The sequence below is a fragment of the Pseudoflavonifractor sp. HNCC25GI2 genome (assembly GCF_058136395.1).
Window position 1 is genome coordinate 112,510 of the sequence record NZ_JBYUOW010000005.1, and the last position, 55,182, is coordinate 167,691.

The 55,182-nt window shown below is 58.0% G+C and carries 59 protein-coding genes (2 of these 59 cut by a window edge); 43 read left to right on the top strand and 16 right to left on the bottom strand.

Features of this window, described 5'->3' with window-relative positions:
• On the bottom strand, window positions 1-643 hold the 5' portion of the coding sequence (locus tag AC3YUO_RS08725) for a betaine/proline/choline family ABC transporter ATP-binding protein (protein ID WP_489962644.1). Its footprint begins 470 nt before the window's first position; the window shows 643 of its 1,113 coding nt (coding positions 1-643); the start codon lies at window positions 641-643; its stop codon lies off the left edge, out of view.
• 407 nt (window positions 644-1,050) lie between these two features.
• On the opposite strand from AC3YUO_RS08725, the gene AC3YUO_RS08730 reads away from it, so the two are divergent.
• A complete protein-coding gene (locus tag AC3YUO_RS08730; RefSeq protein WP_489962645.1) occupies window positions 1,051-2,313 on the top strand; it encodes a glycosyltransferase family 2 protein in 1,263 nt (420 codons plus the stop codon).
• A gap of 54 nt (window positions 2,314-2,367) precedes the next feature.
• Here the strand turns inward: AC3YUO_RS08730 and AC3YUO_RS08735 are convergent, their stop codons facing one another.
• Together AC3YUO_RS08735 and AC3YUO_RS08740 are read right to left on the bottom strand one after the other, a co-directional pair.
• A complete protein-coding gene (locus tag AC3YUO_RS08735; RefSeq protein WP_489962646.1) occupies window positions 2,368-2,490 on the bottom strand; it encodes a rubredoxin-like domain-containing protein in 123 nt (40 codons plus the stop codon).
• Between the two features lie 9 nt (window positions 2,491-2,499).
• Window positions 2,500-3,849, bottom strand: coding sequence for an oxygen-binding di-iron domain-containing protein (locus AC3YUO_RS08740; protein ID WP_489962647.1), 1,350 nt, complete (start codon window positions 3,847-3,849; stop codon window positions 2,500-2,502).
• Between the two features lie 212 nt (window positions 3,850-4,061).
• Here AC3YUO_RS08740 and trmD point away from each other — a divergent pair, with 212 nt between their 5' ends.
• The 5 genes from trmD (at window position 4,062) to AC3YUO_RS08765 (ending at window position 7,916) form a co-directional block, all read left to right on the top strand.
• On the top strand, window positions 4,062-4,820 hold the full coding sequence (gene trmD / locus AC3YUO_RS08745) for a tRNA (guanosine(37)-N1)-methyltransferase TrmD (RefSeq protein ID WP_489962648.1): 759 nt from the start codon (window positions 4,062-4,064) through the stop codon (window positions 4,818-4,820).
• 81 nt (window positions 4,821-4,901) lie between these two features.
• Window positions 4,902-5,741: a DegV family protein gene (locus tag AC3YUO_RS08750; protein ID WP_489962649.1), complete on the top strand. Its 840-nt coding sequence runs from the start codon at window positions 4,902-4,904 to the stop codon at window positions 5,739-5,741.
• A 32-nt stretch (window positions 5,742-5,773) separates the two neighbouring features.
• On the top strand, window positions 5,774-6,352 hold the full coding sequence (locus tag AC3YUO_RS08755; RefSeq protein ID WP_489962650.1) for a hydrolase: 579 nt from the start codon (window positions 5,774-5,776) through the stop codon (window positions 6,350-6,352).
• Window positions 6,353-6,619: 267 nt separating this feature from the next.
• Window positions 6,620-7,768, top strand: a complete 1,149-nt coding sequence (locus tag AC3YUO_RS08760; protein WP_489962721.1) for a sodium ion-translocating decarboxylase subunit beta — start codon at window positions 6,620-6,622, stop codon at window positions 7,766-7,768.
• 16 nt (window positions 7,769-7,784) lie between these two features.
• Window positions 7,785-7,916 (top strand): OadG-related small transporter subunit, encoded by a 132-nt coding sequence (locus tag AC3YUO_RS08765; RefSeq protein ID WP_489962651.1) that lies wholly within the window; start codon window positions 7,785-7,787, stop codon window positions 7,914-7,916.
• 85 nt (window positions 7,917-8,001) lie between these two features.
• On the opposite strand, the gene AC3YUO_RS08770 is transcribed toward AC3YUO_RS08765, so the two are convergent.
• Complete coding sequence (locus AC3YUO_RS08770; protein ID WP_489962652.1) at window positions 8,002-8,268, bottom strand: DUF6514 family protein; 267 nt, start codon at window positions 8,266-8,268, stop codon at window positions 8,002-8,004.
• Window positions 8,269-8,503: 235 nt separating this feature from the next.
• Here AC3YUO_RS08770 and AC3YUO_RS08775 point away from each other — a divergent pair, with 235 nt between their 5' ends.
• Genes AC3YUO_RS08775 through AC3YUO_RS08785 form a run of 3 tightly spaced genes read left to right on the top strand, consistent with a single transcriptional unit; the run spans window position 8,504 to window position 12,501 of the window.
• On the top strand, window positions 8,504-10,822 hold the full coding sequence (locus AC3YUO_RS08775; RefSeq protein ID WP_489962653.1) for a DNA internalization-related competence protein ComEC/Rec2: 2,319 nt from the start codon (window positions 8,504-8,506) through the stop codon (window positions 10,820-10,822).
• Between the two features lie 28 nt (window positions 10,823-10,850).
• The gene (gene holA, locus AC3YUO_RS08780) at window positions 10,851-11,891 is read left to right on the top strand and encodes a DNA polymerase III subunit delta (RefSeq protein WP_489962654.1); all 1,041 of its coding nucleotides are present in this window, start codon (window positions 10,851-10,853) and stop codon (window positions 11,889-11,891) included.
• A gap of 16 nt (window positions 11,892-11,907) precedes the next feature.
• On the top strand, window positions 11,908-12,501 hold the full coding sequence (locus tag AC3YUO_RS08785) for a ribonuclease M5 (RefSeq protein WP_489962655.1): 594 nt from the start codon (window positions 11,908-11,910) through the stop codon (window positions 12,499-12,501).
• Between the two features lie 46 nt (window positions 12,502-12,547).
• On the opposite strand, the gene AC3YUO_RS08790 is transcribed toward AC3YUO_RS08785, so the two are convergent.
• The 5 genes from AC3YUO_RS08790 to AC3YUO_RS08810 form a co-directional block, all read right to left on the bottom strand.
• Window positions 12,548-13,792, bottom strand: coding sequence for a DUF2812 domain-containing protein (locus AC3YUO_RS08790; RefSeq protein ID WP_489962656.1), 1,245 nt, complete (start codon window positions 13,790-13,792; stop codon window positions 12,548-12,550).
• Between the two features lie 64 nt (window positions 13,793-13,856).
• The gene (locus tag AC3YUO_RS08795) at window positions 13,857-15,065 is read right to left on the bottom strand and encodes a DUF2812 domain-containing protein (protein WP_489962657.1); all 1,209 of its coding nucleotides are present in this window, start codon (window positions 15,063-15,065) and stop codon (window positions 13,857-13,859) included.
• A gap of 15 nt (window positions 15,066-15,080) precedes the next feature.
• Complete coding sequence (locus AC3YUO_RS08800; RefSeq protein ID WP_489962658.1) at window positions 15,081-16,376, bottom strand: DUF2812 domain-containing protein; 1,296 nt, start codon at window positions 16,374-16,376, stop codon at window positions 15,081-15,083.
• A gap of 15 nt (window positions 16,377-16,391) precedes the next feature.
• Window positions 16,392-17,594 carry a DUF2812 domain-containing protein gene (locus AC3YUO_RS08805; RefSeq protein ID WP_489962659.1) on the bottom strand — a complete coding sequence of 401 codons (1,203 nt, stop codon included), beginning with the start codon at window positions 17,592-17,594 and terminating at the stop codon, window positions 16,392-16,394.
• Window positions 17,591-17,902 (bottom strand): PadR family transcriptional regulator, encoded by a 312-nt coding sequence (locus tag AC3YUO_RS08810; protein WP_489962660.1) that lies wholly within the window; start codon window positions 17,900-17,902, stop codon window positions 17,591-17,593. The genes AC3YUO_RS08805 and AC3YUO_RS08810 overlap by 4 nt, the downstream gene beginning before the upstream one ends.
• A 216-nt stretch (window positions 17,903-18,118) precedes the next feature.
• On the opposite strand from AC3YUO_RS08810, the gene AC3YUO_RS08815 reads away from it, so the two are divergent.
• From AC3YUO_RS08815 to AC3YUO_RS08825, 3 genes are all read left to right on the top strand, one after another.
• Window positions 18,119-19,135, top strand: coding sequence for a sigma-E processing peptidase SpoIIGA (locus tag AC3YUO_RS08815; protein ID WP_489962661.1), 1,017 nt, complete (start codon window positions 18,119-18,121; stop codon window positions 19,133-19,135).
• Window positions 19,077-19,718: an RNA polymerase sporulation sigma factor SigE gene (gene sigE, locus AC3YUO_RS08820; protein WP_489962722.1), complete on the top strand. Its 642-nt coding sequence runs from the start codon at window positions 19,077-19,079 to the stop codon at window positions 19,716-19,718. Before AC3YUO_RS08815 ends, sigE begins: the two co-directional genes overlap by 59 nt.
• 153 nt (window positions 19,719-19,871) lie before the next feature.
• Window positions 19,872-21,281 (top strand): alanine/glycine:cation symporter family protein, encoded by a 1,410-nt coding sequence (locus AC3YUO_RS08825; RefSeq protein WP_489962662.1) that lies wholly within the window; start codon window positions 19,872-19,874, stop codon window positions 21,279-21,281.
• Between the two features lie 44 nt (window positions 21,282-21,325).
• Here the strand turns inward: AC3YUO_RS08825 and AC3YUO_RS08830 are convergent, their stop codons facing one another.
• The 5 genes from AC3YUO_RS08830 to AC3YUO_RS08850 all read right to left on the bottom strand — a co-directional run bounded on the left by AC3YUO_RS08830 (window position 21,326) and on the right by AC3YUO_RS08850 (window position 25,826).
• A complete protein-coding gene (locus AC3YUO_RS08830) occupies window positions 21,326-21,742 on the bottom strand; it encodes a helix-turn-helix domain-containing protein (protein ID WP_489962663.1) in 417 nt (138 codons plus the stop codon).
• 70 nt (window positions 21,743-21,812) lie between these two features.
• Window positions 21,813-23,420: a recombinase family protein gene (locus tag AC3YUO_RS08835; protein WP_489962664.1), complete on the bottom strand. Its 1,608-nt coding sequence runs from the start codon at window positions 23,418-23,420 to the stop codon at window positions 21,813-21,815.
• A gap of 95 nt (window positions 23,421-23,515) precedes the next feature.
• Window positions 23,516-23,707, bottom strand: coding sequence for a hypothetical protein (locus tag AC3YUO_RS08840; RefSeq protein WP_489962665.1), 192 nt, complete (start codon window positions 23,705-23,707; stop codon window positions 23,516-23,518).
• A gap of 565 nt (window positions 23,708-24,272) precedes the next feature.
• The gene (locus AC3YUO_RS08845) at window positions 24,273-25,043 is read right to left on the bottom strand and encodes an SH3 domain-containing protein (protein WP_489962666.1); all 771 of its coding nucleotides are present in this window, start codon (window positions 25,041-25,043) and stop codon (window positions 24,273-24,275) included.
• A 645-nt stretch (window positions 25,044-25,688) separates the two neighbouring features.
• Entirely contained in the window at window positions 25,689-25,826 is a 138-nt protein-coding gene (locus AC3YUO_RS08850; protein ID WP_489962667.1) for a helix-turn-helix transcriptional regulator, read from the bottom strand.
• Window positions 25,827-26,047: 221 nt separating this feature from the next.
• Here AC3YUO_RS08850 and AC3YUO_RS08855 point away from each other — a divergent pair, with 221 nt between their 5' ends.
• The 9 genes from AC3YUO_RS08855 to AC3YUO_RS08895 all read left to right on the top strand — a co-directional run bounded on the left by AC3YUO_RS08855 (window position 26,048) and on the right by AC3YUO_RS08895 (window position 33,360).
• Window positions 26,048-26,722, top strand: a complete 675-nt coding sequence (locus AC3YUO_RS08855; protein ID WP_489962668.1) for a redox-sensing transcriptional repressor Rex — start codon at window positions 26,048-26,050, stop codon at window positions 26,720-26,722.
• Window positions 26,719-27,825, top strand: coding sequence for an S-layer homology domain-containing protein (locus tag AC3YUO_RS08860; RefSeq protein WP_489962669.1), 1,107 nt, complete (start codon window positions 26,719-26,721; stop codon window positions 27,823-27,825). The genes AC3YUO_RS08855 and AC3YUO_RS08860 overlap by 4 nt, the downstream gene beginning before the upstream one ends.
• A gap of 89 nt (window positions 27,826-27,914) precedes the next feature.
• Window positions 27,915-28,061 carry a hypothetical protein gene (locus AC3YUO_RS08865; RefSeq protein WP_489962670.1) on the top strand — a complete coding sequence of 49 codons (147 nt, stop codon included), beginning with the start codon at window positions 27,915-27,917 and terminating at the stop codon, window positions 28,059-28,061.
• 357 nt (window positions 28,062-28,418) lie between these two features.
• Window positions 28,419-29,729 carry an electron transport complex subunit RsxC gene (gene rsxC, locus AC3YUO_RS08870; RefSeq protein WP_489962671.1) on the top strand — a complete coding sequence of 437 codons (1,311 nt, stop codon included), beginning with the start codon at window positions 28,419-28,421 and terminating at the stop codon, window positions 29,727-29,729.
• Complete coding sequence (locus tag AC3YUO_RS08875) at window positions 29,729-30,661, top strand: RnfABCDGE type electron transport complex subunit D (RefSeq protein ID WP_489962672.1); 933 nt, start codon at window positions 29,729-29,731, stop codon at window positions 30,659-30,661. Before rsxC ends, AC3YUO_RS08875 begins: the two co-directional genes overlap by 1 nt.
• A complete protein-coding gene (locus AC3YUO_RS08880) occupies window positions 30,658-31,191 on the top strand; it encodes an RnfABCDGE type electron transport complex subunit G (RefSeq protein WP_489962673.1) in 534 nt (177 codons plus the stop codon). Before AC3YUO_RS08875 ends, AC3YUO_RS08880 begins: the two co-directional genes overlap by 4 nt.
• Window positions 31,192-31,207: 16 nt before the next feature.
• Window positions 31,208-31,903, top strand: a complete 696-nt coding sequence (gene rsxE, locus AC3YUO_RS08885) for an electron transport complex subunit RsxE (RefSeq protein WP_489962674.1) — start codon at window positions 31,208-31,210, stop codon at window positions 31,901-31,903.
• The gene (locus tag AC3YUO_RS08890; RefSeq protein ID WP_489962675.1) at window positions 31,903-32,529 is read left to right on the top strand and encodes an electron transport complex protein RnfA; all 627 of its coding nucleotides are present in this window, start codon (window positions 31,903-31,905) and stop codon (window positions 32,527-32,529) included. The genes rsxE and AC3YUO_RS08890 overlap by 1 nt, the downstream gene beginning before the upstream one ends.
• 21 nt (window positions 32,530-32,550) lie before the next feature.
• On the top strand, window positions 32,551-33,360 hold the full coding sequence (locus AC3YUO_RS08895; protein ID WP_489962676.1) for an RnfABCDGE type electron transport complex subunit B: 810 nt from the start codon (window positions 32,551-32,553) through the stop codon (window positions 33,358-33,360).
• Window positions 33,361-33,634: 274 nt separating this feature from the next.
• Here AC3YUO_RS08895 and AC3YUO_RS08900 read toward each other — a convergent pair whose 3' ends face one another.
• Window positions 33,635-34,822, bottom strand: coding sequence for an FtsW/RodA/SpoVE family cell cycle protein (locus AC3YUO_RS08900; protein WP_489962677.1), 1,188 nt, complete (start codon window positions 34,820-34,822; stop codon window positions 33,635-33,637).
• Between the two features lie 124 nt (window positions 34,823-34,946).
• On the opposite strand from AC3YUO_RS08900, the gene tsaE reads away from it, so the two are divergent.
• The 16 genes from tsaE to AC3YUO_RS08980 all read left to right on the top strand — a co-directional run bounded on the left by tsaE (window position 34,947) and on the right by AC3YUO_RS08980 (window position 48,294).
• Window positions 34,947-35,384, top strand: coding sequence for a tRNA (adenosine(37)-N6)-threonylcarbamoyltransferase complex ATPase subunit type 1 TsaE (tsaE, locus tag AC3YUO_RS08905; RefSeq protein ID WP_489962678.1), 438 nt, complete (start codon window positions 34,947-34,949; stop codon window positions 35,382-35,384).
• Between the two features lie 21 nt (window positions 35,385-35,405).
• Window positions 35,406-36,116, top strand: coding sequence for a tRNA (adenosine(37)-N6)-threonylcarbamoyltransferase complex dimerization subunit type 1 TsaB (gene tsaB, locus AC3YUO_RS08910; RefSeq protein ID WP_489962679.1), 711 nt, complete (start codon window positions 35,406-35,408; stop codon window positions 36,114-36,116).
• Between the two features lie 21 nt (window positions 36,117-36,137).
• Window positions 36,138-36,773 (top strand): uracil phosphoribosyltransferase, encoded by a 636-nt coding sequence (gene upp / locus AC3YUO_RS08915; RefSeq protein WP_489962680.1) that lies wholly within the window; start codon window positions 36,138-36,140, stop codon window positions 36,771-36,773.
• A 193-nt stretch (window positions 36,774-36,966) separates the two neighbouring features.
• The gene (locus tag AC3YUO_RS08920; protein ID WP_489962681.1) at window positions 36,967-38,019 is read left to right on the top strand and encodes a D-alanine--D-alanine ligase family protein; all 1,053 of its coding nucleotides are present in this window, start codon (window positions 36,967-36,969) and stop codon (window positions 38,017-38,019) included.
• Between the two features lie 3 nt (window positions 38,020-38,022).
• Window positions 38,023-39,414 carry a UDP-N-acetylmuramoyl-tripeptide--D-alanyl-D-alanine ligase gene (locus AC3YUO_RS08925; protein WP_489962682.1) on the top strand — a complete coding sequence of 464 codons (1,392 nt, stop codon included), beginning with the start codon at window positions 38,023-38,025 and terminating at the stop codon, window positions 39,412-39,414.
• Window positions 39,415-39,460: 46 nt separating this feature from the next.
• A complete protein-coding gene (locus AC3YUO_RS08930; RefSeq protein ID WP_489962683.1) occupies window positions 39,461-41,362 on the top strand; it encodes an ABC-F family ATP-binding cassette domain-containing protein in 1,902 nt (633 codons plus the stop codon).
• A complete protein-coding gene (locus AC3YUO_RS08935; protein WP_489962684.1) occupies window positions 41,359-41,994 on the top strand; it encodes a YdcF family protein in 636 nt (211 codons plus the stop codon). Before AC3YUO_RS08930 ends, AC3YUO_RS08935 begins: the two co-directional genes overlap by 4 nt.
• Window positions 41,995-42,018: 24 nt before the next feature.
• The gene (gene prfA / locus AC3YUO_RS08940) at window positions 42,019-43,077 is read left to right on the top strand and encodes a peptide chain release factor 1 (protein ID WP_489962685.1); all 1,059 of its coding nucleotides are present in this window, start codon (window positions 42,019-42,021) and stop codon (window positions 43,075-43,077) included.
• Window positions 43,078-43,103: 26 nt separating this feature from the next.
• The gene (locus AC3YUO_RS08945) at window positions 43,104-43,373 is read left to right on the top strand and encodes a hypothetical protein (protein ID WP_489962686.1); all 270 of its coding nucleotides are present in this window, start codon (window positions 43,104-43,106) and stop codon (window positions 43,371-43,373) included.
• Between the two features lie 14 nt (window positions 43,374-43,387).
• A complete protein-coding gene (locus AC3YUO_RS08950; protein ID WP_489962687.1) occupies window positions 43,388-44,041 on the top strand; it encodes an HAD family hydrolase in 654 nt (217 codons plus the stop codon).
• Between the two features lie 5 nt (window positions 44,042-44,046).
• A complete protein-coding gene (locus AC3YUO_RS08955) occupies window positions 44,047-44,616 on the top strand; it encodes a GNAT family N-acetyltransferase (protein ID WP_489962688.1) in 570 nt (189 codons plus the stop codon).
• Complete coding sequence (locus AC3YUO_RS08960) at window positions 44,588-45,613, top strand: L-threonylcarbamoyladenylate synthase (protein WP_489962689.1); 1,026 nt, start codon at window positions 44,588-44,590, stop codon at window positions 45,611-45,613. The genes AC3YUO_RS08955 and AC3YUO_RS08960 overlap by 29 nt, the downstream gene beginning before the upstream one ends.
• A 93-nt stretch (window positions 45,614-45,706) precedes the next feature.
• On the top strand, window positions 45,707-45,892 hold the full coding sequence (locus tag AC3YUO_RS08965; RefSeq protein WP_489962690.1) for a helix-turn-helix domain-containing protein: 186 nt from the start codon (window positions 45,707-45,709) through the stop codon (window positions 45,890-45,892).
• 101 nt (window positions 45,893-45,993) lie between these two features.
• Complete coding sequence (locus AC3YUO_RS08970; protein ID WP_489962691.1) at window positions 45,994-46,248, top strand: hypothetical protein; 255 nt, start codon at window positions 45,994-45,996, stop codon at window positions 46,246-46,248.
• Window positions 46,245-46,859: a dephospho-CoA kinase gene (gene coaE / locus AC3YUO_RS08975; RefSeq protein WP_489962692.1), complete on the top strand. Its 615-nt coding sequence runs from the start codon at window positions 46,245-46,247 to the stop codon at window positions 46,857-46,859. Before AC3YUO_RS08970 ends, coaE begins: the two co-directional genes overlap by 4 nt.
• A 22-nt stretch (window positions 46,860-46,881) precedes the next feature.
• Window positions 46,882-48,294: an aminopeptidase gene (locus AC3YUO_RS08980; RefSeq protein WP_489962693.1), complete on the top strand. Its 1,413-nt coding sequence runs from the start codon at window positions 46,882-46,884 to the stop codon at window positions 48,292-48,294.
• Window positions 48,295-48,382: 88 nt separating this feature from the next.
• Here AC3YUO_RS08980 and AC3YUO_RS08985 read toward each other — a convergent pair whose 3' ends face one another.
• Window positions 48,383-48,961, bottom strand: a complete 579-nt coding sequence (locus tag AC3YUO_RS08985) for a helix-turn-helix domain-containing protein (RefSeq protein WP_489962694.1) — start codon at window positions 48,959-48,961, stop codon at window positions 48,383-48,385.
• A 134-nt stretch (window positions 48,962-49,095) separates the two neighbouring features.
• On the opposite strand from AC3YUO_RS08985, the gene AC3YUO_RS08990 reads away from it, so the two are divergent.
• The 6 genes from AC3YUO_RS08990 to sigG all read left to right on the top strand — a co-directional run.
• On the top strand, window positions 49,096-49,809 hold the full coding sequence (locus tag AC3YUO_RS08990) for a ClpP family protease (protein ID WP_489962695.1): 714 nt from the start codon (window positions 49,096-49,098) through the stop codon (window positions 49,807-49,809).
• Between the two features lie 108 nt (window positions 49,810-49,917).
• The gene (locus AC3YUO_RS08995) at window positions 49,918-50,772 is read left to right on the top strand and encodes an undecaprenyl-diphosphate phosphatase (protein ID WP_489962696.1); all 855 of its coding nucleotides are present in this window, start codon (window positions 49,918-49,920) and stop codon (window positions 50,770-50,772) included.
• A 160-nt stretch (window positions 50,773-50,932) separates the two neighbouring features.
• Complete coding sequence (locus AC3YUO_RS09000; protein WP_489962697.1) at window positions 50,933-53,512, top strand: FtsK/SpoIIIE family DNA translocase; 2,580 nt, start codon at window positions 50,933-50,935, stop codon at window positions 53,510-53,512.
• A 129-nt stretch (window positions 53,513-53,641) separates the two neighbouring features.
• A complete protein-coding gene (locus tag AC3YUO_RS09005) occupies window positions 53,642-53,893 on the top strand; it encodes an IreB family regulatory phosphoprotein (protein ID WP_118642847.1) in 252 nt (83 codons plus the stop codon).
• A gap of 63 nt (window positions 53,894-53,956) precedes the next feature.
• Complete coding sequence (locus tag AC3YUO_RS09010) at window positions 53,957-54,397, top strand: 2-thiouracil desulfurase family protein (RefSeq protein WP_489962698.1); 441 nt, start codon at window positions 53,957-53,959, stop codon at window positions 54,395-54,397.
• 122 nt (window positions 54,398-54,519) lie between these two features.
• Window positions 54,520-55,182, top strand: the 5' portion of a protein-coding gene (gene sigG / locus AC3YUO_RS09015) for an RNA polymerase sporulation sigma factor SigG (RefSeq protein ID WP_489962699.1). 108 nt of this gene lie beyond the right edge of the window; 663 of the gene's 771 nt are visible here — the first part of the coding sequence; its start codon is at window positions 54,520-54,522; its stop codon lies off the right edge, out of view.

Genomic DNA, 55,182 nt, shown 5'->3' on the forward strand with positions numbered 1-55,182 from the left:
CAATACTTCCCTTGTCCATGAAAATAATGACATCGGCCAAGTCCAGTGCCTCATCCATATCGTGGGTGACAAAGATAATGGTCTTGTTCAGCTTTTGCTGCAGGTTCTTTACCTCCAGCTGGAGGGAGCGGCGGGTCATGGGGTCCAGGGCGCTGAAGGGCTCATCCATGAGTACGATAGGGGGGGAGGCAGCCAGAGCACGCAGGATTCCGATGCGCTGCTGCTGTCCGCCGGACAGTTCGGAGGGATATTTGCCCGCATACCGCTCATAGGGCATATCCACCATGGCCAGCATATCCCGGACAATCTGGTCACACTTGTCTTTGGGATATTTCAGAAGCCTTGGCACCACACAAATGTTCTGGGCAACCGTCATGTTTGGAAACAGACCGATCTGCTGAATGACGTAGCCGATGTGACGGCGCAGCTCAATCCGGTCCACAGTGGCGATATCCTGATTGTTCAGGTAGATATGGCCGCTGTCAGGCTGAATCAGACGGTTGATCATTTTTAGCGTGGTGGTTTTCCCGCAGCCGGACGGGCCGATGAAGACGGCAAATTGTCCCTCCTGGATCTCAAAGCTGAGGTCGCGGAGAATGGTCTGGCTGCCGTAAGACATGGATACGTGTTCGAAGCGAAGCAAGATTGACCTCCTTTTCCGGTGGGTGCCGGGCTGTCATCGGCACCTGGACAAATGAAAGGCTGTGCCGACCGTAAGGCCGAATGCACAGGGCAGGGGCCGCAGAGCGGCCGACGAAAAGCTCCGGGGCCAGGTGTAACCCTGCCCGAAGGTTTAAAAAAGGAGCCGCAACAAAGAGAATCTTTTCCCTCTGCGGGAGGATTCTCCAGGTCGCGGACCGTAAGACAGCACATATTACAAAAAATAGTATAGCTGATTTCTGTAAAGCTGTCAAATTAACAAAATGTGAAGGGTGAAACTGGAAATTGCGGGACATTAAGGAAGTCTTTATAAAATCTTAATCTTTCTCCCCCTCCGTCCTTAACAAAGCTTTGTTAGGATAGGCACAAAGGAACAAGGAGGTAGGGACAATGGAACACATTCTTCCCGTGTTGATGATCGCGTCCGGCCTGGTGTGGCTTGTCATCACCCTTTGGGGCGGATATTATCTGCTCACCGGACTGATGTCCTGGAGAAAGCCCTTGGACTATGGATGGCACCCTGCCCGCACCCGGTTTGCTGTTTTGATTGCTGCCCGGAACGAGGAGCTGGTCATCGGCCCGCTGATTAACAGTCTGCTGACGCAGGACTATCCGTCCGAGCTGTATGACGTCTGGGTGATTCCCAACAACTGCACGGACAACACGGCTCTGGCCGCTCAGAGTTTTGGAGCAAAGGTGCTGGAATGCACCGTTCCGGTACGGAGCAAGGGCGAGGTCCTGCGCTTTGCCTATCAGCGTCTCCGCGGCCGCCACTACGATGCCTACTGTGTCTTTGATGCGGACAACCTGGTGGACCGCCGGTTTTTGAGTGAGATGAACAACGCCTATATGGCGGGTGCCCGAGTGGCTCAGGGATACCGGGACAGCAAAAATCCCTTTGACACGGTGATTTCCGGCAGCTACTCCATCTACTACTGGATGATGGACCGCTTCCACAACGGCGGCAAGACGGGCCTTGGCCTGTCCGCTCTGGTAAATGGAACCGGCTTTATGATTTCCAACCAGACCCTGGAGCGGATGGGAGGCTGGAACACCAGGACCATCAGCGAGGATCTAGAGATCACTGCCCAGTGTATTCTGGCGGGGGAGAAGATCCACTGGGTCCCCAAGGCTATAACCTATGATGAACAGCCGCTGGATTATGCCTTGTCAATAAAGCAGCGCCGCCGCTGGACCAGCGGAACGGTTCAGGTGGCACAGCTCTACATGGGCCGCACCTTGCAGATCTATGGTGCGAAAAAGTCTATGCCGCTGTTTGATTTGGCGGCCACCCTGGTTATTCCAGCCTATCAGGCAGCCGCTCTGCTCAATCTGGTGCTGGTGTCTCTCTCGGCCTGCCTCGACTGCTATAAGCTGTCCCAGGTCCCCGGAAGATTCCTGGTAGCAGTGGTGCTGAACCTGGCATTGATGGCCCTGGGCTCCACGCTGTGCGCCTGTCTGGTGCTGACCGTGGAGGGGAAGTGGGACCGGCGGATGATAAAAAGCGTGGCCTTTTATTGGCTGTTCCTGCTGTCCTGGCTGCCCATTACCCTGGAAAGCTTTGTGAAGAAGACTACGGTCTGGGAAGAGATTCGCCATACCCGCAACGTCGCGCCCGACTCGCTCTCCCAGAGCAAGGCGCTCATTCCCTGACGATTTCTGCTTATAAAAAACAGCCTGCCGCATAAAACGCGGCAGGCTGTTTTTTTAAGAATCTTCTTCAAACTGGTCCCGGCTGGCTCCACAAATGGGGCAGACGTAGTCCGGAGGTATAGGCCCCCGAGTCTCCTCGTCGTAGAGAAAGCCGCAGAGCCGACACAGATAACACATGGCGCCGTCTCAGGTCAGGGGAGCGAAGTCGCTGGCGGGGCGGCGGCAGATGGGGCAGACGAAGTCGGCCGGCAGCACGTCACCCTCATAGATGAAGCCGCAGATCTTGCACACGAAGCCGTGGGGCTTGGCCTCCTGCTCGGCGGGGACAGCGGGCTCCTCGCCCCGGACGGAGGCGGCCAGAGCCTGGGCCAGCGCATCCAGGTCGGCCTCCTGGCCGGGGGCCAGCGCGGACTTCAGGGTGAAGGGAGCCTCCAGCAGCTTCATGTCCTTCATGCTCTCCAGAATCTGGGTCATGAGCTTTCCGCTGGTGGGGGCCCAGGAGCCGTTCTGGATGAGGGCCACGGTGCGGTTTTTCAGAGCGTGATGGGCCAGGTCATGGAGGAGGTTCTCCATGGTGACGAAGATGCCGTTGTTGTAAGTGGTGGAGGCAAAGACGATGTGGCTGTACTTGAAGCACTCGGACAGAACATAGGACACGTCGGTCACCGACACGTCATACATTTCCACGGGAATGCCCTGCTCCGCCAGGCGGCAGGCCAGAATGTTGGCCGCGTTTTCCGTGCCTCCATATACCGAGGCAAAGGGGATGACTACGCCCTGGACCTCAGGCTCATAGGCGGCCCACTTGGCGTACTTGTCCAGAATGTAGCCCAGGTCCTTGCGCCACACCGGACCATGGAGGGGGCAGATGGTCTGAATGTCCAGCTTGGCCGCCTTGCCCAACAGAGCAGTTACCTGAGCACCGTACTTGCCCACGATGTTGGTGTAGTAGCGCCGGGCATCATCCAGCCAGTCCCGGTCAAAGTCCACCTCGTCGGCGAACAGGATGCCGTTGAGGGCGCCGAAGGTGCCAAAGGCGTCGGCAGAGAAGAGAATTTTGTCGGTGGAGTCGTAGCTCACCATAACCTCGGGCCAGTGGACCATGGGGGCGCTGACAAAGGTGAAGTGGTGACGGCCGGTGTCCAGGGTGTCACCCTCATTGACCAGGATGGCGCCCTTGGGATCCGTGCAATGGAACTGGCGGATGAGGTTGATCACCTTACCGTTGCAGACGATGGTGGCTTCGGGGTAGCGGATCATCAGATCGCCCAGGGTGGCGGCGTGGTCGGGCTCCATGTGGTGGACGAACACGTAGTCCAGCTTCCGGCCGTTCAGGCCCTTCTCCAGATTTTCAAAGAACTGGGCCTGAACCGAGCGGTCCACGGTATCGAAGAGCACCGTCTTCTCATCCAGCAAGAGGTAGGAGTTGAAGGACATGCCGCGGGGCACCGGATAGGTGGCCTCAAAGGTGGGGTGCTGACGGTCGTTAGCACCAATCCACAGAAGGTCTTCGGTTACATTTCGAATGCAGTACATATTATTAACGCCTCTCTTTGATAAAGAAGTAAAGTTCGAACGAGGTTATCATAGCACAAACCAAGGAAAAAAGGTAGTAGAAACCCTGGTTTTCTTGAAAATTAGACGTGGAATACAAAAAGTACATTGAAAAGGACAGGAAAATTTCGTATAATGATGTCTGCTGAAGAAAAGACGGGGATGAAACCCTGGTGCATAGGAGCGAAGAACACATGTATCGCATTGATATTATGACATTATTCCCGGATGTGGTAGGGGATATGCTGTGCGAGTCTGTGCTGGGACGCGGACAGGAACGGGGCTATATCCGGATAGAGTGCCATCAGATCCGGGATTATACCGTGAACAAGCAGAAGCAGGTGGACGACTATCCCTATGGCGGAGGGCGGGGCGCGGTGATGCAGGCAGATCCCCTCTACCGCTGCTGGAAGCACATCTGTGATGAGGCAGGGGAACGGATTCACACCATCTTCATGTCGCCCGCCGGAAAGACCTTCTGCCAGGCAGATGCCCGGCGGCTGAAGGCGGACTATGAGCGCCTCATTCTGGTCTGCGGCCACTACGAGGGGATTGACGAGCGCTTTATCGAGGAGTGCGTGGACGAGGAAATTTCCCTGGGCGACTTTGTCATGACAGGAGGAGAGATCCCTGCCATGGCGGTGGCCGACGCGGTGTGCCGCCTGGTGCCTGGGGTGCTGTCCGACCCATCCTGCTACGAGAACGAGAGCCACTGGAACGGAATGCTGGAGGCACCCCAGTACTCTCGCCCGGAGGTGTGGCATGACCGGGCGGTGCCCTCTATCCTCCTCTCGGGCAACCACGCCAAGGTGGACCAGTGGCGGCGCAAGCAGTCCATCCTCCGTACCCGTCAGCGCCGCCCCGACCTCTACGAAAAGCTGGATCTCTCCTCCAAGGAGGACCGAAAGCTGCTGGCAGAGCTGGAGCAGGAGCAGGCGGAAAAGAACCGGTAAAAAGCTTGCATCTCATCCATAATTATGTTAAACTGATTTAACACGATCTGGTTTTTAAAATCACATTTGGAGATGAACAACATGAGCTTCAAAATTGTTGTGGACAGCTGCTGCGATCTCACCCCTCAAATGCTTAAGGACCCCTGCTTTGTCAAGGCTCCTTTGACCATTCAGTCCAACGGAAGTACCTTCGTGGACGACGAAAACTTTGACCAGGCTGATTTGCTCTGGTCCATGAAGCAGAGCGAGCAGGCTCCTTCCACCGCGTGCCCCTCGCCCCAGGTGTATCTGGACGCCTACTGTGAGGGCGAGCCGGATGACGTGTATGTGGTGACTCTCTCGGCCTTGCTCAGCGGTTCCCATAACAGCGCCGAGCAGGCCAAACTGATGCTGGAGGAGGACCACCCCCACGTAAATGTCCATGTGTTCAACTCCTGCTCTGCCTCCTCGGGGGAGGTCCTGGTGGCTCTGAAAATCCGTGAGCTGGCCGGAAGCGGCATGCCCTTCAAGCATGTGGTGCGGGAAGTGGAGCAGTTCATCTACCAGATGCAGACATTGTTTGTACTGGAGACTCTGGAAAATCTTCGGAAAAACGGCCGCCTGACCAAGTTGCAGGCGGTGGTAACCGGAGCGCTGCGCATCAAGCTGATGATGTCCGCCACTCCGGAGGGAGAGATCTGCAAGCTGGGGCAGGCCATGTCCATGAAGCAGGCACTGACCAAGCTGGTGGATCGGATGGCGGCGGACCCCAATCACGAGGGGCGGACCCTGGCCATCTGTCACTGCAACTGCCTGGAGCGTGCCTTTTTCGTCAAAGCCATGGTGGAGCAGAAGTGTAAGTTTGCTCACATTCTCCTGCTGGAGGCAGGAGGCATCACTACGGTCTACGCCAACGACGGCGGCGTGGTTATGGCATACTGAGAAAACGGTAAGAAAGCAAGGTGTACCAAGATATGACAAGGGAAGAGGCCTGGCAGCTTTTGACTACCTATAACAAGGAGCCCTTCCATCTCCGCCACGCCATTACGGTGGAGCATGTGATGGGCTGGTTTGCCCGTGAGCTGGGCTACGGAGATGAGGCGGACTATTGGTCCATTGTGGGCCTCCTGCATGACCTGGATTTTGAGCGCTGGCCGGAGGAACACTGCAAAAAGTCTCAGGAGTTGATGCGGCAGGCTGGGGTGGATGAGAGCATTATCCGTGCCACAGCCAGCCACGGCTGGGGGCTGTGCGTGGACATCAAGCCCGATCATGAGATGGAAAAGGTCCTGTATGCCACCGACGAACTCACCGGACTCATCGGCGCGGCCGCGCTGATGAGACCGTCCAAGAGCGTGTCCGACATGGAACTGAAATCCCTGAAGAAAAAATTCAAGGATAAGAAGTTTGCTGCCGGCTGTTCCCGGGATGTCATTGCCTCAGGGGCTGAATTGCTGGGCTGGGAGCTGGATGACCTGCTGGAGCGGACGCTAAAGGCTATGCAGAGTGAGGAAACGGCGATTGAAGCCCAGGCAGGTTCATTGTCTGTGTGAGCAGATAGGGGAGAGTGTGTCAGTTTTTTCCTTGACAAAGGGAAACGTGCGTGATATGATCCCTCATACAACAAAGGGGAGTAGTCAGTGCGGCAGTGCCGCGCGGCATGCGCCAACAATCCTGGAGGGTTTCCTCCTGGCTGTGCCTGAAATGACCAGACCTGCGTTCCTTGACGGGAGCGCAGGTCTTTTTTCATGGTGAGACGGGCACACTTTGATTGTAAGCATCCAAAGTTGGAAGCAACGAAGAAAAAGGAGATGCAGATGATGGAATTTTTGTGGGAAGGTGTGCTGTCCATTACCTGGCAGCAGCTGGTTATGTATGCAGTGGGAGGCCTGCTGATCTGGTTGGCCATTGAAAAGGGGTTTGAACCGGCTCTGCTGATGCCCATGGGCTTCGGTGCCATTCTGGTCAACCTTCCCACCTCCGGCGTCATCGACCAGATAACCCAGGGTGTGGGCGAGACCAACGGAATCATCCAGTGGCTCTTTGAAGTAGGTATTGAGGCCAGCGAGGCCATGCCCATTCTCCTCTTTATCGGCATTGGCGCCATGATTGACTTTGGCCCCCTGCTGGCGAATCCCAAGCTGTTTCTGTGCGGCGCCGCAGCTCAGGCCGGCATCTTCCTCACTATCCTGATTGCCGCTGCGGCTGGCTTTGATATGAAGGATGCGGCCTCCATCGGCATCATCGGTGCCGCTGACGGTCCCACCTCTCTGCTGGTTTCCCAGGTGCTCAAGTCCAACTATATGGGTGCCATCGCCGTGGCCGCTTACTCCTATATGGCTCTGGTACCTATCATTCAACCCTTTGCCATCAAGCTGGTGACCACCAAGAAGGATCGGGCCATGCGTATGCCCTACCGGGCTCAGGGCGTTTCCCGCCGCCTGCGTATTCTGTTCCCCATTATTGTTTCGGTCATTGCGGGTCTGGTGGCCCCGTCTTCTGTGGCCCTGGTAGGATTCCTGATGTTCGGCAACCTCATCCGGGAGTGCGGCGTGCTCTCCACGCTGTCCCAGACCGCTCAGAACGAGCTTGCAAACCTCATTACCCTGCTGCTGGGCATCACCATCTCCTTCTCCATGAAGGCGGACCAGTTTGTTAAGCCGGAAACCCTGCTCATTATGGGCCTGGGCCTGGTGGCCTTCGTGCTGGACTCCGTGGTAGGCGTGCTGTTTGTCAAGCTGCTGAACCTGTTTACCCCCAAGAACAAGATTAACCCCATGGTAGGTGCCGCCGGTATCTCTGCATTCCCCATGTCTTCCCGTGTTATTGAGAAGCTGGGCCAGGAGGCCGATCCCCAGAATCACCTGCTGATGCACGCTGTGGCGGCCAACGTGTCCGGCCAGATTGCCTCTGTGGTGGCGGGTGGCGTTGTGCTGCAGTACTGTGCGACCCATATGATTGGCGGCTGAGAAAGGAGTAGAGACGATGAATATGCAAAATATTGAGCAGGCGCTGGAAATGATGGGGCAGGGGATGCTGGGCATCTTTGTGGTGCTGGGCGTCATCGCTCTGCTGGTGGCTGTCATGCAGAAAATTGACAACCGGAACAAAAAGTAATTGGTTGCAGCGCAATCCTACAAAAACAGGAGGCTCCCCACGAGAGGAGAGCCTCCTGTTCTGTTATGTAATCTCCCTTGTATGCTTATAGCCAGTCGGCCACGACGTCAGCCAAGCCGGCTGGCCCAACCAAATGGTCGGTGAGAAGGGTCATTAGCTCGTCAATGCGGAGCGCGCTGGTGGTGATGGCTGGGATGCTGGTGCTGTCGCCGCCCTCCTCGTCAATTCGGACTCCGTAGTTTTCACAGCAGAAGCCGGGGGTCGCGATCTGGTCCACGGTTAGATAGTAGTGAAAGCTGCGGGGACGCCCCTCCGGATCCACACAACTCCGGGTGGCAATCATGAGCTCCATTATCTTGTGTTCCTCCCTCAAAACAATTTTCCATGACCACATTATATAGTGCGTTCTAAGCGGAGAAAAGCAAAATCGATCGCAAGTTTCCCGCCCTATCGCCCGTATTCGTGGAAAAGGGAAGGGAAGTGTGCCCGGGAGGGTCGAAGGCGGTAGGATTGGGGCTGCTCTTGCAATTTAAGGGCAAACAAGGTAAACTGTCTCTGGAGTAAATGAGGAACAGGGGGGCGGCGGTGTGCGAAAGTTAGCCATCTTCAGCTTTTCCTGTTCCGCTGCCGTGTTTGCAGCCAACGGTCTTCTGCCGCTGACGCTGCTGGTCCCGATGGGTGTGGGATTGGCCCTTCTTGCTCCCGTCCTCTGGTGGGGGATGGGGCCAAAGCGAAGGCGAACCCGACTCATGAGCACATTGGTGCTGTCAGGGGTGTCGGTGGGACTTCTGTGGACCGCCACCTTCCACCATCTGGTGATGGAGCCGGCCCGAGCGCTGGACGGCCGCACTGTGCGCCTGGAGGCGGTGGTGGAGGAATATCCTCAGCAGACAGACTACGGCTATTCCGTGGTGGTCCGCAGTGACCTGGGAGGTCTCCGGAAACCGCTCACCTTGCTCTATGTAGATGAGCAGGGTGCGGAGCTTCGGCCGGGAGACCGGATTTCCGTCATTGCTCACTGTGCCCTGGCGGACCACTCCCTGTCCGGAGAGGAGATCACCTACTATACCGCCAAGGGCATCTTCCTTTTGGGGGAGACCTATGGGGCGTTGGAGTCGGAGCGGCCTGAAATTCCGTCGCCCACCGTTTGGCCGTCCCTGCTGGCCAACTGGCTGAAGGAGGGCATCGCCCGCAGCTTTCCCGCCGATGTGGCGCCTCTCATGCAGGCTCTGGTGACCGGGAACCGGGAGGGGCTCAGCGACCAGTTTACTACCTCTCTTCAGCGCACCGGCCTGTCCCACATGGTGGTGGTTTCCGGTATGCACCTGTCGGTGCTGGCGGAAATTGTGTCGGTTCTGCTGGGGAAGGGAAAGCGGAGTACCGCGGTTCTGACCGGCGTGTGGGTCATTGTTTTCTGCGGTGTGGTGGGCAATACGCCTTCGGTGGTGCGGGCGGCGGTGATGATTCTGCTGCTCCAGGCTGCCCCGCTGTTCGGACGGGAGAACGACCCGCCCACGTCATTGGGCTTTGCCCTGATGCTGCTTCTGTTATGGAATCCTTTTTCCGCCGCTCACATCGGCCTGCAGCTGTCCTTTGCCTCTGTGGCGGGCATCCAGATGGTCTCCCAGTCCATTCAGGACCGCCTGCTGGCCCTGGTCCATCTGGACCGCTATGATCGTAGGCGCTGGGTCCGGGTGTGTACCTGGGCACCCCGGTTCTGTATCACCACGCTCTCCGCAACTCTGGGGGCCATGCTGCTGACCGTGCCGCTGGTGGCGGTGCATTTTGGTATGTTCTCCGTCATTGCGCCCATCTCCAACCTGCTCACCCTGTGGGCGGTGAGTTTGCTTTTGCTGGGCGGCATGGCTGGAGGACTGCTGGGCTGGCTGCTGCCCAGTGTGGGTATGCTCGTAGCCGTCCCCTTTACCTGGCTTGGCCGGTATGTGTGCTGGGTGATTGACACCCTGGGGCGCTTCACCATGGCCAGCTTGCCGCTGGACAGCTTCTATTACCGGGCCTGGCTTGTCTTTGTCTATTTGCTGCTGGGCATTGGATGGCTGATGAAGGGACCGAAGCGGATCATTCTGCCCGGCTGTGCCTGCGTCACCACATTCTGCGTGGCGCTGCTGCTCACCTCCGCCGGATTTTACGCCGGGGACATGACAGTGGTGGCGCTGGACGTGGGCCAGGGCCAGAGTATCCTCGTGCGGTCCGGCAGCTTTCTGGCCCTTATGGACTGCGGCGGAGATGGAGTGGATGACGCGGGAGATGTGGCGGCAGACTATCTTCAGGCTCTGGGTGAAACAAAGCTTGATTTGCTGGTGATCTCCCACTACCACTCCGACCACGCCAACGGCATACCCCAGCTGCTCCGGCGTGTGGAGGTGGCCGCCATCGCCCTTCCTGATGTAGAACCGGAGGATCCCCTTCGCCAGGAGATTCTGACCCTGGCTCAGGAGGAGAAGATCCCGGTGCATTTCGTGCGGGAGGACACAACCTATCACTTGGAGGACGGCGCATCCATTACCCTGTTCCCGCCCTTGGGGGAGGGAACAGACACGAATGAGCTGGGCCTCACCATGTTGGCCACGGCTGGCAGCTTCGACACACTGATTACCGGCGATATGAGCGGCGAGGTGGAGCCCCTTTTGCTGGAGCACGGAAATCTCCCGGAGGTGGAACTGTTGGTGGCGGGCCACCACGGCTCCGGGACCTCCAGCACCCAGGCGCTTCTGGATGCCATCCGGCCGGAGATTGCCGTTATTTCCGCGGGAGAGAACAACCGCTACGGCCACCCCGCCCAGGAAACTCTGGAGCGGCTTGCCGCCGTAGGGGCGGAGATCTACCGCACTGATTTACAGGGGACCGTCACCATCCGGGCCAACGTGTCCCAGGATGCGGCGTAACAACGGATCCTAAAAGGAGGAAAGGGCTATGCCCCCAAAGACCAAGCCGGATACTTCCGGCTACCAGACATTGAAAAAGGACCTGGCCGGAGGAAAGCCTGGCCGGCTCTACGTGCTCCACGGGGAGGAGACCTACCTCCGGGACTACTACCTGGGCAAGCTGCGGGAGCTTCTCCTGTCCGGGGGAATGGGAGAGTTCAACCTCCATGAGATTGGAGCCAAGGACATGTCTCCCCACACTCTGGAGGAGGCAGTAGACTGCCTGCCCATGATGGCGGACCGCACCTTGGTTATGGTCACCGACTATGATCTCTTCAAGGCGGGAGAGAAGGACCGGGAGGAGTATATCCGCATCTTCAGCCAACTGCCCGAGTATGTGTGCGTGGTCTTCCTCTATGACCTCATCGACTACAAGGGGGACGCCCGGACCAAGCTGGCGGGCGCGCTGAAGCAGTACGGCACGGTGGTCAACTTTGTGCGTCAGGACCAGGGCGACCTGGTAGACTGGGTGCGCAGACGCTTCCGGGCTTTAGGCAAGGACATTGACTCCCGGCTGGCCCTGGAGCTAATTTTTCTATGTGGAGATTTGATGAACAATCTGATTGGAGAAATTGAAAAGATAGGGGCCTACGCCAAGCAGCCCCACATCACGCGGGCGGACATTGAGGCGGTGGCCACCCCCCAGCTGGACGCGGTGGTCTTCCGCATGACCGACGCCATCGGCGAGGGCAATTTCGACAAGGGGATGTCCGTGCTGGGGGAGCTCTACCAGATGCAGGAGCCGCCCATCAAGATCATGTGGTCCCTGGGGCGGCAGATGCGGCAGCTGTACTCCGCCCGGCTGGCCCTGGAGAAGGGGCGGGGCAGGGAGTGGATGGCCTCTTTGTGGGGGCTCAAGCCCTATCCGGCAGACAAGCTGATGCAGAGCGCCAAGCGCTTCACCCTGCCCTGGTGCCGCCGGGCGGTGGTGCTGTGCGGGCAGACCGACCTGGCCATGAAGTCCACCGGCCAGGACGGCCAGGAGCTGCTCACCACCCTGCTCTTGAAGCTGGCCGCCCCCGCGGTGTGACCCGGGAGGAGGAGCTATGCTGCGCATCCAAGAGGCCATTGTGGTGGAGGGCCGCTACGACAAAAACACCCTGTCCCAGGTGGTGGACACCCTGATTCTGGAGACGGCGGGCTTCGGCATCTTCAAAAACCCGGAGCAGATGGCCCTGCTGCGCCGGGCGGCCCAGCGACGGGGGCTCATCGTCCTCACCGACTCGGACGGGGCAGGCTTCGTCATCCGCAACCGCATCCGGGGGGCCATCCCCGCCGCCCAGGTGAAGCACGCCTACATCCCCGACGTGTACGGCAAGGAGCGGCGCAAGCGCCGCCCGGGGAAGGAGGGCAAGCTGGGGGTGGAAGGAATGCCGCCCCAGGTGCTGGAGGAGGTGCTGCGCCGGGCCGGGGCCACCTTTTTGGGGGAGGGCGCCGAAGAAAAGCCGGAGGAGCCGCCCCTCACTAAGGCGGACCTGATGGCCGCCGGGCTTACCGGCGGTGCGGACAGCGCCGGGCGGCGGAAGGCTCTTTTGAAGGAACTGGAGCTGCCCGAGCACATGAGTGCCAACGCCCTGCTGGCTGTCCTCAATGGCTGTTATAGTCGAGAAGAAGCCAGGGACATTCTGAAGTTGACATAAAAAAGCTGCGGCCATTGGCCGCAGCTTTTTTATGTTCTAAGACGGGTCAGCCGGTTACCATGGTGGAGAGCAGATCCAAGTGATCGGTGAGGTCCTCCATGCCGCCATAGTGGAACACTGCCACCCGCCCGCCCTTGCCCAGAGCCAGCCCCTGCCAGATGCCGTCAGGTTCCGTGGCCAGAATGACGAAATCCAGGCCGGGGTAACTGAGTTCCTCGTAGGTCCAGTACAGGTTGACCGCCCGGTCATGGTCCATCTGGGATTTTGCCACCGGCCGGGCCAGAGCGGGAATGGTCAGATGAAAGTAGGTCATATCCAGCCAAGGGGAGTAGCGGTAGGTTCCGTCTTTCGGATTGGGCGAATATCCTTTGTAGTCTCCATCGGCCGCCTCGCAAGCGTCCTGGGTGACAGAGTACCATACAGGAGAGAGGAGGGAAAGGTGATTTTCCGCCTTGTTTTCGTCCTCGTGGAAGGAGGAGTCACCGAACACCTCCTGAGAGCTGACAAGCTCCATCTGCTCCAGCTCCTGAAGGGAAATATAGGGCCGGGTGAAGTCCTCCACGGGGACGGTGAACTGTCCACGATTGCTTAGAAGCATCACGATCCACCCTACCAGCAGAATGGGAATGAGAATGAGGGTGATTTTATGCTCCCGTGCCATGGTGCGGCTGGGTCCAGGGGAGGGGGGAGGCGGCAAGCCTTCCTTCAACGCCCGGCAGGTCTTTGCCAAAATGCGCCGGTCCCGGCGCTCATGTCTCCAGGAAACAAACATTACCACCATTGTCATCAGGAATATGGGATTGCACAGCTCCAACAGAATCAGCGGCAGCTTTGCTAAGCGGTCGGGCTGCACATCGTATTTACTCGGAAAGAAGAAGGCCCACGCCAGCAGCATGCCTATCATGGACCAGAGCAGGATTTCGAACTGGCGGTAGCGCTGTACCCGCTTCTCCAGCCGCTCCAGAGACAGTCCCCGGCTCTGGTGGTCGGTGTAGAGGTCCGGTGCCTCCGGGTCGGTGGTATAAAAGAGAAAGTAGGCACGCCCCACGGTGAGGGCGTACTCCCACCCTGCCTGGTGGTAGAGCTCCAACTGCTCCTCCGATGGACTGGTGCCCATTTTACCCCAGGGCTCCAGGCGAAAGCGGGTGCCCGGCACCCCGGTGGGCTCAAAGGTAGCCCAGGCATCCAGAAAGACAGGGAACAGCCCGTGGTTTGCCTGGTCCTCCAGCCAGGCCTCGATGCCCGGAATGTCATAGACGGAGAGAGGGAGAAGTTTTCGTGTCGTTTTCATGGTAAGCTCCTTTCCGCAGTGTGTGAAAAGGGAAACTGCTTAACATCTCACAGGTGTCTTGCACTCAGGGGCGGACCATGGCAGCAATCTCCTCCAGGTGGTCACTGAGGTTGCCCTGGCCGGTGTAGCGGATCACCGCCGTCCGGCCGTTCAGAGCGGCAGCGGCAATCTGGAACCGGCCGTTTTCTTCCCGGGCCACAGCCAGGTAGTCAAGCCCCTGGCCGGGGTACTGGGTGATGGCCCAGGTGCGTTCCTCGTCCTCCGGCGCGGCCCACCAGATGTTGTCCTCCAGCCGGGTGGCGGCCTGGAGCTGTTCCTGAGCCAGAGGCCGGGCCAGGAAGGGGAGAGCCAGGTCATACCACTGAATTTCCAGGCGGGTCCACTGGCCGTCTGCGCTCCACTTCCCGGTCTCCACTACCTCCCATTGGCGCCAGCACAGCAGATAGTGCTCCTGCCGGCTGAAATTGGCGTAATCCGTGCCGCCGGACACATAGGCGTCGGGCTGATAGTCCGGGCCCTCCAGACTGGCCAGGGACAGCGGGGTGAAGTCCTGCACCGCGTTCAGGGGTTGTACGCCGCCTCCGGTGAAGGGGAGAATGTAGTTCCCCACAATCAGGACAAGCAGAACAATGAGGGAAACCAGAAAAGCGGGGATAGCCCAGGGCCGCCGGCGGGGATAGACCGCCCGGTGCTCCAGAGGGATGCCCTCTTTCAGCCGCCGGACCGTGGTAGAGAGCAGGCTCAAGTCCGGGATGGAGACCATAAGCTGGGCGATAACCCAGAGCTCCAGCAGAGCCAGAGGAAGAACAGAGGTCTCCACTAGACTAAGAACCGGTGTACCCTCGCCCAGCAGGAGGTAGCCGGTGAAGGCCAGGACGAGCAGGGCCAGCAGCAGATTTGCCACAAACCCGTTCCGGGCCGACTGGTAGAGCTTCCGCCACTGAGTTTCCTGCAGCTCTGGGTCGGTGTGGAGCTCCGGAGCGTCGGGATTCCGGGTGGAAAAGATGAGCATGGAGCGGTTGACCTCGTCCACGCAGTCCCAGCCGAACTGCTCATAGAGCTCCAGCATGGACTGGGGCAGCTCGTCGTCCAGAACACGGCGGTGAGGCTCCAGGCGGTAGTGCACCTCACCCGGCTCGCCACGCTCAAAGGTGCAGAACAGGGGACGGAATTTCTTTAAGTACAGCCCCCGCCGGGCCATGTCCTCCAGCCAGCTCTCTACCCCGGCGATGTCGTACTCCCGCACCGGGGTCAGTTTATAGACGCGTTTCATAAAGGAGCTCCTTTCTTATGCTTGTTCCGTCAGCCGCTGGACCAGGAGAGCTAAAGCAGTATCTCCATTTACTGCCCCGTCGCAGTTAAGGACAAATACCCGGTCTTCCGCCAGCCCGATGTAGACCATGTTGGGGTGCGTCTCGTCAGAGAACTGGTAGACAAAGCGGGTCAGAGCGTCCAGACCGGGGTAGGCGAGCTCCTCTTCCTGGGTAAAATCGTAGGCATTTGGGGAATTGGTGTGAAAAATGGAGGCATTTTCCTCCCAGTTGATGCGGCGCTCCTCCAGAGAGTGGCGGTGTGCCGTCACCCGTCCCCGGTAAATGGCCTGAGCCAGGGCAGGGGAGGCGGCCCGGACCGACTCCTGATAGAGCCTGGAATCCATCCTTGTCCCGTCTGCCAGAGTCACCATTCCGCCCTGAGCCACATCATACTGCTCCGGGGCCAGGAGAGAATGGTCAAAGGAGTCAATGTGAAGCAGTTCCTGGTTGCTGTAGATTCGCAGGTTCGTATCGGGGGGCAGCGTCTCCTCCAACGTCACATGGGGGAAATTCCACTCTTCCGGGCCGGACAGTGTCTTGCTGTGAAGTACGCCGGATGTGCCGAGGTACACCAAAAACAGAACCAACACACTTACTGTAATGGCAGACAGCAGAAATCCCACAAACTCCGGGTAGCGTCGGGCTTTGGATGTGGGCCACTCGCCTTGGCGCAGGCAAGCCCGGGTTTTTCGAATTCCCAGAAAGGTGCCAATGCCGTTGAAAACGGCCTGCAGCGCCAGAATCAGGAGAATTCCGTAGAGCGGAATGAGAATTTCCGCCCGGAAAATCAGATTCATCAAAAACTCCTCCGGCCAGCGGAATAACAAAGGCCACTCATTTCGGAAGAGGAAAACAAACCACACCACCCAGAATATCATGCTTGCCAAAGTCCAGCGAAGCTGCTTTTTCATCGCCCAGGCCAGGCTCTCTGGGTCGGTATAAAGGTCCTGTGCTTCTGGGTCGTCGCAGCGGTAGACAGCATAGAGCTTCCCAATGCGGTCTACATAGTGCCAGCCAAATTCACGGTAGTTGGCCGCCCGCTCCCGAAGCTCTAGCTCTCCAATCCGCTCGCCGATGGGGTCCAGGCAATAGCGGGCTTGCGCCGCTGCCGGGTCCTTCCGGAAGAGAGCTCTGCCGATGAAAAAGTGCCCCGGCCAACGCTCCAGCGTGTATCCCTTCCGGGCCAGCTCATTGAGCCAGCCCTGTAATCCGGCAAAATCCCACAGTGCGCAAGGGACGAATTTCTTCACCAAAGTGTCATCCCGTTTCATCGCAAAGTCCTCCTTTTAAAGGCCCTCCAGCATGTCGGCAAAGTGTTCCAGATGCGCAGTCAGATCCTGCTCGCCGTAGTAGTCGGCAAAGAGGACGGTATTTCCCCGGCGTAGGATAAAGATTCCGCCGGGCAGAAACACCCGTTTTTCGCCGGCAATTTCGCTGATATGGGTCCAGCCCTCACGGGGTGCGTAGTAGATTTCATCCAGCCCGTAGTCGGAAGGGAGCACCTCATAGTCTCCGGAGTTGTTAATTTCCTGGCGGCTCCACTCTTCAGCCCGTATTTCCGCCAGCAGTTCCAGGGGGTAGCGGACGATGGAGATTTCCAGGCGGGGAACGTCGTAGGGGCTCTGATCCTGGCGGAAGGAGCCATACTGCCGGAAATACCAATGTTCCGGGTCCAGCAGGGTACCGCCGTGGGAGATGTAGTCTGGGTTATACAAGAAGTCTCCGGAGAGGCGGAAATCTTCTCCCTCGATGTCAGTGAGGGTGACAAAGCCGGAGCCCTCCAGGTCGTAGGGACGATAGTCTGTACCGGAAAAGAGCTGCACGGTATTGATGAGTACCGGCAGCAGTACCAACAGGCCCACTGCCAGCAGCCAGCCCACCCCCCGGTGTCCACGTGCCTTGCCGCCGCTGCGTACCGCCCGGCGGTAGCGCATCAGGTGGCCGAGCCCCAGCAGATAGGACAGGTCAATGAGCAGAAAGCCCAGCGCGGCCAGCAGGAAGGGGATGGTAGTGCCGTTGGACAGCGTCTCAACTGGGTAGTACTGAAGCCACAGCAGGTCAATCTCCCAGGGCGCGCCCCGCCAGTAGAGCCCCAGCAGCAGGACGTTGGCCAGCAGGAGCAGCACGCCGCCCACCAACTTCTGGCGGAAGAACTTCTTCAGTGCATAGTCCAGGGTGTCCGGGTCGGTGTGGGCCCGGGCCTCCAGGTCGGGGGAAGCGTAGACGTAGAAGCTGCCCCGGAACATGCCCCAGTACTGCCAGCCTGCTTCCTCATAGATGGCGTTCAGCTCCGGGTTCTCATCCGTGCTGCCCTGGATAGGCTCCAGATGGACCTGCACCGTCCGGGCCTCGTCATGGTCAAAGAAGCTCAGCGGTCCCGTAGTCATGGTAAAGCGAAATCCCTTTGCGGCCATGGCTGCCAGCCAGCTCTCCAGACCGGGAATATCAAAGCCTCCAAAGGGGGTAACGCGGATTGTGGTCTTGCTCATGACAGCTCCTCCTCTCCGTCCCGGACACAGGCGCGCAGCCGCTCCAGCTCCTCCTGATAGGCCTCCCGGCCTTTCTGGGTGATGCGGTAGGTGCGCTTGCGTCCGTCCACCTCGGTCTCCTCAATGAGCCCTCCGTCCAGAAACTTGCCCAGCAGGGTATAGAGGGTGCCGGGGCCCAGGCGCACCCGGCCGTTGGTCTTTTGTTCCACAAATTCCGTGATATCAATGCCGCACATATCCCGGCGCAGGAAGGACATCAGAACATAAAACATGGGTTCTGTCAGCGCACCGCGCTCCTTTCCGCCCATAGACAAGCCCTCCTTCCATAAAATCGCTTTATAATATCGTCTAACGATATTATAATCCGAGATTAAAAAACTGTCAATAGAGACGGGAAAAGAGCGGGGACAATCGACAGCCTTTGCGCCTCCCGATTGTGACCACTTTTTCCAGGCCAAGCTTTTATAATGGGAACGGTTGATTTGGGACGGTCTCTGGCAGGCTAGATGAGGGGAGGCGGCAGTGTGACCGTTATCTATGTAGACACTCTGTTTCTGCTCAACGCCATCATCGACTACCTGCTGCTGCTGTCCGCCGCCCGGCTGGCGGGGGAGCCCCTGCGGCGGCTGCGCTTTGCTCTGGGTGCGGTGCTGGGTGGGCTGCACGCCGTGGCCCTCTTCCTGCCGGGACTGGGCTTCCTCAGCCGTCCCCTGTGTCGGCTGGCATCGGCCCTCCTCATGCTACTCATCGCCTACGGCGGGAGCCGCCGCCTGCTGCGTCAGGGGCTGCTGTTTCTTCTGCTCACCTGCGCATTGGGGGGCGGGGTGGTCGCCATCGGTCTGCTGGGCCAAGGGGGGCTGACCCTGGGCAACGGGGTCTTTTACTCCGGCCTGGATTTGAAGACCGTTCTGCTGTCTGCCGCGGTGTGTTACGGGGTGCTGACGGTGGTGTTTCGCCGTCTGGCCGCCCACACCACCCTGTCCGGGGAGCTGGTGGGGGTGCATTTGTACCTGGCGGGGCGAACGCTGGAACTCGCTGCCTTGGTGGACACGGGCAACACCCTTACCGATCCGGTATCCGGCCAGCCGGTGATGGTGGCGGAAGGGGAGCGGCTGCGGGATCTGTTTCCCAGCGGGCACCGGCCCGGAGCAGCGGACCTTCTGGACCCGGCGGGAGGGATGGCCCGGCTGGGGACAGGGGAGTGGCAGGGACGGTTCCGCCTGCTGCCCTACCGAAGTGTGGGGACAGACCGTGGACTGCTGCTGGCCGTGCGGGTGGATGAGGCAATTTGCGGCGGCTGCCGGCAGGGCCCAATGCTGGTGGCGCTTTCCCCTACGCCGGTGTCGGACGGCGGAGGCTATGGAGCGTTGATTGGGCCGATGAACAGGAGGAATGAGCGACGTGAAGGGAATTTGTGTTCCAATGAGAGATCGGGTGGAGGCGCTGCTCCAGTTTTTCGGACTGATTCTGCCCGGAAAGGTGATGTATATCGGCGGCAGCGATACCCTGCCGCTTCCGCTGAGCCGGGAGGAGGAGAGTGAGCTCATTGCCCGCCTGGAACAGGGTGACCGCGAGGCCCGAAACCGCCTCATTGAACACAACCTGCGTCTGGTGGCTTACATCGCCCGCCGCTTTGAGAATACCGGCATCAACATAGAGGATCTCATTTCCATCGGCACCATCGGTCTTATCAAGGCGGTGGGGACCTATCAGCCTGCCAAGAGCATCAAGCTGGCCACCTACGCCAGCCGCTGCATTGAGAACGAGATCCTCATGCACCTGCGGAAGACCTCCAACCAGAAGACGGAGCTCTCCTTTGACGAGCCGCTGAACACCGACTGGGACGGCAATGAGTTGCTTCTGTCTGACATTCTGGGCACCGAGGGAGACCTGGTAATGCGGCCCATTGAGGCGGATGTGGACCGGCAGCTGCTGCAGAAGGCTATGGACCGGCTTTCGGCCCGGGAGCGCACCATCATCACCCTGCGCTTCGGCCTGGATGGACGAAGAGAGTGCACCCAGAAGGAGGTAGCCGACCAGTTGGGGATCTCCCAATCCTACATCTCCCGGCTGGAGAAGCGCATCATTGCCCGGCTGAAAAAGGAAATCATCCGAATGATGTAGCGAATTTGTTCTTTTTCAGAAAAAACTGGTCAAACTGGCCGGAGTATGATAAACTAATCTGCCGGTGCTTATCGTTTTGCGGGAGAGGATGCTAAAGGCACCCTCTCCCGCTTTGCGAAAGATGAGAGGAAAGAGAAGTGATGCTTGGTGTACATGGCGTTTGCAAACCTGATCGGTGAGATCAACAACCTGATGTATAGCTTTGTGCTGATTATTCTGCTGCTGGGGGTAGGACTTTATTTTACCATCCGGACCCGTCTGGTCCAGCTGCGGATGCTGCCGGAGTCCATCCGCGTGGTGGGGGAGAAGTCCGGCGGCAAGAATTCCATCTCCGCCTTTGAGGCTCTGATGGTGTCCACCGCCAGCCGGGTGGGTACCGGCAACATTGTGGGTGTGGCGGGAGCCATCTGCATCGGCGGCTACGGAGCGGTGTTCTGGATGTGGCTGATCGCCATCATCGGCGGCGCCTCCGCCTTTGTGGAGAGCACTCTGGCCCAGATTTATAAGGTGCGGGACAAGCAGGGGGGCAGCTACGGCGGTCCGTCCTACTATATTCAGGCGGCCCTGAACAGCCGCTTGCTGGGTGTTATCTTTGCTGTGGTACTGATTTTCACCTACGCCGGCGGATTTAATATGCTGGCCTCCTTCAACCTGATTGCTACCATGAAGGGATATGCCTTCTACCAACAGGTTAACGTGCCGATCATTGGCGGCGCCATTCTGGCGGTGCTGGTTGCCATCTGCATTCTGGGCGGTGGCAAGAAGCTGGTGAAAGTTACCGGGGTTCTGGTTCCGGTGATGGGCGTTTTGTATATCCTTATGGCTCTGGTGGTTATGGTAATCAATCTGGAGCTGCTGCCCCAGGTGTTCAAGGCCATCTTTGTGGGGGCCTTTGATTTTGAGGCCATTTTCGGCGGTTTTGCCGGTTCCGCAGTGATGCAGGGCATCAAGCGCGGCCTCTTCTCCAACGAGGCAGGCGTGGGTTCTGCCCCCAACGCCGCCGCTGCCGCTGACGTGTCCCACCCGGTGAAGCAGGGGCTGGTTCAGATGCTGTCTGTGTTTATTGACACGATTCTGGTATGTTCCGCCACTGCCATGATGTGTCTGTGCTCCGGTGTGGCCCCCGATCCCGCCATGTCGGACGGTGCTTCCTATGTCCAGGCGGCTCTGAGCACCGTCTTTGGTCCTGTGGGTCCCTACTTCATCACGGTAGCCATGCTGCTGTTTGCCTTTACTACCCTGTTGGGCAACCTCTTTTACTGCGAGGGCTGCCTCAACTACATTGCCGGACGGACCCTGAACAAGGGACCTTTGACGGTATTCCGGGTTGCCGCCGCACTGGTGGTGTTCCTGGGGGCGCAAATGGAGTTGAGCCTGGTATGGAACATCGCGGAAGTGCTCATGGGACTGATGGCGCTTATCAACCTGCCGGTCATTGTCCTGCTGGGCGGGACGGCCATGAAATGCCTGGAAGACTATACCCGCCAGAAGCGGGAAGGACAGAACCCGGTATTCCGGGCCGCCTCCATCGGGTTAAAGCAGAAAACTGATTTTTGGAATTAAAAAGAAACACCGGGAGCCAGACGGCTCCCGGTGTTTCTTTTTGCTTAAATAATTTGACGGAACAAGCCGTGCTGGGTGCAGTACCAGTACAGCTGCCCGTGCCCCCGTCGGGGCAGGCGAACCTGAAAGTCCCACTCCGGCCACCGCTTGAACATGGTGACCTGTTCTCCTGTGACCAGCGCGGCAAAGGAGAGGTAATGCTCCTTGTCCATAGGGTGGTCCGTGGTGAAAAACCACTCGTCCTCCACGGGTTCGACGTTCAGACGATGGGCCTCATCGGGCTTTTGGGGTGTCAGCGGTTCCAGTACTCTCCCACAGCAGGAGAGAGTGGGGGTTCCGGTGGCAGTGATGAGATTTCCGCACTGTGGACAGACATAAAAGCTTAGATTTCGCATGGTGCCTCCATCCGGGTCCTGCTCCTCCAGGGTTCCGGCCAGCAGCTGATCCAGAGGGATGCCCAACGCACGGGCCAGGCCGGGCAGGAGGGAGACATCCGGGCAGCCCAGGCCCGTCTCCCTTACTTAAAGAAACTTAGTCAATCTTGCCGACGAAGCGGAAGAAAATCTCAATTTCCTGCTCCCTGGTGCCGTCGGGGTTTTTGGTTGCTGTGTGGATTAGGATTTTTTCAACCAGCGTATTGAGCATCAAGGCGGTCAACTCTGTGGGGCGTGAGAATTGCTTGACCAGTTCTATCCACTGTTCAGCCCCGGAGACTTGTTCCTCGTTTTGCTTCAAATGATTTTTCAAGGCGGTAATCTTGGCCTCTAACTCATCTTGCTCCTGCTGGTACTTTTGGGACAGCATGGAAAAATTGCGTTCCGTGATCTTTTCACTTACCCTGTCCTCGTACAGCTTGGTAAATAGGGTGTCTAAATCCCGTTGCCGTTTTTCGGCTTTCTTCAAATCGGCGGCGGCTTTTCGGTTTGCGCTGTCCCTGTTTTTATCCCCGGTCTTTATCAGCCGTTGCAGTACGGTGTCCTCATGGTCCTGTACCTCCTTGGCCCAATATTGAACACGGGAGAGAACAAAGGCATATAGAACATCATAGCGGATATAGTGATTAGAACAAAGGCCCGTCCCCTGTCCGTACTGGCTACAAGTAAAATGACTGAATGGGTGACTGACGGTTTTGTTTGTACCGAAGCGCATAGACCAACCACAATCAGCACACTTGACAAGCCCGGCAAAAATCTGAGTTGTCTGGTTCTTCATGGAGCGGCGGCGGGAGACTATATGCTCCTGCACTCTGTCAAACACCTCACGGCTGATAATTGCCTCTTGGGTGTTCTCAATGCGTACCCACTCGCTGGGCGGCTTGCGGACCTTTTTCTTGTTCTTAAACGAGATATTGCTTTGCTTGTTGTGTACGCTGTTGCCAATGTAGGTTTCATCCTTCAAGATACTTTTTACCTGAGCGATAGTCCACATATAACGCTTGCTTTCCGGCTGGTCCTTAAAGATATGGGCAAATGTGCCGTATCTCTGGAAGTTGAGCCATGCGGGGGTGGGGACTTGTTCACTCACTAAATGCTTGGTAATCCGGGCGGCACCATCACCACGATAGGCCATATCAAAAATCTTCTCGACAATCCAGCGGGTCTCCTCGTCAATCAGCAGATGGCACTTATCGTCCGGGTCCTTGCGGTAGCCAATGGGAGCATAGGAAAAAACACGCTGTCCCCTGGCAAACTTGGCTTTGAGGGCGGCTTTGACCTTGCGGCTGGTGTCCTTGGCGAACCACTCATTGAACAGGTTTTTGAACGGGACGAAATCAGACATCCCCTTTTCGGTGTCCTCGTTGTCGGTAATGGCGATATAGCGAATACCACGGGCGGGAAAGTCAATCTCCAAATAGTGGTCCATCTGAATATGCTCACGGCCAAACCGGGACAGGTCCTTGGTGATGATACAATTTACTTTGCCACTGTCCACATCGTCCATCATGCGCTTAAAATCAGGGCGGTCAAAATTGGTGCCGCTCCAGCCATCATCCACATACTCGTCATAGACGGGAAAGCCCTGCTCCTGCACAAATTGATTGATGATGGTGCGCTGGGTCTCAATGCTCACGCTGTCACCGTAGTATTCATCGTCCCTGCTTAGACGCATATATAGGGCTGCTTGTATGGGTTGCTTCATAGTAAAAATAAACCTCCTTTGTATAGAAACAACCCCACGCTTATGGTTTTACTTCGCAATTATTATACCATAAATATGGTGATATTTCAATGAAATTACGCTGTTTTATCAATGTCTTCCTTCTTTTTATGGATTGCCATCTCCTCTATGAAGTCGGCAAAAGTTTTTCCCACAGATGGAAAATGCTCCGTAATTTTGATACGGTTTTTCCCCATCTGAAAATACTGCTGACCGTTCGGGGCGGTATATGTGTGGCCCTGTAGGCTGCTTATGTCATCGGGGGACATGGGGCATCATCTCCATTCGTTCAAAATAGATCGTCACATAATACGGACATTTGAGAGGGTGTTTGTCAGGGTATGGTGGGGAAAATTTTTGAGTGGGAGGGGCTTTGTCTGATTTCAGTATAAAACAAGGCCGTGGGGCTGGTAATGCCAATAGCGGCAAGGTTTGTTGCCATTTTAGAAACAGAAGTGAGAATGGTACACGGTACAGAAGTGCCCTAAAGGTAACACTTGCTTTAGGACACAGGATTGCACCGGAGTACACTAAATGCCTCCTACTAGATATGGGAGGCATCTGACCGGGCGGCACATGACGGGGGCCTTACAACTGACAAGAGGGCGGGCGGCAGCTTCGGCTTTCGCCTGCGCCGCTCGCTCGCCCCCTTGGTGTTGGCTTGGGGCCAACACGATTATGGGACCAATGGGGAATAGATGTGCCGCCCTCAGGGGCTGAGGGGACAAAAAAAGAGGCCCCCAGGTTGGGAGCCTCTGATTCTATAGGATGCCGTTTTGTGGGGAGTGTGCCGGTGGCGCCAAGGGCGCGGCTGGCTGTCATTACTATCCCTCCTTACTGGAAGAACTCACCTGTTTCTGGATTGTAGTAACCGCCTACATTGCTATCATCATTATTACCTATCATATCACCAAAATCGCTGTCATCTGTTAGAGTTTGATTACCACTAGTATGCCCAGGTGTTGGCTTAAAAACTGGGGCCCCAGAGCTACCAGAAGTACTGGAGCCACTTGATGTGCTGGGTTTGCTTGTTGATGTGCTTGGCTTACTAGTTGAGGTGCTGGGTTTGCTGGTTGAAGTTCCACTCGAGGTGCTGGGCTTGCTGGTACTTGTGCTTACCTGGGGCTTCGTGGTGCTTAAGTAACTGGAATTGATATATGCTTCCTTACCATTAAACTCTACTCGACTCCAACCTGCTGCAGCTCCGGTACCAGTTCCGGTACGCTTGATTGATTGGGCCTTGGTTAATGAACCCAACTTGTTGCTGCTAGCACTATAACTGGAACGAATGTTTACTGTCTCCGTGGCATACACCGTTTCATTACAATCATTGAATAACTTGACCTCTGGCTGTACCTGGGTCTGCTGACTGGTCTGAGTAGCCTGCTGAGTGGTGGTTTCCTCAACAGCTGGTGTCTGCTCCGGGTTTCCCTGGGTGGTTTGCGTGTTCTGCTCCACCTCGGGGGTGCTGGTGTCCACGGGCTGGGTAACTTCCGGGGTGCTGGTGTCCTGGGTGCTGTCAGCGGTGTTGTCATTGGAACCACCACAGGCGGTCAGGGTCAGGGCCAGTGAAAGAGACAAGCCCAATATCAAAGCCTTTTTCATTATGGTTTCCTCCTATGCCGTCACAGTGACGGCTTTTTTATTGCCTCTCAACGGTCCGGCCCGCTGGGGGTGGGATTGCTCCCGGTCCCCCGTTGGGCGTTCCCGCCGAGATAAATAAAAGCGGCGCAGGGCTGTATATTCCCTACACCGCATTGAGGTACGACACAAAGCCCATCACAACCACCTTGTAAATTAAATCCAAAGCGGCTATAATGAGAAAAGGCGTAGCGAAATGCTATTGTGTGGGAGGTCCCTTCTCCTGCATAGGGGCGTGGGGTGCTCGCAACACCTCACGTCCTGCCTCTATTTATCTCGATGAAACTATTTTACTCCAGAATGGGAAAGATTGCAAGGTCATTTGAAACGGTCCGAAAAGGGCCGTTTTTTGTTGTTCAGAGGGTGGCTGTGTGTGTGCCGGTGGCTGGGTGGCCCGCCACGGGTGGGGCCTGGATGCTATGCAGAAAGCTGGGTACAAGGCGGGGAATAAGGTTGGTTCCGCTCCATGGAATATCCCCGCCGTGGGTTTGGGTGGAGATGGGAAACTGGGCCCCGTGGGATATTCCGTCGCTGTGATCCCCTGCGGGGGATGAGTTTTTGCGGTGGGCCTGAGGGTGAAGTAAAAGCGTGGGGTTGTGGTCCACTTCTTTAACTATGGGAAAGGCCGCGTTCCCACTTGGAGACCGCCTGGTCGGTGATTCCCAGGACGCCGGCCAGCTGGCGCTGGGTCATACCCCGCTCGGTGCGCAGCATCCGGATAAGCAGTCCGATTTTTGTTTGATTCATAACGATCCCTCCCAGATGTCATTATGCCAAATGAGAACCGGGATTGCAACCAACGCACCGTTGACTGGAAAGGAAAAGAATTTGACAGTGGGGAGGAGATCGGGTAAACTGTTATAGTAAAATGAGGGCAGTATGGGGCTGTGGGAAGACGACCGGAGACCCGCTCTGAGGTCTCAAGTCCAGGGCTGCCCGCACTACCTCCAAACAGTTAGGGAGCAGCAATGATGAAACGAAATTCCAAAGTATCAACGGCCGTCATTCGGCGTTTGCCCCGGTATTACCGGCACCTGTCCGAGCTGCAGGAGACGGGAGTGGTCCGGATTTCCTCCAGCGCGCTGGGCAAGTCCATGGGCCTGACCGCCTCCCAGATCCGTCAGGATCTGTTCTGCTTCGGAGAATTTGGCCAGCAGGGGTATGGATATAAAGTGGATACGCTGAAAGAGGAAATCGGTGAAATCTTGGGCATTAACCGGGGACACACTGTGGTGGTGCTGGGTACCGGCAACCTTGGCCGGGCTATTATCGAGAATTTCCGCTTTTCCAGCAACGGCTTCCGGCTTCTGGCCGCCTTTGATGTAAATGAACAGGTGGTAGGTACAAAAATTGCCGGTGTGCCCGTCTATCATGCAGATGAGCTGGAAGCATTTCTGGCCAAAAATCCGGTGAGTGTGGGACTTCTGACGGTCCCCATTGCAGCGGCTCAGGAGATGGGCGACCGTCTGGTGGCCGCCGGTGTGCCGGGCATCTGGAATTTTACCAATTATGAGATCAGCTTTAACCCGGAACAGGTCGTGGTGGAGTCCGTGCACTTCTCCGATAGTCTGCTGGCATTGAATTACATGATCACCCAGCGGGAATTCGACCGGAAAACAGATGCTGGAGAGGAGTCCGTATGAAAAAGAAAGTCCTCCGGCTGGCAGTGACGGCCGGTGTTTTATTGGTTCTGGCCTGCGGGGCCTATGCGCTGTCCTCCGGAGACAGCCTTATCTCGCTGAGTTATCTGAACAACACCGTGATTCCCAGTGCTGTAAGTCAGGGTACCACTGCCGCCAATCAGAAGCTGCAGGAGGCCTACGACCAGGCCAAGAGTACTCTGGACGCCCTTCAGCAAGGCTATCTGGGGCAGAGCACCGGAACTTCAGGTAGTTACAGTACCTCCTTCCAGCCCAGAGAATGGAAGGGTGGTGATAAGGTGGAGCTGACCACTGGATCCGGACTGTTTGTGCTGTCTGGCACCGCGGTGGTCACCCACAACGGAGCCTTCATAGATGTGACAGAGGGCAGTGAGATCGCCTCCGGCAGCCGCCTTACCACCGGACACCGGTATCTGACGGGAGAGGATACCACCGCTTCCATTTCCGTCAGCTCCGGCGCGGCCCAGATGGGAGTCCAGGGCAGCTACACCTACACAGCCGGGAGCGGATCCGCCATCCCGTTTTATGATGTCAGTACGCAGGACTGGTTCTATACTCAGGTGTGCTACGCCTATGAAAACGGGCTCTTCTCCGGCGTGGATGCCACTCATTTCGGCCCCTATGAGGCCATGAACCGTGCCATGCTGATGACCGTGCTCTACCGCCTGGCCGGTTCGCCGGAGGATGAGCTGCTTTCGGCAGATGCCAGCTTCAGTGATGTGCCGGACTCGGCCTGGTACGCCGCTTACGTGAAGTGGGGCGCCGAGCAGGGGATTACCGCGGGAACTGGTCCTAACACCTTTGGCCCTGAATTGAAGGTGACGCGGGAGCAGATTGTGGTTCTGCTGCACAGCTTCGTGCGCAATTATCTGGGGCAGAGTGCAGACGCAAGAGCCGACCTGTCCGGCTATCAGGATTTGTCCCAGGCCAGCGTCTGGGCCCGGGATTCCTTTGCCTGGGCAGTGGCGGAGGGAATTGTTGGAAGTACCTCCTCCAGCACCCTGACCCTCAGCCCGCAGAACAGCGCCACCCGGGCCGAAGTTGCGGCCATGCTGCGCGTGTTTGCGGAAAAATTTACTGCTTAAAGCCGAACCCATTTTCAGCCTGTGCATATGATGGGGATGAGAAGGGCAAACAGCCCTCTTAAAACTTTCATAAAACAGGAGGTACTCATATGGGGTGCTGCAATAACGGTTTTGGCGGCGGCGGCTGTCTGTGGATCATCATTTTGATCATCATCCTTTGCTGCTGCTGCGGCGGGAACAGCTGGAGCGGCAATGGCTGCGGCAATAACTGCGGCTGCAACAACGGCTGCTGCTGAGAAGCAAGAGACTCCGGTGCGGGGCGTGAATTTCTTCACGCCCCGCACCTCTTTTTTTGCAGAAAGCCAGGTTGGGCTATTACGCCGGGAGGTGAAAAGAATCTTGCAATTTTGACAAGTTAGGTGTATGATAAACGACGCAAGCAAGACCGACGGCTTCAAATTTTGAAAAAAAGTTTGAATCCGGCGGGTTTTGTCGTGCGCCTGTGAATCGCAGGCGTCTGGGTGCGTTCCGCCCTGGGAAGGGCCGTTTGCTGTGCGCCCCCGCTTCCGGCAGGGGAGAGGGACACTACTTGCGGCAGGGCAGGGAGGTACCTGCTGTTCCAGCGATAGCAGTATAGGGAGGTCGAAATCTGAATGAGTAAATTTCTCAAGCGTTCTGCTCAGGGCGCTGGGGTTCCGCACGAAAAACGGACCTCGGACCTTGAGACGGTAGTCATGCCGCTGCCGTCAAAGATTGTGCTGTCCATGTCTCAGCACATCGGTGCACCGGCATCTCCCGTCGTGGCAAAGGGCGACCAGGTGTACGTAGGCACCGTCGTCGGAAAGTCCGGCGGATTTGTCTCCTCTGATATTCACTCCGGCGTGTCCGGCGTGGTGGAGGGGATTACCACCATCACCGCTCCCAATGGGGCGGCTCAGACTGCGGTGGTCATTATTCCCGACGGAGAGCAGAAGGTGGATCCCGCCATTGCTCCTCCTCAGGTCACAGACCTGAAATCCTTCCAGGACGCGGTGCGTGCCAGCGGCCTGGTGGGTCTGGGCGGCGCCGGATTCCCCACCGCCGTCAAGCTGGCGCCCAAGAATCTGGACGAGATTGATACCCTCGTCATCAACGGCGCTGAGTGTGAGCCCTACATTACATCTGATAACCGCTGCCTGCTGGAGGATACCCACTTTATTCTCAGCGGCATCAAGGCGGTTATGAAGTATCTGAACATCGCCCACTGCATCATCGGCATCGAGGGCAACAAGCCCAAGGCCATTGCCAAGATGAAGGACGCCATCGACACGTCCGGCATCGAGGTCAAGACCCTGCCTTGCCGCTATCCTCAGGGCGCTGAGAAAGTTCTGATTGAAAACTGCACCGGCCGCGAGGTTCCCTTCCCTGGACTTCCCTCCGATGTGGGCGTTATCGTGATGAACGTCACCTCCGTGGCCTTTGTGGGCAAGTACCTGGAAACCGGCATGCCTCTGGTGACCAAGCGCCTGACCGTAGACGGCGACATCGTCAAGGAGCCCAAGAATGTGGAGGTCGTTATCGGCACTCCCGTTCAGGAGCTGCTGGACTTCTGCGGCGGACTGACGGACGAGCCCGGCAAGGTGCTCTACGGTGGCCCCATGATGGGCAACTGTATTGCCGACTTGTCTCAGCCCGTGCTGAAGAACAACAACGCCGTTCTGGCATTTTCCAAGAAGTGGGCCCACGTTCCCAAGCCCACCAACTGCATCCACTGCGGGCGCTGCACCAACGCCTGTCCTCTGGGCCTGTCCGCCAAGGAGATTGTCCAGGCCTACAACGCCGGCAATGTGGAGCTGCTGCAGGAGCTCAATGCCGATCTGTGCATGAGCTGCGGCACCTGCTCCTTTGTCTGCCCCGCCAAGCGGCCGCTGGCCCCCTCCATCGCCCTGGCAAAGATCATGATGAAGAATGGAGGTAAGAAGTAATGGCCAATAAGCTGATCGTTACTGCCGCGCCCCATATTACCAGCCCCGACAGCACCCAGAAGATCATGCAGCGGGTGTGCCTGGCCCTGGTTCCTACCCTGATTGCGTCTGTTATTATCTTCGGTATCAATTCCCTGATCCTCACTGCCATTACTGTGGCGGCCTGCGTCTTCTTTGAGTGGGCCTACTGCAAGCTGATGGGCCGTGAGGTGGCCATCGGCGATTTCTCCGCCGTGGTTACCGGCATGCTGCTGGCCTTCAACCTGCCCTCCACGCTGCCGTACTGGATGCCCGTCGTGGGCGCCTTCATCGCCATCGTGGTAGTCAAGCAGCTTTTCGGCGGTCTGGGCTACAACTTCGCCAACCCCGCCATCGTGGGCCGTATCGCTATGGCCATGGGCTTTGCCGGCCGTATGTCCGCTTACGGTTTCCCCGCCGACGCGGTTTCCTCCGCCACCCCTCTGGCCAACTCCGAGGGCGTTGACTATGTCACTCTGCTGCTGGGTACCCACGGCGGTGTGCTGGGCGAGACCTGCGCCATCACCCTGATCATCGGCGGCCTGTACCTCATCTGGACCAAGGTCATCAGCCCCACCATTCCCGTTACTTATCTGGCCACTGTGGCTGTGCTCAGCTTCATCGCCGGTGAGGATCCCGTCTATCAGCTGCTTTCCGGCGGCCTGATGCTGGGTGCCTTCTTTATGGCTACCGACTATGTCACCTCTCCCACCACCCGCAAGGGTAAGATTGTCTTCGGCATCGGCCTGGGCGTCATCACTTGTGCCATCCGCTTCCTGGGCACCATGAACGAGGGCGTGTCCTTCGCCATCCTGCTGATGAATCTGGTGGTTCCTTACATTGAAGTGCTGACCCGCCAGGATAAGCTGGGCATCGCCAAGGTGAAAAAGAGCAAGGAGGGTGCCGCGAAATGAGTAGCTGGAACAAAGTATTTAAGCCCATTGTGGTTCTGGTCATCATCTGCATCGTGGTGACCGGCGCCCTGGCTGCCACCAACCAGGTCACTGCCCCCATCATCGAGGAGGCCACCCGCCTGGCCGAGGAGAAGTCCCGTACCGAGCTGCTGCCCGAGGCCGAAGGCTTTGAGGAGATCACCGGTGTCAGCGTGGACAACGTCTCCGCCATTTATAAGTCCACCAACGATGTGGGCGTTGTCATCACCAGCTCTGCCAAGGGCTACGGCGGTGACGTAGTGGTTATGACTGCCATTAATCCCGACGGCACCATCAAGCAGATCAAGGTCACCGAGCAGGCTGAGACCAAGGGCATCGGCAGCAAGGTTGCCGGTACTCCCTCCTACTGGGAGAACTACATTGGCCTGGACACCAGCGACGCTCTGGTTCTGAATCAGGATGTGGACGCTGTGACCTCCGCCACTGTCTCCAGTACGGCTTTGATCAACGCGGTGAACTCCGCCATTGAAGCCTACAACGCGATTCCTTGAAAGGCAGGTGTATGAGATGAGTAATAAACCCAGTAAATTAAAGATACTGACCAACGGTATCTTGAATGAGAACCCGGTACTGCGGCTCGTTTTGGGCACCTGTCCCACTCTGGCCACCTCTACCATGGCCTCCAACGGCATCGGTATGGGCCTGGCAGCCACCTTCGTGCTGCTGTGCTCCAACATCGTAATTTCCGCCCTGCGGAAGGTCATCCCCGATCAGGTTCGTATTCCCTGTTACATCACTGTAATTGCCGGCTTTGTGTCGGTGGTACAGATGCTGGTCAAGGCCTTTGTGCCCGCCCTGGATGCTTCTCTGGGCGTGTATCTGCCTCTGATCGTGGTGAACTGTATCATCCTGGGCCGCGCTGAGATGTTCGCTTCCAAGAACGGCATCCTGGATTCCGCTCTGGACGGCATCGGCATGGGCATCGGCTTTACCATCACCCTGACCCTCATGGGCACCATCCGTGAGATTCTGGGTTCCGGTACTTGGATGTCCGGCCTGGACGGTCTGTTCCCCTTCCTGCCCGAGGGCTTTGCCATTCAGGTTCTGCCTGAGTCCATTGACCCCTTCACCATCATGACCAGCGCTCCCGGCGGCTTCTTTGTCTTTGGTGTGATGATGGCGGCCGCCACTTGGCTGACCACCCGTCCCAAGAAGGAGAAGTCCTCCGCTCCTGCTGAGGCTGCGGAAGGAGGGAATGCGTAATGAGCACTGCCATGCATCTTGCCAGCATTTTCTTCACCATGATCCTGGTGGACAACTACGTTCTGGTTAAGTTCCTGGGCATCTGTCCCTTCCTGGGCGTGTCCAAGAAGCTGGACAGCGCCGTCGGCATGTCCCTGGCCGTTACCTTCGTCATGGTGCTGGCTACCGCCGCCACCTGGCCCATCCAGACCTTCCTGCTCACTCCGGTGGACGCCGCCGGTAAGCTGAAGTGGGATATGGGCTATCTGCAGACCATCGTGTTCATCCTGATCATCGCCATCCTGGTGCAGCTGCTGGAGAACATCCTGAAGAAGTTCATCCCTGCCCTGTACCGTGCTCTGGGTGTGTATCTGCCTCTGATCACCACCAACTGCACCATTCTGGGCGTGACCGTGCTGAACATTGACAACGGCTATAACTTCATCGAGAGCATCGTCTGTGCTGCCGGCGCCGGCCTGGGCTTCCTGGTGGCCATGGTGCTGTTCTCCGGTGTGCGCCGCAAGGTCGAACAGGCCATCACTCCCGTGTGCTTCCAGGGTCTGCCTATCACTCTGGTAGCCGCCGCTGTGACCTCCCTGTCCTTCATGGGCTTCGGCGGTATCATTGAGTCCATCTTCGGCGCTTGATAGGAAGGGGGAGAGATAGGTATGGATAGCAATACTTTGATTATTATGGCAATCGTGCTGGTCACGGTCATCGGCCTCATTGGTGCGGTGATTCTGGTGGCCGCCTCCATCTTCATGTATGTCCCCGTGGATGAGCGTGTCGAGAAGATTACCGGCGTGCTGGCCGGCGCTAACTGCGGCGCCTGCGGCTGCGCGGGCTGTGCTGACTACGCCAAGACCATCGTGGAGGATGGCAACGCCATCAACAAGTGCACTCCCGGCGGCGCCAAGACGGTGGCTGCCATCGCGGAGATTATGGGCGTGCAGGCGGAGGCCACCGTGCCCATGAAGGCCGTTGTAGCCTGCTCCGGCACCTGTGAGAAGACCTCCAAGCGCTATGAGTTTGAGGGTATCCAGAGCTGCATGGCCGTCAAGGGCCTGTATGGCGGCGACGGTATGTGCAAGTACGGCTGTCTGGGCTACGGCGACTGTACCCGCGCCTGTGCCTTTGATGCCATCCACATTGTGAACGGCATTGCCAAGGTGGACCGTGAGAAGTGTGTGGGCTGCGGTGCCTGTGCGGCCGCCTGCCCCAACTCCGTCATTTCCATCGTGCCCGAGCACAAGCGTAAGCCCGTGGTCCTCTGCCAGAACAAGGATAAGGGCGGCGACACCCGGAAGGCCTGCACCGCCGGCTGTATCGGCTGCATGAAGTGCGCCAAGGCCTGTCCCAAGGAGGCCATCACCGTGGAGAACAACCTGGCCCACATCGACCAGGAAAAGTGCGTGGGATGCCAGATCTGCGTCAAGGAGTGTCCCGTGGGCGTCATCCACGTGCCCGCCAACGAGTAATTCGTATTGCCTCATTCAAAAGAGCCATCCCGGTTGGGGTGGCTCTTTTTATATTCCCACACTAAGGAGAAAGGAGAGGTACTGTGACACAACTGAACGGAATGCGGATGTCCTTACTTGCTCTGGTACAAAGGTACATATTCCATATATCCGGATAGTCATATAGAAAAGGACGCGATGAATTCCTGGATTCAAAACAAATACATCAAATACCGGAACTACACAAAAAAAGAGCCATCCCATCGGGATGGCTCTTCATATAGGTGAAAAGCAATCAAGCTTGTCGGTCCCTCAGCCAGCTGGGCAAGGCCTTCGCTTTGATACTGGAGACGATTCCCATTGCGGCAAATAAGGTCACGATGGAAGAGCCGCCATAGCTAATAAAGGGGAGGGTAAGGCCCATGACCGGGAGCACATACAGGCACATGCCCACATTCAGGAAAATTTGAACCAAGAGCATGCCGCCCATTCCCATGGCCACATAGGCGGAAAAGGGGGAACTGGCGTGCCAGCTGACCCAGACACACCGCAGTACAATGCCAGCCAGGAGGAGCAGGAGAAGGATACAGCCAACCATACCCAGTTCCTCGCCGCAGACGGCGAAGATAAAGTCGGTGTGCCGGGCGGGGAGGGCAGAGCTGTTGGAGGATTGGGTCTGGGTTCCGTTGAGATAACCTTGTCCGAATAGCTGACCGGAGCCGATGGCCAAAATGGACCGCAGCTGCTGGAAGCCCCGGCCCTGGGGGTCCAGATCATGATCAAAGACCACACGGAACCGCATAATCCGATAGTCGGTCCACCACTTGGTTTCCGGCAGTATGAAGAGCCACAGAATGACGGCAGTGAGCACAATAACGCCGCCCACCAAGACAAACCACCGGATTTTTACGCCTGAGGCCCAGGCGATAAAGGCAAACATGAACATATAGGTCACGCACATGCCCATATCTCCGCAGACAGCGGCGATGAGGCCCAGCATAAATACGGTGTGGCCGCCTACCTGAAGGATAGAGGGAATGGAGCTGATGTCGTGGCCGTGTTCCTGCAGCTTGGAAATCTGCAGGGACAGAAGGAGAACAAAGGGAAGCTTGACAATTTCGTTGGGCTGGATGTCCACGGGAAATCCAGGAATGTCCAGCCAATTCAGGTTGCCCATATTGTGGTCGGTACCCAGAGGGGTAAGCAGGAGGAGAATGAAAAAGACGTTAAAGGCCAGCAGGTATTTCCAGTTCTTTTCCGCAAAGAGCTGGAAGTCCACGAAGGTGAGGAGGATATAGGCAGCCACGCCAAGAAGAATAGCCAGGGCCTGGATAGCCATATAGCGCAGGGGCCCGTCTTTCGTGTATTGGGTGGCGGAAAAGATTAGCAAAAGGCCGAACCCACTGGCCAGAAGGCACAGGGACAGCAGGAGCAAATCGCCTTTTCGAAAAAACTCTCGCAGGGGAGAGAACAGCGTGGTCAAAGCGCCACCTCCTGGGTAAAAGAACTGGGACCATATTTTATCACTTTTTGGTGGAAAGGTAAACCTCGGGTGTGGTATAATTCCAAATGAGCGTGAAAATTTTCTGTGAACGAGGAGCTGTCGTATGGACTATATAACCAACAGCCCGGAGGAGACGGAGGAGCTGGGCCGCAAGCTGGGAGCATGTCTTGCCCCCGGGGCGGTCATAGCCTTTACCGGAGATCTGGGGGCGGGAAAGACCGCCTTTACCCGGGGCCTTGCCCGGGGATTGGGAATTCCCGAGCGGGTGACCAGTCCCACCTTCACCATCGTCAACGAGTATGAGGGGGGACGGCTGCCCCTGTTTCATTTTGATATGTACCGCCTGGGATCCTCGGAGGAGCTGTTTGACATCGGCTGGGAGGATTACCTGGCCCGGGGCGGGGTGTGCGCCGTGGAGTGGAGTGAGAATGTGTCCGACGCGCTGGAGGCAGACGCCATCCGGGTGGACATCCGCCGGGGAGAAACCGACCAGCAGCGTACCATTTCACTGCTGAATGCTCCGGAACTGCCGGAAAACTGAGAGGAAGCGTGGGAGAATACGATGTTAATTTTAGCGCTGGAGTCTTCCGCCACTGCCTGTTCTGCCGCATTGTGCCGGGACGGGGAGCTGACGGCACAAGTTTATGCCAACAGTGGTCTGACCCACAGCCGGACCCTGCTGCCCATGGTGGAGAGTATGCTGGTGAACAGCGGCACCAAGCTGGATGACGTGGATGTCATTGCGGTGGCCGCCGGGCCCGGATCCTTTACCGGCCTGCGCATCGGCGTGGCCACGGCCAAAGGGCTGGCCTGGAAGGGGGACAAGGACTGCGCCCCCTGCTCCACCCTGGAGTCCATGGCCTGGCCTCTGGCCCATCTGGCCGGGAGTCTTATCATTTGTGCCATGGATGCCCGGCGCAACCAGGTCTATAACGCCCTGTTCCTGGCCACCGGCGAGGGGCTGGAACGGGTCAGCCCCGACCGGGCCATCGCACTGGCGGATTTGGCGGAAGAAGTCAAAAAATATAAAAATTCCAAAATAGTCGTTGGAGATGGAGCCAAGCTGTGTTATAATGCCTTGATGGAACAGGGCCTCGACTTGAAGCTGGCGCCGCAGCCTCTGCGTATGCAGAGCGCATGGGGTGTTGCCCGGACCGCGCAGCGGTTGGCGGAAGAGGGCGCCCTGGTCAAGGGCGGGGCGCTGGTTCCGGTCTACCACCGGCTGTCTCAGGCAGAGCGGGAGCGGCTGGAACGGGAATCCCAATCACAATGAATGACAAAGGGGAGCATGTGCATGTTTAACGAAAAAGTACACGTTTTGGACCATCCTCTGCTGCAGCATAAGCTGTCCATCCTGCGGGATGAGCGCACCGGCGTCAAGGAATTCCGGGAGATCGTTTCGGAAATCGCCGCTCTGGAGTGCTATGAGGCCACCCGCGACCTGCCCGTTGAGGACGTGGAGATCAAGACCCCGGTGGCGGTGGGTACCTTCAAGCAGCTGGCCGGCAAGAAGCTGGCCATCGTCCCCATTCTCCGTGCTGGTCTGGGCATGGTGGACGGCATCCTGAACCTGATTCCCTCCGCCAAGGTGGGTCATATCGGCCTTTATCGCGACCCGGAGACCCATGCCCCCGTGGAGTACTACTGCAAGATGCCCAACGACATTGCCGAGCGTGACGTGATCATCCTGGATCCCATGCTGGCCACCGGCGGCTCTGCCTCTGCGGCCATCACCTTCCTGAAGGGCTACGGCTGCAAGCACATCAAGCTGATGAACATCATCGCCGCTCCCGAGGGCGTTGCCTGCATCCAGAAGGACCATCCCGACGTGGACATCTACGTGGCTGCGGTGGACGAGAAGCTCAACGATCACGCCTACATTGTGCCCGGTCTGGGCGATGCGGGTGACCGTATTTTCGGAACCAAGTAAGCAAAGGTTCGGCACTTGAACCATACAGCGCTCCCCGAGCTGATTCGGGGGGCGCTTTTTGCCGAAAAAACGGGGAATACCGGAAAAAATCCGGGGTCCTGCTTGAGTATTTCAGCGGCCTGTGCTAAAATGAACCGTTAGCGTATAAAATGTGGTAAGTATGCCCATATGGCCGATAATGAGGTGTGTCAAAATGAAGATAGTGGTACTGGCCGGCGGTCTGAGCCCGGAACGTAATGTCTCTTTGTCCTCCGGCGCCATGGTATGTCAGGCGCTTCGGGAGCGCGGACACCAGGTGGCTCTGGTGGATTTGTTTTTTGGCCTGGAGGGAATGCCGGGCACGCCGGAGAGCCTGTACGGTCAGCCCATCCCTGAGTCCTTTAAGAAGGTCTCCCGTCAGGCCCCTGACCTGAAGCAGGTGCTCGCCAGCCGCAAGGATCAGAGCCCCTCCGCCATTGGCCCCGGGGTGCTGGAGCTGTGCGCCGGGGCGGATATTGTATACCTGGCCCTTCACGGCGCCTGCGGTGAGGACGGCCGCATCCAGGCTGCCTTGGATCTGCTGGGCGTGCCCTATACCGGGTCGGGCTATTTGTCCTCCGCCATCGCCATGGACAAGGATCTGACCAAGCGCATGGTGGCCGACAAGGTCGTTACCCCCCGCTGGCAGGTGGTTCGGGTGAGCGAGGAGAACCTGGAGCAGCTGGCCGCCGAGACGGAGCTTCCCGTGGTGGTAAAGCCCATCGACAGCGGCTCCTCCATTGGAGTTTATATCGCCCACACCCGTCCCGAGCTCCGCAAAGCCCTGGAGGGGAGCCTTGCCCTGGGCGGCCGCACCGTTTTGGAGCAGTATATCCAGGGCCGGGAAATCCAGGTAGCCCTTCTGGACGACAAGGCCCTGCCTTCCATTGAGATTATCCCCAAAGAGGGCTTTTATGATTACGAGAATAAATATCAGCCTGGGGCCGCGCTGGAAGTCTGTCCCGCCGAGATTCCGGCGGAGTGGGAGAAGCGCCTGGGTGAGGCCGCTCTGGAGGTGTTCCGGACGGTGGGCCTCTCCGTGTACGCACGGGCTGACTTCATTGTCACTGAGGATGGAACCCCCTATTTTCTGGAGATCAACACGCTGCCCGGCATGACGCCCACCAGCCTGGTGCCTCAGGAGGCGGCAGCCGTGGGTATTGATTACGGAACTCTGTGCGAGACCATCATCCAAAAATCCCTGGAAGCACGGAAGGAGGCGCTGTGACGGATGGAGACCATCACTCTGGGCCAACTGCTGGAAGCAGTGGGCGGAAAGCTGCTGGGTACCTATGCAGATGTAAACGCCCCCATTGTCCGGGTGGATACGGACAGCCGTACCATCCATCCCGGCGCTCTGTTCATTCCCCTTACCGGAGAGCGCTTTGACGGGCACGCCTACATTAACTCCGCCCTGGAGGGGGGAGCAGTAGGCTGTCTCACCGCCCGGGAACGGGAGAGCTACCGGGAAGATAAGTTCTATGTGAAGGTGGCCAATACCCAGCGGGCGCTGCGGGATCTGGCCGCCTGGTATAAGGCCCAATTTGATATTCCCTTTGTGGCCGTTACCGGCAGCGTGGGCAAGACCACGGCCAAGGATATGATTGCCTCTGTGCTGGGAGTGCGGTACAAGGTCCTGAAGACCGAGGGGAATTTCAATAACAATGTGGGCCTGCCCCTAACCCTGCTGAAGCTGGAGAAGCGCCACCAGATTGCCGTGCTGGAAATGGGCATGGACAAGTTCGGTGAGATTGACTACCTAGCCGGAACCGTCAAACCGGACGTGGGTGTTATTACTAACATCGGCGACGCCCATATTGAGCGTCTGGGCAGCCGGGAAAACATCTTCAAAGCCAAGTGCGAGCTGCTTCCCCATATCAAGGATGGGGGGCTGGTGGTGCTCAACGGCGACGATGCACTGCTGTCTACCCTGCGGGGCAAGACGCCCGTGCCTGCCGTCTTCTGCGGACGGAGCGAGGGGCTGGAGTACCGGGCGGAGGTAACCGGCGGCGACGGCGTAAGCTATTTGAACTGCCGTCTCGTTACCCCCCACATGGATCAGAACGTCAAAATCCCCGCCCTCGGGGAGCACATGATCTATCCCGCCCTCATCGCCGCAGCGGTGGGAGAGCGGTTTGGTCTCACGCCTCAGGAGATTGCCCAGGGCATTTATCAGTTTGTTCCCACCCGGATGCGGATGAACATCGTCCGCCGGGGAGAGGAAATCACCATCCTGGATGACACCTATAATGCAAATCCCCAGTCCATGCGGGCCGCCATCAGCGTGCTGGCGGACAGCCACAGCCATCGGAAGGTGGCCATTCTGGGGGATATGTTTGAGCTTGGTCCTTTTGCTCCTGGACTCCACTATGAGGTAGGGGAGTGCCTGGGCAAGGCGGGCATCGACTGCCTGGTGGCCGTGGGGGAGCTGTCGGAGCACATTGCCCAGGGCGCCCGGGAGTCCGGGGTTCCTCAGGTCTACCACTGCGGGGACAAGGATGCGGCCCGGGCAATTCTGCCCAAGGTGCTGACGCCGGACTGCACGGTTCTGGTCAAGGCCTCCCGGGGCATGAAGATGGAAGAGCTGACTTCCGCCCTGATGGAGCTCACCAAGGCAGAATGAGGTTATTCGCCGGATTCACATACCAATGAGATAAAAAGAGGTTACTATGATCGATCTATCCGTCTCCAACCTGGTTAAGGAATTTGAGGTTGGCAATCGAATATTGGATGGCCTTACCTTTCAGGTAGACACCGGAGAGCGGGTAGGCCTGCTGGGGCCCAACGGATGCGGAAAAACCACTCTGCTGCGTATTCTCACCGGTGAGGTAGATTACGACGAGGGTGAGGTCATGGTGGCGCCGGGCAAGCGTCTGGGGCTCATCTCCCAGATCCCCGTCTATCCGGCGGGGTATACGGTGGAGGATGTGCTGGACACCGCTTTTGCCTCCCTCTCCGAAATGGAGCGAGAACTGGCCCGTCTGGCCGAACAGATGGGGGAGGGCGAGGACCCGGCCCTCATGGCCCGGTATGACAAGCTCACCGCCGCCTTCCAGGCGGGCGGAGGCTACGAGACAGAGACCAACAAGAACAAGGTCTGCAATGGCCTATCTATCTCCGCTGAAATGCGCCAGCGGCCCTTTGATAAACTCTCCGGTGGCGAGAAGACCCGGGTCAACCTGGGCCGCCTCATTCTGGAGGACACGGATATTCTTCTGCTGGATGAGCCTACCAACCACCTGGACCTGCGTGCCACGGAGTGGCTGGAGGAATATCTGGAACGATTCAAGGGCACCGTCCTTACCGTCTCCCATGACCGTTACTTCCTGGATAAGGTGGTAGACCGGGTCATTGAAATTCAGAACGGGAAGGCGGAGTTCTATTCCGGCAATTACAGCTTCTATGCCGTGGAGAAGGAACGGCGGTACGAGGAGAAGCTGAAGCAGTACGAGAAGGAGCAGGCCAAGATTCAGCAGCTGGAAAAGGCTGCCGAGCAGCTGCGCATCTGGGCCTACTCCGGCAACGACAAGGTGTTCAAGCGGGCCCAGTCCATGGAAAAGCGCATTGAACGCATGCGGGTCACCGACCGCCCCCGCAAGGAGCGGAAGATGGAGGTCCGCTTCGGCGAGCGTGAGTTCCGCGGGGACGAGGTACTCACCATCAAGGGACTGGAGAAGGGCTTTGCCGGCCGGACGCTGTTCTCCGATGTCAATCTGGAGGTGGCGGGAGGCGAGCGCATCGCCCTTCTGGGAGACAACGGCACCGGAAAATCTACCCTCATCAAGATTTTGATGGGGGAGGAGCTGCCGGACCAGGGCAAGCTGCGGCTTGGCCCCACCGTGAAAATCGGCTACCTGCCCCAAATCATCCATTTCGACCACCCGGAGCGGAATCTGGTGGACACTATGATTTACGACCTGGACTGTACGGCCCAGACCGCCCGTAATCGGCTGGCCGCCTTCAAATTCCGGGGAGAGGATGTCTTCAAACCGGTGTCCGCCCTGTCCGGCGGCGAGCAGTCCCGGCTTCGGCTGTGCATGCTCATGGATGCTCAGATTAACCTCCTCATTCTGGACGAGCCCACCAACCATCTGGACATCCAGAGCCGTGAGTGGATTGAGGAGGCAGTGGAGGAGTACGAGGGCAACCTGCTCTTCGTCTCCCATGACCGATACTTCATTGACCGCTTTGCCACCCGCATCTGGATGCTGGAGGACGGCCATATCACCGACTTCAAGGGCACCTATCAGGAGTATCTCTCCGTCCGCCAGCGGCAGAAGCAGCTTGCTGCCCAGCCCGCCGCGCCCAAGGCAGAGGAACCCAAGAAGGAAAAGCCCAAGCGTCCGGGCGGCACCAAGAACCTGGAAAAGGAAGTGACGGCCGCGGAACGAGCCGTGGCCAAGGCGGAGGAGCAGATGTTCGATTTGGAACAGCAGATTGAGCAGTCTGCCTCCGATTATCTGAAGCTTCAGGAGCTCTATGAACAGCGTGAGGCCCTGGAGGAGGAAATCTTAAAACTCTATGGGGCCTGGGAGACCCTCTCAGCCCAACTGGAGGAGGCGCGGGGATGAGCCGGCAAAAGATAGAAGTTCCCAGCTATAAGGGAAGACGGTATCAGCGCTGGATTCGGGTGCTGCTGGTGTTGGTCGCGGCAGGTGTTTTGTGCTTTGCCGCTTTGTTTGGCGCCGTCATCTACGGCTCTTACGACCATATTCAGGGCGAACCTCAGGTTATGGTGATTCTGGGCTGTCAGGTGAAGAACGACGGCCCGTCTCAGCTGCTGCGGGACCGTCTGGATGAGGCGTTGAGCTATCTGGCCGACCATCCCGATCTTACCGTAGTGGTCTCCGGCGGTCAGGGACCGGACGAGCCCTCCACGGAAGCCCGTGCCATGGCCGACTATCTCATGGAAGAAGGGGTGGAGGAAGACCAGATCCTTCTGGAGGACCAGTCCCACAATACCGTGCAGAATTTCCGCTATACCGCCCAGCTGCTGGAGGATCAGGGCTATGACCTGGAAAACACCCAGGTGCTGGTGGTATCCAACGGCTTCCATCTCACCCGGGCCAGAATGCTGGCGGAACGTACGGGCTTTGAGGAGGTCTCCACACTGGCCGCTCCCTCCAGCCATCTGCCCTCCCGGCTGAAGATGTATATCCGGGAACCCCTGGCGCTGGCCAAATCCTTTCTCTTTGATCACTGAAATCACGCTTGCAGGAGGAATTGTATGCTGGACAAGCTGGCCGCCATTGAGGCCAAATACAGCCAGATTGAAGCACGCCTTGCGGCGCCTGAGACCTACGACGACCCGGAGCTGGTGGCAAAGCTGAACAAGGAGCAGACGGAGCTGCAGCCCCTGGTGGAGACCTTCCGCACCTATCAGCAGGTGAAGGAGGCCAGGGACCAGGCCCAGCAGCTGCTCAGCGACCCAGAGATGCGGGAGCTGGCCCAGGAGGAATACCATCAGGCCGGCCAGGAGCTGGAACGGCTGGAACACGAGCTGCAGATTCTCCTGCTGCCCAAGGACCCCAATGATCGGAAAAACGTCATTCTGGAAGTCCGGGCCGGTGTGGGCGGGGAGGAGGCGGCGCTCTTTGCCCACTCCCTCTACCGCATGTACTCCATGTACGCCGAGTCCCGGGGCTGGAAGACAGAGGTAGACTCCGTCAATGAAACAGAATTGGGCGGAATAAAGGAAATTTCCTTTACGATCGAAGGAGATGGTGCCTGGTCCCGTCTCAAGTATGAGAGCGGCGTCCACCGGGTGCAGCGGGTGCCGGAAACGGAATCGGGCGGCCGGATTCATACCTCCACCGCCACGGTAGCCGTCCTGCCGGAAATGGAGGCAGTGGACGTCCAATTAAACCCCGCCGACATTGAGATGCAGGTCTTCCGCTCCTCCGGCGCCGGAGGCCAGCACGTGAACAAGACTTCCTCCGCCGTACGCCTCATCCACAAGCCCACGGGCACCGTGGTGGAGTGCCAGCAGGAGCGCAGCCAGTTTCAGAACCGGGACAAGGCCATGCGCATTCTGGCCTCCCGGCTCTATGAGGCCGAGCAGGAGAAGATTTCCAGCGAGTATACGCAGCAGCGCCGAAGCCAGGTGGGTACCGGTATGCGCAACGAGCGCATCCGCACCTACAATTTCCCCCAGGGCCGGGTGACGGACCACCGGATCGGCCTGACGCTCTATAAGATTGATAACATTGTCAACGGGGATTTGGATGAAATCATTGATGCTCTGGCGGCCGCAGACCAGGCAGAGCGGCTGAAGGAGCAGTCCTAACCCGTTTAGAAAAGGAGTTTTGCATCATGGATCTGTTTATTCACTATTCTTCTCTGCCCGAGGGCAAGGAGCTGGCCGACGTTGTAGGCGAGCTTAACGAGGTTCTGGACGACCACGGCGCCGTGTGCGGCGGAGAGGGAAATGCTGCCGGGGGACGGCTGGACCTGGATCTCGAGGATGAGAAGATCAATCCCAAGTACGCTCAGATGGCGGTGAAGGCCTATCTCCAGCGGGCGGAATTTGCCCGGGACACCAAGATTGAGATCGGCGGCATGGAGATTGGCATTTACGAGTAAAGAAGGAACCCTTTATGTATCAGTATGTGATTTTTGATTTGGACGGAACGCTGCTCAACACCATTGACGACCTGGCTGACGCGGGCAACTACGTCTGCAAGCTCCACGGCTGGCCCACCCACACGGTGGAGGAGTACAAGTACTTCGTGGGCAACGGAATACTGAAGCTTGTTGAGCGGCTGTTTCCGGGGGAGTGCCGCGATTTGGAGTACGCCAAGTCCGTCATGGACCGGGAGTTTACCCCCTATTATGATGCCCACAAGGAGGATAAGACAGCCCCTTATGCCGGAATTCCCCAGCTGCTGGAGCATCTGAAGGCGGCGGGTGTATCCGTGGCGGTCCTGTCCAACAAGGGCCATGCTCTGGCCCGCCCGGTGGTGGAGCACTATTATCCCGGCGTGTTCCCCTATGTCCAGGGAGCGCTTCCCGACTGTCCCACCAAGCCCGATCCGACCCTGCTTCATCGGCTGATGGCGGAGATGGGTGCTACCCGGGAGAATACCCTCTTTGTAGGGGACAGCAACGTGGACATCCGCACCGCACGCAACGGGAATCTCACCAGCTGCGGCGTGCTCTGGGGCTTCCGCTCCCGGCAGGAGCTTGAGGACGAGGGGGCCGACTTCATCGCGGAGAATCCGGAGCAGCTGGAGAGGCTGATTCTGTCATGAGCCGAATGATTTTAGAGACTGCCCGCCTGCGGCTTCGGGAGATAGAGGACGAGGACTTTCCCGCCCTGTGCCGGATGCTCCAGGACCCTGCGGTGATGTACGCCTATGAGCACGCCTTTTCTGACCAGGAGGCCTGGGACTGGCTGCACAATCAGCAGACGCGCTATAGCCGGGATGGCTTTGGGCTGTGGGCGGTGGTGGAGAAGGCAACCGGTGAGATGGTGGGCCAGTGCGGCATCACCTGGCAGTCCGTGGGGAATGGCCGGCAGATGCCCGAGGTTGGCTACCTGCTGGAGCGTGCCGCCTGGCACAAGGGCTATGCCACAGAGGCCGCTCAGGCCTGCCGTGACTACGCTTTTGATACTCTGGGCTTTCAGGAGGTCTGCTCTATCATCCGGGACAACAACCTCCCCTCCCAGGCAGTGGCACAGCGCAACGGCATGTCTCCGCGCGGCACTTTGGTCAAGCACTATTATGACATGGATATGCCTCACGTGATTTTTACCGTCCGGAGGACGGAGCAAGAGAAAGAGAAGTGGAACGGCGTTGCAGACTCTGCGATTGACAAACAATGACAGCGCACGGGCGGCGGAGATTCTCCGTGCCGGCGGTCTGGTGGGCATCCCCACTGAGACGGTCTACGGCCTGGGCGCCAACGGCCTGAACCCTGAGGCGGTTCGGGCCATTTTCAAAGCCAAGGGTAGACCCCAGGACAATCCTCTGATTCTCCATATCCCGGAGGCCTCCTGGCTGGAGCGGTACTGTGAGAACATCCCGCCCCAGGCCTGGGCACTGGCCCAGCGCTTCTGGCCCGGCCCCATGACCATGATTCTGCCCCGGAAGGCCCTGGTGCCTGACGAGGTGACGGCAGGGCTGGAGACCGTGGGCATGCGCTGCCCCAGCCACCCCCTGTGTCAGGAGATCATCCGTCTGGCTGACATCCCGGTGGCCGCCCCCTCGGGCAATACCTCAGGCCGCCCCAGCCCCACGACCGCCCAGCACATGCTGGAGGACATGGACGGTAAGATTGACGCCATCGTGGATGGAGGCCCCTGTTCTGTGGGAGTGGAATCCACCATCATCGATCTGACCGGAGACGTGCCCCGGCTGCTGCGGCCGGGAGGAATCACTCTGGAGCAGCTGCGCCAGGTACTGGGACAGGTGGAGGTGGATCCGGCAGTGACCCGGCTCATGGGAGCAGGGGAGAAGCCCAAGGCCCCGGGTATGAAGTACCGCCACTACGCTCCCAAAGCGCCGGTCACCGTGGTGACCGGGGACCCTGCCAAGGCGGCAGAGTATATTGCCCAGTACGCCGGTGAGCAGGACGGTATTATCTGTTTTGAGGAGTTCTTACCTCTGTTCACGGGACGTTCCGTGACGAGGCCCGTCATGGACCTTGGTCCCTCGGCCGATAAAGAGGAGCAGGCACGGCATATCTTTGACGCCCTGCGATCCTTCGACCATACCAGCGTGCCCGCCATCTGGGCCCAGTGTCCGGATACCGGCGGCATCGGACTGGCCATTGCCAACCGTCTTAATAAGGCGGCGGGATTCCATATCATTCAGGTGTAACCCCTGGGGCCCTAAGCCCGCAACCTTAGGTTGCACGGAAATTGCTTGACTGTTTTGCTGCTTTTTCCATACTCTTAGGGTGAGGTGAGCCGTATGACGCTGGGAGAAAACTTGCAGAACCTGCGCAAAGAAAAGGGGCTGTCCCAGGAGGAAGTAGCCCAGACCCTGTTTGTGACCCGCCAGACCATCTCAAAATGGGAGACAGACAAGGCGGAACCAGGTGTAAGTAATTTGAAGGCTTTGGCCGGACTGTATACGGTCCCCCCCTGGAACGACTGATGGAGGGGGAAGAACATACGTCCCGAGATTGGCCGCTTGGGTTCTTTCCCTATGTGTGGCTTGTCTTATTCCGGGCCGTTGTGGTACTGATTGCATTATGGATGAGCAACGGAAATTGGGGACAGTATGGGGTACCCTATCATCTGGTCATCATGGTTATGGGCCTGTGGCTCCGGTATCCGGCTATGTGGGTCATCCTGCTGGTCAGTGAGGGCTTAACCGCTTTGTATGGGCTGAAAATGCTGGCGGGAGGGCATCAAAATCCGGAGGGCATCCTGGGCTTTGCCGCTGCTTTGATGTTTAGCTTTCTGCTGAGCCGCAAAACGATTCGCCGGGAATTTTATCGATCGAGGTGAGTGTTACGAAAATCATCGGCATCACTGGTCCCACTGGGGCAGGGAAGACCACCGCTTTGAGAGAAGTAGAGATGCTGGGAGGCGCCGTGATCGACTGCGATGCCGTCTATCACCAGATGTTGGAAAGCGATACAGCTTTACAGGATAAACTTGAGAAAGCCTTCGGTCCTCTCCGGGATAAGGATGGCCGGATTGACCGAAAGCGCCTGGGAACCATTGTATTTCAGGATTCCGAGAAGCTGGAACAGCTGAACGAAATTGTCCGGCAGTCTGTATGCGCCAAAGTGGCGTCCCTGGTGACGGAACTGGAGAACCAGGGAATAGATCTGGCGGCTATCGATGCCTTTGCCCTGGTCGAAAGTCCCTTGGCCGATCTGTGCGATGTCACGCTGGCGGTGACTGCGCCGCCGGAGGTGCGTATCCGGCGTATTATGGCCCGTGAGGGAATTTCCGAGGACTACGCCCGTTCCCGGGTGCAGTCCCAGAAACCGGATTGCTACTACCAGGACCGATGTGATTATACGCTAATCAACGACTGCGACTCGGCCGAGGCTTTTGGGCTGAAGTCCAGAGCGCTGCTTGAATCAATTTTAGTCAAGGACATACAATAAAGTCCAAAAGGAGGTTTTTTCAATGGACGAGCGAAAGGAAGAAAGCCGGGGCGAGCAGCTGCGCCGTGCCCTGGCCTACGAGAAGAAAAACGGCTATGACCGGCTGCAGCCCGGCGAGTTGGAGGCCATGGACGCCTACTGCGCCGGCTACAAGCAATTTTTGGATGCGGGCAAGACCGAGCGGGAGTGCGTGGACCGTACCATCGCTCTGGCAGAGGCCTCCGGCTTCCGGCCCTATACCCGTGGTATGGAGCTGAATCCTGGAGATAAGGTGTATCAGGTCAACCGTGGCAAGGCCATTATGCTGGCCGTCATGGGCAAAAAGAGTCTGGCGGAAGGTGTCAACATCGGCGCTGCTCACATTGACTCCCCCCGCCTGGATTTAAAGCAGAATCCCCTCTACGAGGCCGATGAGATGGCCTTCCTCAAGACCCACTATTACGGCGGCCTTCGCAAGTACCAGTGGGTAACCATTCCCCTGGAGCTCCACGGTGTGGTGGCCCTGAAAAGCGGTCAGGTGATTCGGGTATCTGTGGGCAATGGGGAGGGAGATCCCCTCTTTACCATCGACGACCTGCTGCCCCACTTGGGTGCAGAGCAGTCCAAGAAGCCTCTGGGGGAGGCCATTCCGGCTGAAAATCTGAACATTCTGGTGGGCAGCCGCCCCCTCAGCGACGACGAGGGCAAGGACCGTGTCAAAATTGCGGTTCTGGAACTGCTGAACCGGAAGTATGGCATTGTGGAGGAAGACTTCATCTCCGCTGAGCTCTCTGCTGTCCCCGCCTTCAAGGCCTGTGACATCGGCTTTGACCGCTCTCTCATCGGCGCCTACGGCCATGACGACCGGGTGTGCGCCTATGCCGCCTTGGCCGCTCTCCTGCAGCTGGGTACGCCGGAGCGCACCGCTGTCTGCATGCTGGCTGACAAGGAAGAGATTGGGTCCGAGGGCGTCACTGGTATGAAATCTGAATGCTTTGACACCTTTATGGCTGACCTGTGTGCGGGCCAGGGTGTGCTGCCTCGTGCCTGCTATGAGAAGTCCTTCTGCTTGTCCGCTGACGTAACGGCGGCCTACGACCCCAACTTTGCCGACGTGTATGAGAAGCGCAACAGCGCCTTTGTGAATTACGGCATGGGCCTCAGTAAGTACACTGGAGCTCGGGGCAAGTCCGGCGCCTCCGACGCCTCCGCAGAGGTGGTAGCCTACGCCCGCCGGGTATTGGACGAGGCCAATGTGGTGTGGCAGATGGCCGAGCTGGGCAAGGTAGACGCTGGGGGTGGCGGTACCGTGGCCGTCTATATGGCGGAGCGGAACATCGATACTCTGGACGCCGGCGTGCCGGTGCTGTCCATGCACGCTCCTTTTGAGACCGTGGGCAAGCTGGACTGTTATATGACCTTTAAGGGCATGAAGGCCGTGTTTGAGGCCGTTTAACCCGATCGAAGAAAAAGACTGGATGCATGTATGATACGTGCATCCAGTCTTTTTGCGTATGTAGCAAGTAATTTTACTTGTCAAAAAATCAACGAAGGCTTCGCTCCAGACGCCATACGCGGATGGCCAGCACCAGGCAGAGAATGGAGCCCGCCGCCTGGATGAGAGGCCAAAACCAAATTGGCAGGGAAGAGGGATTCGACATGAGAATCGCGGTGGGACCGTCTACACCTCCGATGATCCCATACACAGAGGCCATGGAAGCAGTGAGGTTGAGGAACCGGAGGTAGAGAGAGCTTACCAGAAGGATTACCGGGCCATAGGCCAAATACACACAGATGGCGGTAAGCAGCCACCGCAGCAGACGGAGGTAGCGCCGGGTGGTGATACGCTGAGATTGATCAATCGCCTGGGACAGAACCTCACCCGCCTCTCCGATGGTCAGACTTTCTTTCTCAGTACGGGCACCCTGGAGCAGCTCCACCAGGGAGACTCCCAGTACCTGCGCCAGAGGTTCCAGCAGCTTGACGTCGGGAAAGCGCTTGCCAGTCTCCCATTTGGAGACTGCCTTGTCCGTCACATGCAGCCGGTCGGCTAACTCTTTCTGCGTCAGGCCCTGTTCTTTACGCAGTTGGGCCACAAAGGCCCCGAATTGTATGTTGTCCATGATTTGACCCCTTTCTTGGAGAATATTATGCCAAATGAACGAAGAAAACACAACCTACGCAAAGTAGAATGGGGGAGATGGAGTAAAATTGGGCCTTACCGCACATGCTAATGGTCCGAAAAGGAGTGGTATGTATGGAAGAAAGGCCCGATTCTCAAGTCCAGGATCCGGGGCAGGAGCCAAGTCTGCAGCCCATCGTGGATCTGGGGTCCTCCCTCATTCAAAGCAAAAGAGGTACCATTTATGTGCTTACCATTGTGGGGCAGATTGAGGGGCATCAGCTGCTGCCCTCCAACAGCAAAACCACAAAATATGAGCACGTCTTACCTCTGCTGGCCACCGTGGAAGAGAGCGACCAGATCGATGGCCTGCTGGTTCTGCTCAATACGGTGGGCGGCGACATTGAGGCGGGGCTGGCCATTGCAGAGCTCATCGCCAGCATGACCAAACCTACGGTCTCTCTGGTGCTGGGAGGCGGCCACTCCATCGGAGTGCCGCTGGCCGTTTCCGCCAAGGAATCCTTTATCGCTCCCTCCGCCGCCATGACCATTCATCCGGTGCGTCTCAACGGCCTGGTTATTGGTGTACCTCAGACCTTCTACTACTTTGAGCGGATTCAGGAGCGAATCATTCAATTTGTAACGGCCAACAGTTCTGTGAAGCGAGAAGCCTTTACAAAGCTGATGCTCCAGACCGGTGAGTTGGCCGCAGATGTGGGCAGTGTCATCTATGGGGAGGAGGCGGTGCAGCTGGGGCTCATCGACCAAATCGGAGGCCTGGGCGATGCGCTGGCCTGTCTCCACCGGCAGATTCAGCGGCAAAAGGCATCTTCAGGGGACGGTATATAATCCGTCCCCTCGTTTACATAATCGGAAAGAAAAAGTCTGGTATTTCCCCGTGGGTTGTGTTAATATAGTAGCAGTGATTTTATGGCATTTTCATGGGAGGTACATATTGTGTCGTATTTGATGTCTGCCGTTCTGGGCTTTGTTCAGGGTGTGGCCGAGTTTTTGCCCATCTCCAGTTCCGGCCACCTAACGCTCCTGCAGCATTTCTTTGGAATGCCGGAGCCCGATCAGCTTTTTAATATTCTGCTCCACTTTGCTACTCTGCTGGCAGTTTGTGTTTACTACCTCCAAGATGTGGTAGAGATGATTGTCGAGTTCTTTCGGGGGATTGCATCTCTGTTTTCCCGCCAGCCGTCTCACGGAAATCCGCCGGAGGCCCGGCGTCTGGTGCTGCTGGTAATCGTGGGCACTCTGCCCCTGTTCGTGGTGATGCTCATCAAGGACCAGGTGGAGGCCTTGGGCAGCAGCCCTGTTTTTGTCAGCTGCGCTCTTCTGGTCACTGGCTGTGTGCTGTTTCTCTCTGACCGGATGGCCGGCGGAAAGAAAACCGCTCGTAACGCTACCATGAAGGATGTGCTTCTGGTGGGCGTAGCCCAGGGCTGCGCTACCATTCCTGGACTGTCCCGGTCCGGCTGCACCATCTCCGCTGGTATGGCCGTGGGCTTTGACCGGAAGTTTGCCGTGCGCTACTCTTTCCTCATGTCTCTGCCTGCCGTGCTGGGTGCCACCATTCTGGAAGTCAAAGATGTGTTTGGTGCGGAGGGTGGCCTGGCCGAGGGAGTGCTTCCCAAGTACCTGCTTGGTATGGTAATTGCAGGCGTGGTAGGTTATTTCTCTATCCGCCTGGTTAATCTGCTGGCTTCCAAGGGAAAATTTGGAGCCTTTGCTTACTACTGCTGGGCCGCTGGTCTTATCTTCCTGATTCTCAGCTTGATGGGCTGGACCCTGGTTCCTGCCGCGTAATCCTTTGTTCGAGAGGGCGTAACACATGGCTTCAACACGTAAGAAAACGGGGGGAGGCAGCCGTACGGCTGCCTCGTCCAAGTCTAAAAATACCAAAAGCAGTACGCGTACCAGGACCTCCGCACCTGCTCCCCGGCCCTTCCGCCGGGAGGCAGGCGCGGTGGTCTGTCTCTTGCTGGCAGTTTTTGCCTCCTTTGGATATTTTAATATGGAGGCTATCTTCATCGACTTTTTCTGCGGCATTCTGAAGGGGCTTTTGGGATACGGTTACTGGCTGGTGCCGCCGGTACTGCTGTTGGGCGCCTATATTCTGGCCTTCCACCGGGGACGTCCGGTGCGTCTGCGTCTGACCTGTGCTCTGCTGCTGCCGCTGATGCTGGCGGGACTGCTTCACGGCATTCTGGTGAAGCCCATGGCTTGGGATGGAAATTTGCTCAAGAGCCTGTGGTCCACCGGAGAGGCGCTGAAGTCAGGCGGTGTGCTGGGCGGCATATTGGCTCAGGCCTGTGTCATGCTGTTTACCAGCCTGGGCAGCACCATCATCTTCGCCATGGGTGGAATCCTCACAGGTTTGGCCGCCTTCAACCGCTCCCTGATGGATGTGGCAGACTGGATTTTCAATCGGCCCCAGTATGAGTATGAGCCTGAGGCTGAGCCCGTCCGTCGGAAGCGTCCGGCATCCGCCCCGGAAGCGCATGGAGCCCGGGAGTCTCGGGTATCCGTTGCCGCTTCGCACCGGGCTCCCATTGATATCCCGGTGGATGAGGGCCCGCTGGTGGATCAGTCACCGGAGCCGGTCCAGGAAAAGAAAAAGCGCGGCTTCTTTGACCGCAAGGCCCGGGTTCCTTCTCCCGACCAGCTGCTCACCGGGGGGGCTGCCGCTCAGCCGGAGACCAAGGCAGAGCCGAAGTCGGAGGTGGAGCCGGTTACAGAACCCGTCCAGCAGGAGCCGGAATTTGTCACGGAACCGGTGCTGGCCCCCAAGCCAATCCCCGCGGTTCCTCCTGTTCCAGTGGCGCCTCCCACACCGCCTACTCCCGTTGTGACGGAGGCCCCGCCCAAAGCTGCGGAGCCCGAGCCGTCCAAAGTAACCAGGGAAGAGGCTCAGGTGGAGGCTGCCAAGGTGGCCCAGGATATTCAGGACACCATGGACCAGGGAACATCGCCTTACCAATATCCGCCCCTTTCTCTGTTGAAGGAGGGGCCGGGAGACATCGGGGGAGAGGCCCTGGCCGAGCTCAATGCCAACCGCCAGCGGCTGACCGACACCATCCACTCTTTCGGCATCGACGCCAACATCACCCACGTGACCCGCGGTCCCTCGGTGACCCGGTACGAGCTGGAACTGGATCAGGGCGTGCGCCTCAATAAGCTAACCAATTTGTCTGATGACATTGCTCTGGCGCTGGGCGCCACCGGCGTGCGCATCGCTCCCATTCCCGACCAGATCTCCATGGTGGGCATCGAGGTGCCCAACAAGCTGGTCTCTCCGGTCAACATTCACTCTGTCATCGGCTCCAAGGCCTTTACCGACAGTGCCTCCAAGGTGTCCTTCGCGGTGGGCAAGGACATCGGCGGCAACTGCATCGTAGGCAACATCGCAAAAATGCCTCACCTGCTCATTGCCGGTACCACTGGCTCTGGTAAGTCGGTATGCACCAATTCCCTGATTATTTCTCTTTTGTATAAGGCCACACCGGAAGAGGTCCGCCTCATCATGGTCGACCCCAAGATGGTGGAGCTGGGCATCTACAACGGTATTCCCCACCTGCTCATTCCGGTGGTCACCGACCCCAAAAAGGCGGCCGGTGCCCTGCAGTGGGCGGTGACGGAGATGATGAAGCGCTACCGCACCTTCTCCGAGGTGGGCGTGCGGGATCTGGCCTCCTACAATGCGCTGGCCGCCAAAACCGAGGGGATGGAAAAGATGCCCCAGGTGGTGGTCATCATCGACGAGCTGGCCGATTTGATGCTGGTGGCCGCCAAGGAAGTGGAGGAATCCATCTGCCGCGTGGCTCAGATGGGCCGTGCCTCGGGCATGCACCTGATCATCGCTACCCAGCGTCCCTCCGCCGACGTCATTACCGGCCTCATGAAGGCCAATATTCCCAGCCGTATTGCCTTTGCAGTGGCCTCCAGTCTGGAGTCCCGCATCATTCTGGACATCACCGGCGCGGAGAAGCTGGTTGGTCGTGGTGATATGCTTTACTTCCCGCTGGGCTCTGGAAAGCCCACCCGTGTGCAGGGCTGTCTTATCACCGACCAGGAGGTGGCTGCTGTGGTGGACTTCGTTAAGCGCAGCGGAACCGCTCAGTATGACGACGCCGTGATGCAGGAGATAGAGCAGCATGCGGCCGAGAAGGAGAAGGGAGCCAAGGGCGTGGGCGGTTCGGCCCCCGATGACGTGGACAGTGAGTTTGACGAACTCATTGACGCCGCCGCCGAGGTGGTGGTGGAGACTGGCCAGGCCTCGGTGTCCATGCTCCAGCGCCGGCTGAAGCTGGGCTATGCCCGGGCCGCCCGGCTGGTGGACCAGCTGGAGGAGAAGGGAATTGTAGGTCCCTTTGAGGGCAGCAAGCCCCGTCAGCTGCTCATTACCAAGGAGCAGTGGCAGGAGATGAAATACCGCCAGGGCACGTCCGCTCCTGCGCCTCAGCCGTCTTCCGGGGCGGCACAGGACCAGGCACCTCCTTTCGACGTGGAGGATGCGCTGGACCGGACTGAGGAGGATACTCTGTAACCGGTGGGGTGCGGCAAGGGCCGACAAATATTTCATTTTCATTAAATTTCCCCCCAGCCCCTTTACAGAACGTGGATTTGGAGGTAGACTAAATCCATCTAATGCAAGATTTTTAAGGAGGTGTTTTCAATGGGAGATATGGATTTTACGCGTAAATTCAGTCTGGGTGATCAGCGGGATTTGGAGATTAAGGCGATTCTTTCCTCCGTCTATCAGGCGCTGCAGGAGAAGGGCTACAATCCCATCAACCAGATTGTGGGCTACATCCTGTCTGAAGACCCTACCTATATTACCAACCACAACAACGCCCGTGCCATGATCCGTAAGGTGGATCGGGACGAGCTACTTCAGACCCTGGTGAAGTACTACCTGACCCATTGAGTTTACCAATCTCGGCCCGGCGCCTTCAAAAGCGCCGGGCCTTTTTCATAGGAGGAAACCAACATGAACATTCTCGTCAGCCGCTGTCTGCTGGGGGAGCCATGCCGCTACGACGGCCAGAGCCGTCCGGTGCCTGCGATCCGGCAACTGGAGGAAGTAGGTCATGTCCTGATTCCGGTCTGCCCGGAGGTGGCCGGAGGACTGGCCACTCCGCGCCCTCCAGCGGAGCGCCAAGCAGACGGCCGGGTGGTCAACGAAGCCGGGGAGGATGTGACGGAGGCCTACCGGAAGGGGGCGGAGTTGGCGGTCACACTGGCCCGGAAATATGGCTGTCAGGCGGCAATCTTGAAGGCCAAATCCCCCTCCTGCGGCAGCGGTACCATCTATGACGGCACCTTTTCCCGCTCTCTGGTTTCCGGCTGGGGCGTGGCGGCGGAGCAGCTTCGTGAGATGGGTCTGACCGTCGTGGACGAAAACGGCTGGCAGTCTCTTTTAAACCGGTAGTCCTTAAAAATCCATCGAAAGCAGTCTGACGATAAAAAATTTAGGCGGTCCAGGGTCCGTATGAAACCTCCTGTCAAGGAGATACTGAAAACACAGTATCACCCAAGACAGGAGGTTTTTCCATGCAGCACAAGGTGGAACTATGCGGGGTCAATACCTCCAAACTGAAGGTGCTGAAAAATGAGGAGACCCGGGAGCTGCTGCTGCGGGCCAAGGCGGGGGACAAGCAGGCCAGGGAGGAGCTGATTGCGGGGAACCTGCGTCTGGTGCTGTCCGTTATCCAGCGCTTTGGAAACCGGGGCGAGAACGCCGACGACCTGTTTCAGGTGGGGTGCATTGGACTCATCAAAGCCATTGATAACTTCAATACGGACCTGGATGTAAAATTTTCTACCTACGGCGTTCCCATGATTGTGGGTGAGATTCGGCGTTACCTCCGGGATAACAGCACCATGCGGGTGTCCCGGGCCATGCGGGACACCGCCTACAAGGTGCTCCAGGCCAAGGAGGCCTACATGGCCCAGCACCAGAAGGAGCCCACCGTGGACGAGATTGCCCAAATGCTGCAGCTGCGGCGGGAAGATGTGGTCTTTGCCCTGGACGCCATTCTGGAACCCGTCTCCCTGTACGACCCCATCTATTCGGATGGCAGCGATACCATCTGTGTCATGGACCAGGTAAAGGACAAGAAAAATACGGACGAAATGTGGATTGAGCGCATTGCTTTGAAGGAAGCGGTCTCCCACTTAAGCGAGCGGGAGCGGAAAATCCTCTCTATGCGCTTT

Bases quoted from the DNA above. Each gene is read 5' to 3' on its own strand.
- AC3YUO_RS08730 (WP_489962645.1), top strand. From the start codon at position 1,051: ATGGAACACATTCTTCCCGTGTTGATGATCGCGTCCGGCCTGGTGTGG.
- AC3YUO_RS08735 (WP_489962646.1), bottom strand. From the start codon at position 2,490: ATGTGTTATCTGTGTCGGCTCTGCGGCTTTCTCTACGACGAGGAGACT.
- AC3YUO_RS08740 (WP_489962647.1), bottom strand. From the start codon at position 3,849: ATGTACTGCATTCGAAATGTAACCGAAGACCTTCTGTGGATTGGTGCT.
- trmD (WP_489962648.1), top strand. From the start codon at position 4,062: ATGTATCGCATTGATATTATGACATTATTCCCGGATGTGGTAGGGGAT.
- AC3YUO_RS08750 (WP_489962649.1), top strand. From the start codon at position 4,902: ATGAGCTTCAAAATTGTTGTGGACAGCTGCTGCGATCTCACCCCTCAA.
- AC3YUO_RS08755 (WP_489962650.1), top strand. From the start codon at position 5,774: ATGACAAGGGAAGAGGCCTGGCAGCTTTTGACTACCTATAACAAGGAG.
- AC3YUO_RS08760 (WP_489962721.1), top strand. From the start codon at position 6,620: ATGGAATTTTTGTGGGAAGGTGTGCTGTCCATTACCTGGCAGCAGCTG.
- AC3YUO_RS08765 (WP_489962651.1), top strand. From the start codon at position 7,785: ATGAATATGCAAAATATTGAGCAGGCGCTGGAAATGATGGGGCAGGGG.
- AC3YUO_RS08770 (WP_489962652.1), bottom strand. From the start codon at position 8,268: ATGGAGCTCATGATTGCCACCCGGAGTTGTGTGGATCCGGAGGGGCGT.
- holA (WP_489962654.1), top strand. From the start codon at position 10,851: ATGCCCCCAAAGACCAAGCCGGATACTTCCGGCTACCAGACATTGAAA.
- AC3YUO_RS08785 (WP_489962655.1), top strand. From the start codon at position 11,908: ATGCTGCGCATCCAAGAGGCCATTGTGGTGGAGGGCCGCTACGACAAA.
- AC3YUO_RS08790 (WP_489962656.1), bottom strand. From the start codon at position 13,792: ATGAAAACGACACGAAAACTTCTCCCTCTCTCCGTCTATGACATTCCG.
- AC3YUO_RS08795 (WP_489962657.1), bottom strand. From the start codon at position 15,065: ATGAAACGCGTCTATAAACTGACCCCGGTGCGGGAGTACGACATCGCC.
- AC3YUO_RS08800 (WP_489962658.1), bottom strand. From the start codon at position 16,376: ATGAAACGGGATGACACTTTGGTGAAGAAATTCGTCCCTTGCGCACTG.
- AC3YUO_RS08805 (WP_489962659.1), bottom strand. From the start codon at position 17,594: ATGAGCAAGACCACAATCCGCGTTACCCCCTTTGGAGGCTTTGATATT.
- AC3YUO_RS08810 (WP_489962660.1), bottom strand. From the start codon at position 17,902: ATGGGCGGAAAGGAGCGCGGTGCGCTGACAGAACCCATGTTTTATGTT.
- sigE (WP_489962722.1), top strand. From the start codon at position 19,077: ATGTATATCGGCGGCAGCGATACCCTGCCGCTTCCGCTGAGCCGGGAG.
- AC3YUO_RS08825 (WP_489962662.1), top strand. From the start codon at position 19,872: ATGGCGTTTGCAAACCTGATCGGTGAGATCAACAACCTGATGTATAGC.
- AC3YUO_RS08835 (WP_489962664.1), bottom strand. From the start codon at position 23,420: ATGAAGCAACCCATACAAGCAGCCCTATATATGCGTCTAAGCAGGGAC.
- AC3YUO_RS08840 (WP_489962665.1), bottom strand. From the start codon at position 23,707: ATGTCCCCCGATGACATAAGCAGCCTACAGGGCCACACATATACCGCC.
- AC3YUO_RS08845 (WP_489962666.1), bottom strand. From the start codon at position 25,043: ATGAAAAAGGCTTTGATATTGGGCTTGTCTCTTTCACTGGCCCTGACC.
- AC3YUO_RS08850 (WP_489962667.1), bottom strand. From the start codon at position 25,826: ATGAATCAAACAAAAATCGGACTGCTTATCCGGATGCTGCGCACCGAG.
- AC3YUO_RS08855 (WP_489962668.1), top strand. From the start codon at position 26,048: ATGATGAAACGAAATTCCAAAGTATCAACGGCCGTCATTCGGCGTTTG.
- AC3YUO_RS08860 (WP_489962669.1), top strand. From the start codon at position 26,719: ATGAAAAAGAAAGTCCTCCGGCTGGCAGTGACGGCCGGTGTTTTATTG.
- AC3YUO_RS08865 (WP_489962670.1), top strand. From the start codon at position 27,915: ATGGGGTGCTGCAATAACGGTTTTGGCGGCGGCGGCTGTCTGTGGATC.
- rsxC (WP_489962671.1), top strand. From the start codon at position 28,419: ATGAGTAAATTTCTCAAGCGTTCTGCTCAGGGCGCTGGGGTTCCGCAC.
- AC3YUO_RS08875 (WP_489962672.1), top strand. From the start codon at position 29,729: ATGGCCAATAAGCTGATCGTTACTGCCGCGCCCCATATTACCAGCCCC.
- AC3YUO_RS08880 (WP_489962673.1), top strand. From the start codon at position 30,658: ATGAGTAGCTGGAACAAAGTATTTAAGCCCATTGTGGTTCTGGTCATC.
- rsxE (WP_489962674.1), top strand. From the start codon at position 31,208: ATGAGTAATAAACCCAGTAAATTAAAGATACTGACCAACGGTATCTTG.
- AC3YUO_RS08890 (WP_489962675.1), top strand. From the start codon at position 31,903: ATGAGCACTGCCATGCATCTTGCCAGCATTTTCTTCACCATGATCCTG.
- AC3YUO_RS08895 (WP_489962676.1), top strand. From the start codon at position 32,551: ATGGATAGCAATACTTTGATTATTATGGCAATCGTGCTGGTCACGGTC.
- tsaE (WP_489962678.1), top strand. From the start codon at position 34,947: ATGGACTATATAACCAACAGCCCGGAGGAGACGGAGGAGCTGGGCCGC.
- tsaB (WP_489962679.1), top strand. From the start codon at position 35,406: ATGTTAATTTTAGCGCTGGAGTCTTCCGCCACTGCCTGTTCTGCCGCA.
- upp (WP_489962680.1), top strand. From the start codon at position 36,138: ATGTTTAACGAAAAAGTACACGTTTTGGACCATCCTCTGCTGCAGCAT.
- AC3YUO_RS08920 (WP_489962681.1), top strand. From the start codon at position 36,967: ATGAAGATAGTGGTACTGGCCGGCGGTCTGAGCCCGGAACGTAATGTC.
- AC3YUO_RS08925 (WP_489962682.1), top strand. From the start codon at position 38,023: ATGGAGACCATCACTCTGGGCCAACTGCTGGAAGCAGTGGGCGGAAAG.
- AC3YUO_RS08930 (WP_489962683.1), top strand. From the start codon at position 39,461: ATGATCGATCTATCCGTCTCCAACCTGGTTAAGGAATTTGAGGTTGGC.
- AC3YUO_RS08935 (WP_489962684.1), top strand. From the start codon at position 41,359: ATGAGCCGGCAAAAGATAGAAGTTCCCAGCTATAAGGGAAGACGGTAT.
- prfA (WP_489962685.1), top strand. From the start codon at position 42,019: ATGCTGGACAAGCTGGCCGCCATTGAGGCCAAATACAGCCAGATTGAA.
- AC3YUO_RS08945 (WP_489962686.1), top strand. From the start codon at position 43,104: ATGGATCTGTTTATTCACTATTCTTCTCTGCCCGAGGGCAAGGAGCTG.
- AC3YUO_RS08950 (WP_489962687.1), top strand. From the start codon at position 43,388: ATGTATCAGTATGTGATTTTTGATTTGGACGGAACGCTGCTCAACACC.
- AC3YUO_RS08955 (WP_489962688.1), top strand. From the start codon at position 44,047: ATGATTTTAGAGACTGCCCGCCTGCGGCTTCGGGAGATAGAGGACGAG.
- AC3YUO_RS08965 (WP_489962690.1), top strand. From the start codon at position 45,707: ATGACGCTGGGAGAAAACTTGCAGAACCTGCGCAAAGAAAAGGGGCTG.
- AC3YUO_RS08970 (WP_489962691.1), top strand. From the start codon at position 45,994: ATGAGCAACGGAAATTGGGGACAGTATGGGGTACCCTATCATCTGGTC.
- AC3YUO_RS08980 (WP_489962693.1), top strand. From the start codon at position 46,882: ATGGACGAGCGAAAGGAAGAAAGCCGGGGCGAGCAGCTGCGCCGTGCC.
- AC3YUO_RS08985 (WP_489962694.1), bottom strand. From the start codon at position 48,961: ATGGACAACATACAATTCGGGGCCTTTGTGGCCCAACTGCGTAAAGAA.
- AC3YUO_RS08990 (WP_489962695.1), top strand. From the start codon at position 49,096: ATGGAAGAAAGGCCCGATTCTCAAGTCCAGGATCCGGGGCAGGAGCCA.
- AC3YUO_RS09005 (WP_118642847.1), top strand. From the start codon at position 53,642: ATGGGAGATATGGATTTTACGCGTAAATTCAGTCTGGGTGATCAGCGG.
- AC3YUO_RS09010 (WP_489962698.1), top strand. From the start codon at position 53,957: ATGAACATTCTCGTCAGCCGCTGTCTGCTGGGGGAGCCATGCCGCTAC.